Raw genomic sequence first — 51241 nt, forward strand, 5'->3', positions numbered from 1 at the left:
AAACAGGCGTTCTCGCTTCTTATTACTGATCAAAGTGATGAGAAATAGTAAATTGCATGAGCCGTATACGAGGTCCGTACGTACGGTTCTGTGAGAGGGATGAGGCATGAGCCTCACCCTACTCGATATGGGTGAAATTTGATAATAGCGCCAGTCTCTAAGTCTGCTTACTATACCCAAGCCACCTCAAGATGCAGAATTCAGCTGGAATTAGAAACGTCTTTAGGCAAGGCTTTGATTGAAGAGAATGGTTATTCAGGAGAATATGCTCCTGCATTCTCTAATAGGCTACATCCATGTAGCGTCCTTGTCGAAATCAATAACGCAGCATAACACGTTTCTAAACTAGCCATTTATGGGCGACTGAGCAAAACATGCTCGTCGTTGCATCTATTTTTAAGGGAGTAACCATTAATAAAAAGATGCGCCTTGATCATGATTCGCTCAGACGTCCTGAAACTCGCATCTTGAAGTGGCTTGGGTTTATAAGAAAAGTGGACTCGAATTGACGTTATTGTTTATGCTCGGCTATGCATAATCACTTTGAACTCCTGAATTTGGTTCAGGAAATTGAACGTAATTCTAAGCCGTAGGCGATAAATGTAAACAGTATCCCTTGCCAGCAAAAGTAAGTTGGTAAGTGGTCGTATTGTTCTTGTTAGTATTACTTTTTTCTAATAATCCTTTTTCTATCAACAAGGTAAGCATGGTGTTTGATAACTCAGCCACTTTAGCTTTGGTACCTATTTCCATTTTGGTAGCGACACCTTTAATGGAATACAGTGCTCGAATGATGGCTGCTTCAGAATCAGATATTGTCGGCAAACTACCAATATAATGAGGGAATTGTAATTTTGGATATTTACCTTGTATACTTTCATAAGAGGCTTGAATAGCACTAATATCTTCCTCTTTATTGCCCGTTAAGTGAAATGTATGAAACACCCCTGTTTCTTTACTTGCATAATCAACTTTAGCGAGGAAAATTGGTAATTCACACCCTTGAGCAATATGGTAAAAACCAGCTTTCCATTTTTTTACTACACCGCGAGTTCCTTCTGGAGTAAATAAGAAAAATATCCTTTTTCCATTTTCAGATTGTGTTTTTTGTGAATCAATAAATTTTTTGATTTGCTGTACTTGACCAACACCTTTTGATGAACGATCAATTGGAATGGCGCCAAGCCACATTAACCATCTTCCTAAAAGCGGTACCTTACACAGACTCTCTTTAATGGAGAAGTATATTTTGACATCTTGTAAAATGGCAGCGCCAAGGGCATAAACAAAATCCCAGTTAGAGGTGTGAGGTGCGGCAATTGCGACTCCTGCTCCTTCGGGGGTAAATTTAGAAACCTTCCAACCTGCTAATTTAAACCATAAAGCAAAGATTGATTTTAAGAAATATTTAGTAAACATGCCGTCAAAAATGGTTTTTTCTCTAATACTAAGCGATTTTTTAGCCATGAATAAATCCGTACAAGTTGAAATGAGCTGAAAATATATTTTGATTATAGCATATCAATTGAGTCAAAGAATTTAAACTATTCAAATCACAAGTAGTGTATTTATACCCGTTCCACTTGAAGATGCATGATTCAGCTGGAATTAGAAACGTCTTTAGGCAAGGCATTGATTGTAGAGAATGGTATTCCCTTCTCAAAATCAATAACGCAGTATAAAGCGTTTATAAACCAGCCCCTTGGGGAAGGCTGAGCAAATCATACTCTGCGTTACATTTGTTTTTAAGGGAATAACCCTTAATAAAAAAATGTTCCTTGATTATGAGTCGCTCAGACTTCCTGAAACGAGCATCTTCAAGTGGAGCGGGTATATACCTATTCTATTAAATTTATTCCTAACTCAGAGTATTGAGTAAACTGCCTAGTAAGGCGATTTAACATTATTTTAACCCTTTCATTAAACGTTTATGAATTAAACGCGTGCCAATAAAAACAATACCAATAACAATAGGAACAGCAAAACCACTGACTAGTTCGTGGTTATATTCAATACCAAATGTTGGTAAGGACGTTAGCATGGTTTCAAATAGTTGCATGCCATAATAACTTATTGCGGCAACTGATAAGCCTTCAACTGTTTGTTGCAAACGCATTTGCACATGAGCACGATGGTTCATTGATTTTAATAAGGTTTGATTTTGCTCTTGTAGCACCATTTCAACGCGTGTTCGTAATAAATCACTCGCACGTGTAACTCTTCTAGAGATGTCTTCTAAGTGGTTAGATGCAGTTTGACAGGTTTTAACTGCAGGAGTAATCCTCCGCATTAAGAACTCTTGTATGGTCATGTAGCCTGAAACTTCTTCTTCTTTTAGTTCCTCCATTCGTTGTAATACCACATTGTAATAGGCATTAGTAGCAGAGAAGCGGTAAGTACTTTGACTACGATAATCCTCTACTTTTGCTGCAATTTTGGATACTTGTGTTAGTAACTCTCTATCACTTTTATCAGTACCTAACGCTATGTAAGTAGTAACCTGCTGCAGTTGTAAATCTAGTTGATTAAGCTCACTATTGATTGCTTGTGCGAGTGGTAAACCTAGTGTTGCCATCACCCGGTAAGTATCAAGTTGTAATAATTGAAGAACCAATCGTCCTAGCTGAGCAGGTGATAAGTCTTTTTGATATATTAGAAAGCGACCAAAACCATCCTCATGTAATTTAAATGAACTCCACACTTTGGCCTGTGAATTGACAGGAGCACTGGCTATTAATGGCATATTGTCAAAATATTTTTCAACCTTGTGTGTTCTCGCTTTATCAATATTTTCAGACTCGATGATCAAGTGCACAGCAGCAATTACTTGGCCGGGCATTTTCTCAAACCAGCTACGGGGAATAAAATCGATAGCATTTTTAATAAATGGAAGATCAGTTAATGGTGCTTGGCGAATAAAGGTATAGGTTGAATATTCTAAATGGCGTTCCCAACGAAGGCTAAATAAACCAAAATCTTGATAAAAACATGGCATTGACTTCGCAGGTGAATTTACTTGAAATCTATTACATAACAATGAAATAAACTCATGTTCTTGTTGCTTTAATTTTCCATGATGTTGAATAGCGATATGGGTGAGCTGAGCAGGAGTTGATATCGATTGAAATGGCCTATTGTGTAATTCGTTATATAGTTTCTCACGTAGTGGATGAGTCGCTATTTTACTCAATGAGGATAACGGTGGCACTGTACCTTCAGACAATTCATTAGATATTAATTCATTTAACAAAGTAACTACTACCTGCGATATCTGTATTTATTCTGTAGTCTATGTTAGCGGCTGTAGGTAGTTAGGTATATACTTCTTATGGAGGATATTGTCTTATGTAATTATGTTTATGAGCTTGTGGTATAGAGGAAAATTAAACCGTGGTAAGGCGCCTAATAAATGAAATAGGTATTAGATAAACAGGCAAAATATCAAGACCTCATGATGATCATCAAGCCTTTCTATTTGGTATTGTTAGCTTGATAGAGCTAATAGTTGTGGCAAATAAAGTTCGCTTTCTTGTGCAAGTAAACACTGCTCGGCCAAAATATCATTAAGAATTACTTTACTGGTTAATGGATTAGCAAGTACAACCCGAAAAACAATTACTTTTTCACCTCCGTAACGTGACACTTCAATACGAGTACGTGAAACAAACGAACGGCCATCTTCTCGTTGGCGCTTTTGAATAAACTTAGTTAGTTGGCCTAGCAACAAGTTTAGCTCATTTCGTGTTTTACTATCACGATTAACGCAAGCCTTAGCAAGGACAGTTTGTACTGTTTTAGGCACATAACGGTAGGTTAATAGACACAACTCTGGTTCAGTGATCAATTCAAAATTTTCATGGTGATTAATGATATCAGCAAAGTACTTTGCTTTGGTTATCGCTCTATTAATCAACATTTCATAGCCAGGGCGGCTAATAATATGCAAGCTAGCGTAAACTAGCATAGCCATACCAGAACGAGAGCCTTCTAAGCTATGACTGCCCAGATCTTTTGAACCTTTGCGTAAGATATACTCGGCATGATGTTCAATATCAGCCACCGCAGATGGGTCTTTAAATAATACCACGCCCGCGCCCATAGGCACGTACATTTGTTTATGAGCATCAATGGTTACTGAATCAGCACGTTCAATGCCGTTAAGTAAATAACGGTGCTTATTGGATAATAACGTTGCTCCACCCCAAGCAGCATCGACATGAAAATGGCATTGGTATTGCTCAGCGATATCCGCCATTTTATTTAATGGGTCAATGTTACCTGTTTCGGTAGTGCCTGCCACACCAACAATCGCGAGCACTTTAATATTTTTATCTGTTAATTGTTGGCACTTGTGTGCAAGTTTTTGGCAATCTATTTTGTTGTATTCATCAGTTGGAATTGCAATTACGCTGTCTTGTCCAATACCGAGAACATCTGCCGATTTTTGTAATGAATAATGACCCCGTTCTGAGACTAAAATTACCAAACCTTGATAACCGTAGTGCTGTAGGGCATTAAATAAGCCTGCTCGGGTAATACCTGGAAAATTTCCATCGGCTTTAAGTAATTTATTTCGAGCCACCCACAAGGCAGTAATATTAGCGACTGTACCACCAGAGCAAAAAGCTCCTAACGAATTATTAGGGTTATGTAACCATTGTTGGTAAAAATCATCATTTTCTTGGTAAACCAAATTATGCATCATACCCAATACTTGCCGCTCTAGTGGGGTAAATGCTTTCGAGGTTTCTACTTTAACTAGGTTTTGATTTAAACCAACCATTAACTTAGACAAGGGTAAAATAAAGGCGGGTAAGGCTGACGTCATGTGACCGATAAAGCTCGGGCTAGCAGTATGTACTGAATGTGCTACTAATTTATCAAGTAAATGGTGCATATGATCAGAAACAAATTCAGGCTGCTCAGGAATACGTGCACTGACAAAATCTTGTTCAATATCACTTAAGGCATTTTTACTGGCAACAATATAATTGTTGAGAAAATCGGATAAACTGTGCGATATCTCTTGTTCAATACGTCCTAAAGTAGAATCTGGTGCTTCGGCAACAGTAAATATTCTGTGTAAAGATTCATTTGTTGCTTGTGCAGTACGTTTAGGTGTTGTCATTTTAGTTATTACTTGTATAAGGTTAACTGCCAACATACTTGGCCGCTGGCTTGGTATTTAGCTTCAAAAGGTGTCAGTGCTTGTTCTCCTGCTACGTTAACTTGAGAAAGCTCTCCATGCAAGGCTATTTGTTTCGCCGCTTGTTGAAATTCTTCTAAATATAAACGCCAATTGCTGCGCAATATCAATGTATCGCCAATTCCTGTCATTTGTGGAAATACCGCGCTGCCATGCCAGCGACGTTGTAGATGTTTAGATTTAGGCCAAGGATTAGGGTAGAGAATATAATGCTTAGTCACAGGCCAATTAGCCGCTTTAACCAAGCGATAAAAATCATTTAAGTCAGCACGAACTAGATGATAATTTTGTGCATGGTAGCCGTTTTCTTGTGAAAAGCCCTCAACATTTCGATTAATTCTGTGTGCAGATTTATCGACACCAATAACGAGTGCTTGTGGATTTTGCTGAGCTAAAATCCGACTACTTTGGCCAACACCACAACAGGCATCTAAAATGATTTCGCCAGCTGAATTAGCCTGTAAAAATGCTTGCACCAACGTATCCATTTCCTGAAAAGCTTGCTGGGTATGCGGCTGATAAGGTTTTTTAAAAGGATGTGATAAATGCTTTGCGACCACTTCATTTAGCTTTTCATGAATACCCGTTTGGTTAGTTATAATGGATTTAGAGTCACCCAACGGATCTTGTTGTTCAGCCATATTATCTTTCATTAAGATCTCAATCCTATACCTTTACTGATCAATACCATAGCAATAGTAAATAAGGTGGCAATAAAAAATCCAATGACTAAAAAGGCAGTGACAATGTTAACATCAGAAATACCTAAAAAGCCGTAGCGAAAAGCATTGACCATATAAACGATCGGGTTAATCTGTGACACTCCTTGCCAAAAATCAGGCAACAAGCTAATAGAATAAAACACTCCACCAAGGTAGGTCAATGGTGTCAGTACAAATGTGGGAATAATAGATATATCATCAAAACTATTGGCGAAAATAGCATTAATCAAACCACCCAAAGAAAATGTCGCTGATGTTAATGATACCGTCGCTATAATCACCCAAACGTTATGAATTTTAATATCAACAAACAATAATGATACCAAGGTAACAATTAAGCCCACTAAAATACCGCGCGCCATACCTCCACCAACATAACCGGCTACTATCACCCAATTTGGCACGGGTGCTACTAACATTTCTTCAATGTTCCGTTGCCATTTAGCACTAAAAAAAGAGGAGGCCACGTTTGAGTATGAGTTAGTAATAACAGTCATCATAATTAAGCCTGGTACAATAAACGACATGTAATCAAAGCCGCCCATTTTGCCTATACGAGAGCCGATAAGAGAGCCAAAAATAACAAAATATAAGCTAATAGTGATAGCTGGTGGTACTAAGGTTTGTACCCAAATACGTAAAAAGCGTTGAATTTCTTTAGTTAAAATACTTTTTAAGGCGATGGCGTTATTCATCTTAGTTAGCCTTCTTATTTGATGTGCGAGTCACCGCGATAGGCGACTCTTTACTAGACTTTTTATTAGGCTCTTTATTCGATATAAGGTTAACAAATAAGGCTTCTAAACGATTACTTTTATTGCGCATACTCAGCACGTTAATAGTTTGCTCGGTTAATTGTTGAAAAACATGATTTAGATTTTGGTTCTTATTCAAGTCAACTTCTAACGTATGATCATCAATCACTCTAAAGTCAGTTTCAGTTAAGGTGATTTTTTTGTTATGAGGTGATAAATCTAAAACAAAAGTTTCAACATCCAGTTGGGCTAGTAATGCTTTCATACTAGTGTTTTCAACAATTTCACCACCGTTAATAATAGCAATATTACGACATAACATTTCTGCTTCTTCTAAGTAATGGGTCGTTAGAATGATGGTAATCCCCTTACTGTTTAGCTCTCGTAAAAAGCCCCACATTGAACGGCGCACTTCAATATCAACGCCAGCGGTTGGCTCATCTAAAATTAATATTTGTGGTTCATGCATCAAAGCGCGCGCTATCATTAACCGGCGTTTCATCCCGCCAGATAACATACGAGCAGCATCATCGCGCTTATCCCATAACTCTAATTGTTTTAAATATTTTTCGGCACGTTCAACGGCAACTTTCCGTTCAACACCATAATAACCTGCCTGATTTACCAAAATATTCATTAAGGGTTCAAACTGGTTGAAATTAAATTCTTGTGGTACTAATCCAATGAAGCTCTTTGCTTTTTCTAGGTCAGTGTCTATGTCATAGCCAAACACCTTTACCTGGCCTTGGCTTTTATTAACTAAAGAGGTTATTACGCCTATCGTGGTAGATTTTCCAGCACCATTAGGGCCAAGCAAAGCAAAAAAGTCGCCTTTTTTTACAGTTAAATCAATATTTTTAAGCGCTTGAAAACCACCTTTGTAGGTTTTTTCTAGTGACTTAATTTCTAAAGCATGAGACATGGTTTTGCCTTGAACGTTAACGAATAAAAAACAATTAAATATAATGCCAATTGAACTAACTAAGCTATCATTTTCAAATGGCTTAAATATCCAATAGCATCGTTGCTTTCAATCTCAATAGCCAGCTATTGTTCAATCAAGCGTCTTGCTCTTGAAAATTTAATCTCATTGAACTCTGTAACCTTAATTATACAAATGGTATAGGAAGAGTAAATATGGTGCTTTAAATGCACTTTTCAACGGTAAAAAATAAAATATCACCTTTAAAGATAACATTTATTTCCAATCTGTTATCCTTTACCAATTTGTCGATATCATTAAGGAATAACCATGTTCGCTCCCCCCGTAACAAATAATACAGAAAAAGTTAGCGAAGCGATTAACCCAGCCAATTTACTCAAAGAAGAAATAGATCAAGTCGCTAATTTATACAATATAATTATAGATTTTTTTGCCAATTATAGTTTCCAACTGATTGGTGCATTAATCATTTTTATCATTGGTTATGCTCTCGCGGGAAAAATATCTAAATTTGTTTTACGGTTATGTCAGCGACATAAATTAGATATTACGTTAAGTCAGTTTTTAGCAAACACCACAAAAATGTTGATAGTAATAATGATCACTATCGTTTCGCTTAGTAAGTTGGGGATCAGTGTTACGCCATTTATTGCTGCTATTGGCGCAATTTCTTTAGGGGCTGGTTTAGCATTACAGGGCTTATTGGCTAACTATGCTGCAGGTTTTAATATTATTATTATTAGACCATTTGTGGTTGGCGATACCATTAGCGTACATGGAGTTACCGGTGTTGTTGAAGAAGTGCTACTTGCTTATACGTTATTAAAAAATGAAGATGATGTCACGATCACTATTCCCAATAAGCACATCGTAGGTGAAATTCTTCATAATTCACAACATGATTCGTTACTCGAGTTAAAAATTGGCATTTCATACAATCACAACCCATTAGAAGTTACCAAGTTGTTAGAAGAAACGGTATTGTCTTTAGGCATTGTGGGTGAAAATAGAAAGTTGCAAGTAGGTATTGATGAGTTTTCAGATAGTGCCATTACCATTGCTATTCGCTTATGGACTCCGACGGTGAATTTGTATGCGACTAAATATAAAGCTTATGCAAAAATATACTCTGTCTTAGATGAAGCGAATATTACCATTCCGTTCCCGCAACGAGATGTACATATTCATCAAATAGCTAGTAACCCTTCGACAGGCTCAGGGCAAACGGAAGATCTCCGTTCATTCTGAGCGCGAGGAACGAGTAGTCGAAGGGCGACAGGCTCAGGGCAAACGTAGTGCCTTCGATCATCCTGAGCACGAGGAACGAGTAGTCGAAGGACAAAACAATGTAAACAGAGCAAAAAATGTCAGAAAAAAGCATTATAAAGTTAAGGGAAAATCCAATTGACTTTGGTGACATTACCGATGAGTTTGATGCAGCAATATGTGGGTCAACTCAGTCAACTCAGTCAATTAAACATAATCATAACGATTATAAAGATGAAGCGTTAGGGTTATATATTGGTGTTTATAGTGCCAAAGATATAACTGAAACTGCGACACCTCATGCCTATGATGAGTTTATGATCATAATTGAAGGTACGGTAGAAATTAAAAACAATAAAACCGGTAAAAGTGAAATTATCATGGCAGGTGAGAGCTTTGTCATTCCCCATGGTTATGATTGTCAGTGGCATCAACAAGGATATTTACGTAAGTTTTATGTGATTTATGAACCACCAGAAATACCTGAAAAGTCAGTCACTGAAAAGGTTGTTTATATTGATGAAAATACTAATGTTCCATGGAAAGAAACATCTGATGGTCACCGAAAAAAAATACTCTATCAAAATAACAATCAACGTTTTATCGCTGGTGTTTGGCAAAGTAAAGCGTTCACTACTGGCTTAATTGATTTTCCTTATCATGAGTTTATTTTTATTAATAAAGGTAGTCTTATTTGCACCGATAATAGTGGTAAAGTACATTACTTTAAATGCGGCGATGCACTCTTTATTCCACAAGGAACACGTTGTTCATGGAAAGTTAAAGGCGAAGTAAGTATTCACTTTGCTCAAGTTAAATAGGATTAAAAGCACTAGAACTCAAGGTCATAAACATGACAAACCCTCAACACAATCAAGGCTGAGGGTTTTACATTAACGGGCAATAGCATAAGGCAGCTAGCGAACAAAATTTCACTTCGAGTTAATTAGTGTAGCAACCGCGATCAAAACTAATTTAGAATATGCTCCACTTAGGGTAAAATACAACATTATTCTCTTTGATGATGGGCTTCGTTATTAATATTAAAAAAGTACTAGAAACGGAAGTCACTTGTTCAACTTGTCAGGCTTGTTGTTGTCGTTTAGAGGTTCTGCTTGTTACCGACACTGGTGTTCCCTACCAGCATATTGCTATCGATGAATGGGGCGGTGAAACGATGTTGCGTTTAGACGATGGTTGGTGCTCAGCTTTAGATCGTGAGACGTTTATGTGTTCTATTTATGAGAACCGTCCTTGGAATTGTCGAGAATTTGAGATGGCTTCATATGAGTGTCGTATTGAAAGAGGTTTAGACGTAAGTGTTTCGTACTAATTATCTTGGGCATAAAAATAGTTCGTTTTATTCATCATGAGTAGAAATACAATAAAATACTAATAGCCATTATTAACTGCTTGAACTACAGCTTGACGGGTAAGTTATCGATTAATCTTGCTTTACCTAAATAGGCGGCCGCTAGAATAACAATATTTTTATCATTTGGTGTTACAGGCGCTAATGTATTCGCATGACATAAATAAATATAATCAGTTTTCAAACCCGCCTTATCAATTTTTTCACTCGCTTGCATTATTATTGCAGCGTAGTCTCTTGGTTGATGGCTGTTGCGCAACTCAGTACTTAACCACTGTAAGGCCTGATAAAGCGCGGGTGCTATGGCGAGTTCTTCTGGCGTTAAGTAACCATTTCGTGAGCTCATTGCTAAACCTGACTTTTCACGAATAATTTCCACTGGAATAACGTCCACTGGCATGGATAAGTCTTCAACCATGGTTTGAATTACTTGCAACTGTTGGTAATCTTTCGAGCCAAAACAAGCAACATCAGGCTGAACTAGATTAAATAATTTACAAACCACAGTAGCGACACCACGAAAATGTCCTGGTCGGCTAGCGCCACAATAAAGATCCGAAATATTGGGAACTTCAACATAGCTATTTTCACCAACACCTTTTGGATAAATAATATCAGCGGTAGGGGTAAATAATAAGTCAGTTTTGACCTTTATCAAGCTCGCTTTATCCTGCGCTAATGTTCTTGGATAATTATCAATGTCTTCACTTAAACCGAACTGCATTGGGTTCACGAAAATACTGGCAATGACTTTATCAGCATGCTGATGAGCAGCATTAACTAGCGCTAAATGGCCATCGTGTAAATTACCCATGGTAGGCACAAAAGCAATGGTTAGGCCTTGCATACGCCATGATTTAACTTGTGCGCGTAAATCTTTTATACTTTCAACTGTATTCATTTTCATCTCTTACGAAGCTTGGTATTATTTTTAGACTTTGTTTGAAACTCGAAACTATTTAAATATATGATCTTCGCCAGGGAAATTACCTAGGCTTACTTCACTGATGTATAATTCAATAGATTTTTTAATATCGCCCGTTTCTTTTAAAAAATTTCGAGAAAACTTAGGCATATAACTGTAAGAAATACCTAAAGCATCATGCATTACCAGTATTTGTCCGTCGGTATCTTTACCTGCGCCAATACCTATCGTTGGAATAGTAATCGCTTCTGATATAGCCTTACCTAGTGGAGCAGGAATGCATTCTAATACGAGTAATTGTGCTCCTGCAGTTTCTAAAGCTTGCGCATCTTTGATCATTTGTTGTGCTTGTGCATCTTGACGACCTTGCACTTTAAAGCCGCCAAATACATTGACTGACTGAGGCGTTAAACCTAAGTGGGCGCATACAGGAATACCTCTTTCAACCAAGGCTTTAATCGTATCAACTAACCAAGCGCCACCTTCCATTTTTACCATACTAGCGCCTGCTTGCATTAACTTGGCTGAATTAGTTAATGCTTGCTCTAAATTAGCGTAGCTCATAAAAGGCATATCGCCGATGATCAAGGTGTTTTCGACACCACGTTTAACACATTGGGTATGATAAACCATATCATTAATACTGACTGGCAGTGTATCATCTTGCCCTTGTAATACCATACCAAGGGAGTCACCAATTAAAATGGCATGTATGCCTGCTTGATCAAATAGCTTGGCAAAGCTAGCATCATAGGCTGTGATGGTTGATATTTTTTCGCCTTGTTGTTTCATTTTTAACAAGGTGGATGTAGTTATTTTAGCCATAGTAGTTCCAATGCGGTATTTATTTTAAATATTATTATTGAGATAACGGGTTGTTACGATTACTTTGAGTAATTACTCGATCGGGGTACTTTGGCATAATTTTTTTTCAACTGCAATATTCGTTCAACTTAGCTTTAGCTTTATCATCGAATTATTAGCAATGTTTTGGCTCAAAACTGTTACACTTTGCCTTTCTGCCCCTATTGAGGAAGGTAGCATTAAGTCAGCTGCAATTTCAGCTAAAGGCAATAAGACAAACTCACGTTTTTTCATGCCATAATGCGGGACAATAAGACGTTCAGTGCTAATTATTTCGTTACCAAACAAAATAATGTCAAGATCTAAAATACGCGCCCCCCAATGATTTTCTTTACGCACTCTGCCTGCTTTATTTTCGATACTTTGTAAGGCATCAAGTAGTTCCAGGGGAGTTAGCTTTGTTTCAAGTGCTAAAACTGCGTTAATATAATCGTCTTGATCTTGAGGCCCCATTGGCTTACTTAAGTACAATGACGACACATTAATTACGTGGCTTTGTGCTAACGTCTTAATTTCATCAATAGCGGCTTGCACTTGTTTAACTGGCTCAGATAAATTACTACCCAAGCCGATATACGCAATTGTTGTGATGGGGTTCATAATGTTTATTCGGCGCTTGGATTATTGCTACTTGCAGTTGGCTTTTTACGCTTTCTTGGACTGCGACGTTTACCACTAGGCGAAGTTTTAACACCTTTAATCATTTGCACACGAGCGTCATTAGAGACAATTTGAAAATCGGTCCACCATTGTGCTAACTCAATTAAAGTAGGTGTACTTTCAATTTCTGCACGTAATAACAAGAAGTCATAACCGGCTCTAAACTTAGGATGTTCAAAGGTTTTAAAGGCGCGTTTTCCTTCGCGACGTGCTAGCTTATCTTGTAAAATCCAAATATCTTTCATTACCCCTTGAAAACGCTTAGGAATGGCAATACTGCGTTGTTGCTCGGGCATTATTTCACTTAATGCCGCAAAAAAAGCATCTTGAGGAGCAAGTTGATTATTGATATTAATTTGGTGAATATATTTTTGTAATGGGTACCAAAGCATTGCCGCGAATAAAAAGGCTGGTGTAACACGCTGTTCATTGTTAATGCGATTATCAGTGTTTTGCATGGCGAGCATGATAAAACGTTCAAGCAGTTGGTCATTTTTATTTAGTTCTTGCTCAACAGCAGGGAAGAAGTAAGTAAATAAATTATAACTGCGCAGTTGTTTATAGTTAGCGACCGCTTTACCCGAAATAAACAGTTTCAAAAACTCTTCAAACATACGGGCAGCAGGTATGTTAGCCATTAATGCTGATAGTTCTTTGATGGGGGCGCGAGTCTCGGGTGATATTTCCATATCAAGTTTGGTGGCAAAGCGAATGGCACGCAACATGCGCACAGGATCTTCACGGTAGCGTGTTTCTGGGTCACCAATTAAGCGGATAACTTTGTCTTCAACATCTTTAACGCCATTGGCAAAATCATACACTTTAAAATCTTTAGTAGAGTAGTACAGGGCATTGATGGTGAAATCGCGACGCTCGGCATCCTCTTCTATCGTGCCATAAATATTGTCACGCAATAACATGCCATGTTCACTTTGCTTTGAGGTTTTCGTACAACTTTGTTCTTGCTCTGAAGCACTGTCGTGATGACCTCGAAAGGTTGCCACTTCAATAATTTCTCGGCCAAAAACAATATGCGCTAAACGAAAACGGCGACCAATCAAACGACAGTTTCGAAACAAACCTTTGATTTCATCAGGTGTGGCATTAGTGGCAATATCAAAATCTTTTGGTTTCAAACCTAATAAAATATCGCGGACACCGCCACCCACTAAATAAGCATCATAGCCGCCTTTATTTAAGCGATATAGTACTTTTAAAGCGCTTGGGCTGAGTAGTTGTCTAGAGACAGGATGCTGACTTCGAGATAAAACTATTGGTTGTTCTAGTGTGGAGACTACTTTAGTTGTTTTGGTTTTTTTATTGGCATTTTTACTAAAAACCTTTTTACATAAATTGATGACGCGTTTGATAATCGCTGACCTTTTTTAGAGAATATAGGTGGATGAAAGGTTATCTGTTTGACTAGGCGCAATGATATAACATTCAAGCAAAAAAGAGAATGAAAAAGCAGCGATTTTTAAGTCCTCACTGCATTGAAAAGGTAAGTCTTTATAGATAATTTTCTACCAAGGTAATATTTCGCCATTAGAGTGCTTACATAAACCTGACTCAGTGATGGTCAATTCAGCCATTAATGTGCGTAAACGTTCCGCTGCAACTTCGCTATTAATATCACCATTAGCGGTTAAATTGGTACCAGTTAACCCGTAAATTACGTAGATTTCGTATCCAGAACATACTATTTTAATGTTGCAGGCCATATCAATAGCCTGTCCACTGGAATTTACTTCTTGAGTTTGGATAATAGTATGCATTAGGTTCCATTGAAAAGCGGATCACGCTTTTCTAGCAATGCATTCACAGCCTCAACGTGATCAGCGGTTTGATGGCAGCTTGCCTGATAACTAGCTGATAGTTCCAATAACGAATCAAGTCGACTGTGCATACCTTCGCGTAATAACTGTTTGGACATACGTAATTGCTTTGGTGGATTTTTTGCAATACGTTGTGCCAACGCGTTGGCTTCTGGAATTAGCTGATCAGCATCAACAACTCTGGATACAAGTCCCCAAGCCAATGCTGTTTCGGCATCGATGGGATCACCAGTAAAGGTCATTTCTGCAGCTCTTGACAGGCCTATCTGACGTGGTAACAGCCATGCGCCGCCATCACCAGGAATAATACCGACTTTGACAAAGTTTTCAGCAAAAGTGGCACTTTTAGCTGCAATGCGGATATCACACATTAGCGTTAAATCGCAGCCTGCACCGTAGGCTGGGCCGTTGACGGCAGCGATTACAGGGACCTCCAGTGCCCAAAGGGCTTTGGGAATTCGTTGGATACCCTGTTTGTAATTATCTGCAATGGTGGTGACGTCACCACTAAATGTTCCGACTCGATCGCGCATATGATTTAAGTTACCGCCGGAAGAAAATCCCTTACCAGCTCCAGTTAAAATGACACATCGAACCGATAAGTCGGCTTTTATGCGCGCTATGGCTTCTACAAACAACTCTACAAAGTCGAGATCGGTAATAGGGTTGCGCAATTCTGGTTGATTGAGTGTCAAGGTAACTACGTGTCCATCTTGCTTGTACAATAATTTTTCGCTCATTTTGTTTTCCTTAAATAATTATTAAGGACACTTATAATAATGTATTTTTATAGGTGTCTTTGAGTTAATTTTTAGCAAGCGCTTTATCGCTTGGGTTCATCGGTAGCTCGGATAAAAACTCATAACGTCAGGGTCTTTGTAGGACGCTATGTTGTTACCAGAAATAATAAAATTATCTTTATAAATCATCATTCTGTCATTAATGAAGTTAAGGAGTATATAATTATCAAAGACGCCATTCAGGTATTGATTTTTCATTGACGTTATACCAATGCCAGTAAGTTAGTGATCAAATATTAATGAGGATAAATTTTCAAGAACAAGGCGCTTGATTGAGCAATAGCTGGCTATTGGGATTGAAAGCAACGATGTTATTGGAGGTTTAGGCCATTTAGAATGATCATATATTTATTGGTATTGGTATTATTTAGGCCTAGCCATACTAAACGGCTTGTTGATTGTGGCGAACTCGCCACCGCCTAAGCGTGCTAAGGGTTTAACTTTATCGGCATGCACTTTTATTCTTTGTTTTTCATCAAGTTCAATCACGTTATCGTTGATATATATTTGTTTAACTTCAACAAAAATTAAGCTTTGCGGCACATCACCAAGTTCTTTTATTTCATAAAGCTCGCAACCATAAGCAATGTCACAATTGGCTAGCCTTGGTAGCGAAAAATTTTCAAAAGCAACCGTTTTTAAGGCAGACTTAGTTAACTCTGATTCACCATGAGCTAAGGTTTCTGCTGTTTGGGTGACGACAGCTGCATTTTGTTCTGAGGCAATATGTATCACCATTTTCTTATTGTTAACGACATTAACTAGCGTATCTTTTTTATCTCCATTAGGCTTGTTTCCAACGGAAATCATCAAAATAGGTGGAGCGCTTGATACCGCTGTAAAATAAGAAAAAGGCGCTAAATTGAATTGACCATTACTTGAGTCGGTTAACGCCCAAGCAATAGGTCTTGGAATAATTGTTTGCGTCATTAAATGGTAACGCTGGTTCGGAGAAAACTCGGAAAAGTTAAGATTCATATCAGGCTCTTTTATAATTTATATTCATTCGCTTCAGTTGAACTAAAGTTACTTTTAAAAGTAAAGGCATAAGGAGAATCGGTATTATCACGTAAATAGTTTAATCGTGCGATACCTTCTTCAATGCTAGGGGTACAGCCCTGAGGAACCCACCAGAGTACATAGCTGTCTAGTGCTATATTATCAAACCATTCGCTTTTACGGCGTAAAAAATCACGGTGATGTGTTCTAAACATAAAGTTTTTCAGCGCATCAACTGATGCCCAAGTTGACATATTGACGATAATATTTGGATCTGAAAAAGCATGGATACTCGTTGCATCGCCATTTTCGTCTTGTAAACGCCAGATAAAGCCTTCAGTGTCTTCAGCTAATTGATTAACTGGTATTAAGTTGTCAACAAACTCTTTTAATTCAGCTGAATCTAACGGGTATTTAGCTTTGGCAATATTAAGTTGTACAAGATGCATATTTTTCTCCGTCCTGTTTATCTTAAATTTATTCGATATTGATTTCTTTAACTTTAGTCACCTTATCTCGTGACCAATGATTAATCGCCCAACAGATAATATCATCAACGTTTTCATTCACCAGCTTTGGATCAGGTGCTTGCCCTAAAAAGATTAATGCAGCGATTAATGCCGGTTGTGGATTGTTATTATTAATACTAGGGGCTTTATTTTGTTTACTTAGTTTATAGCCATTAGTTGTTACCGCTAATGGTACATGTCCATATTCTGGTGCAGGGCTATTTAATGTGGCGAATAGCGTTAATTGTCTTGCGGTTGGTTCAAGTAAATCACAACCGCGAATAACATGGTTAATATTTTGGTAAATATCATCAACAACGACGGCAAGTTGATAAGCAAATAATCCATCTTTACGATGAATGATGAAATCTTCTTTGGCTAATGCTTGCTGACAATCTACTTTTCCTTGAAAAACATCATTAAATTGATAAAGACCATATTGGTTGATTAAGCGAATAGCACTGTTGTATTTAGAGTGGTTTAGTGTTCGGCAATGACCTTGATAAATTCCGCCAAGCGTTTTAATTTCTGCTCGAGTGCACTGACAATAATAACTGCGATTTTGCTGCTGTAAATCGCTTAGTGTGTCTTGATAAATTTCTGACTGTTGGCTTTGATAAAGTACCGATTCATCCCAATGTAAACCGAAAGCTTCAAGGGTTGTTAAAATAGCCGAGCTAGCACCCACTTGTTCGCGAGGAGGATCAATGTCTTCTATACGTACCAACCATTTTCCTGAATTTCCGTTAGCACTAACAAAAGATTTAGCATCTAAGAAACTAGCAAGAGCGGCGATTAAAGAACCAAAATGGAGTAATCCAGAAGGAGATGGAGCAAAACGACCACGGTAAGCATTGATGCTTGGAAACTGTGGTCGCTCAGAGGGCAGAGTACTGTGTAGTGATGCTTGGTTAGTCAACGACTTAGCCAGCCATTTGACGCTCTTTAATTTCTGCTAAGGTTTTACATTCAATACAAAGATCGGCAGTAGGTCTTGCTTCTAAACGGCGAATGCCAATTTCGATACCGCAAGATTTACAAAAGCCAAAATCATCTTCTTCAATTAATTGTAATGTTTTTTCGATTTTTTTGATGAGTTTACGTTCACGATCTCGAGTACGTAACTCAAGACTAAACTCTTCTTCTTGTGCTGCTCTATCAACCGGATCAGGAAAGTTTGCAGCTTCATCTTGCATATGAGTCACGGTGCGATCTACTTCTTCACGAAGTTGTACACGCCATGCATCTAAAATCTTTTTAAAATGTTCTTGCTGGGGGGTATCCATATATTCTTCGTTAGCTTTTTCTTGATATGGCTCTACGCCAGCTAACGCTAATATACCTAATGTTTTGCCTTTGCTTGTTGGCATGCTGAATCTCCTAATACTACAAAGACCAAGGTTGTTTGATGAAAACACCAGTTAACTATTTTACCTTGGTTGTAATTGCCAATACTATTATATAATAGACCTAAAATATCAGAACTATATGGTATCACTCGTGATAAAAATCAATGCTTTGGATTAATTAAGTTAAAATAAAAAATAATTAGCTTAATATCAGAGAGTTACTGACTCTAAAACATTAATTGCCCAGTCTTTATCTTTGACTTTTTAATCGAGCAAGCTTTTTTAGCAATTTTTACTAGGGTTAGTCAATCATTATCTCATTTTTTAGTGGTAATTAATAATTAAAATTTATTGGTTATTTACTGAGATGCTTTTAGTTAGCTGTACTTCTAGTTGGTTTGAGATTAACTGAAAATTAGCTTTGTATGCAATAACTTCAACATTTGCCGCTTGTGCTGCTGTTAATAATTGGCTGTATTTTTCATCAATATGGCTAGCAGCACAAACCTTATTGATGCCGCTGTGTAGTATAGCAAAAAATAACACTGTACGAGTGCCTTGGTGACTCAAGGTGGTTAATTCACGTAAATGTTTTTGTCCTCTAACTGTTACCGCATCAGGGAAAAAGCCTTGACCTTCCGTTTTCTGTTTTGTTGTTTGCCCAAGTAAAGTGACACTTTTAACCTCGATATAAGCGTCTTTTTTTGTTGGATTTGCAGTACGTTGGCTTAAATAAATATCTATTTTAGAGTTTTCATTTCCATATTTAACTTCACGTTTAAGGTTTTTGTAACCGATTAATTCGCTAATTAATTCAGTCTTAATTGCTTCTTCTACAAGCTGGTTAGCGCGCATAGTGTTAACGCAAATAAAATGATTGTCCTTGGTTTGTGTTAACTCCCAACTAAAGGGGTACTTACGTTTAGGATTGGTTGAGGTGCTATACCAAATAGTATCACCAGGCTCTGCACATCCCGTCATAGTGCCCGTGTTAGCTACATGTAATGTTGTTTCAGTTCCATCTTCTAACGTAATATCTGCAAGGAATCGCTTATAACGTTTAATTAACGTTGCTTTTTTTAAATTAATTTTCATTGGATAGAATACGTCATCAGTTTTTTCACTTTACGTTGTGAAATATTGAAATGCCAATTTCTGTTAATGTACATATCTGACATTAGCAATTAACGGTGAAAATTGAGTATGGATTATATTTTATATCGATAATACATAGTGTCAGCAATAAACTGAATAAATAATACATGGCTAAAATAAGTTAACAGCATGTTTTTTGGCAGGTTATCTTTGTCATTAATTATTATTTTGTTTATTTTTATACATTCGTTGGAAGGCTAATGCCATCTTTACCCGTTAAGTTACTCTACGGGCTTTGGGTAGATTTTCGATATAGCCTTGTGTTAACACTAGCGTTTAATTAATAAAACTATCTAACCAAATTTTAGCATTTTTAGTATCGCTAAAAAAATAAAATTGAACAGAACAACCTTGATAAATACGTTGTAGCTGCATCTGCAACGTGTCGGCATAGGCGCTATCAATTATAACGGCAGCAATGGCTACCATGCCATTTTCTACTCGATAATGGGTGGTTTCAATTAAATTTTGTTCAGTCTCAGGGGTAAACACACCATTACCTTTAAATGTGATGAGTGATGCCCATGGATTATTACGCATTTTCTGAGTAATAATTTTAATGTCATTATGATATTGTTTGCTGACAACATCATTGAAAGTGCCTTGCTCATCAATATCAATCAATAAAATATTATTTTGTTGTTCAAGACGGTAACTTCCATGTGTTGAATATTGCATGAGTGTTATCCCTTTGGCTAAATTTTATCTGACGTTATTGATAGCAAATTTTTTAGTGTTTGCCAAGTAAGCACATTTTATTTTATTTGCAAGTTTATATTTATTTAACTATTCATAAGGTTGCAACTGGTCGGTGCATTTTAATTTTTCTTGTATTAATGTAACGGTATATAGGTATTTTAAGCTCTATTCTTTATAGTAAAAAATTCATGTTATTCCCATCCTAGTGTCTCTTCGAAGTATCGTTCTCATTGTTTAGTAAAGTTTTTAGCTATTTTTTAACTTGGTTAACCCTTAAAGCGTAAAATTGTTATAATAGCCGTTATTATTTTTCTATTGCTCTTCTACTGTTTAGCTTTTATGTCAGCATTAACTCCCTTGCCTATTGAGGCAATTAAAACTCATTTTTGTCAAGCATTAACAGAACACCCTACGGTAATTTTGTCTGCGCCACCAGGGGCGGGAAAATCTACTTGTTTACCTTTATGGTTACTTAATCTAGAGGTATTAACAGAGCAAAAAATATATTTATTGCAGCCGCGCCGTCTTGCCGTTAAAAATATTGCGACTTATCTTGCAAATAAATTAAATGAGCCGGTGGGGGAAACGGTTGGCTATCGTTTGCGTAATGAAACAAAAGTATCTAAAAATACTCGCTTAGAGGTCATCACTGAAGGCATTTTAACGCAAATAATTCAACATGATGCTGAGCTCAGTAACTGTGCATTAGTTGTGTTTGATGAATTTCATGAGCGTAGTTTACAGGGGGATTTAGCGTTTGCTTTAACGCGTGATATTCAGCAAGGTTTACGTGAAGATTTAAAGATACTATTGATGTCGGCAACCTTAGATACTGATTATTTACGCAAAGCATTGCCTGACGCTGTTACGGTTGCAAGTGAAGGAAGAAGTTACCCTGTTGATGTTACTTATAACGCCCCTATTAATGTTCAGCGCTGGCGTGTTCACGCGCTTAATGTTATTAAAAAACAAGCGTATGAGCATCATGGTTCCACGTTAGTTTTTCTACCTGGTGTTGCTGATATTCGTTTTATTACGCAAGCATTAAACTCAGATCTTATAGATGACTTATTACTTTGCCCTTTGTTTGGTGATTTAACTTTAAAACAACAACAACAAGCGATTGAACCTTGTCAGTCAGGGAAACGAAAGTTAGTGCTTGCGACGAATATTGCTGAAACATCTCTTACTATTGAAGGAGTTAGTTTAGTTATTGATTGTGGCTTAGAGAAAGTGGCTAGCTACGACAGTGCTAGTTTGATGAATAAACTTGTGCAAAAAAGAATTGCTAAAGCTTCTGCGATACAAAGAGCAGGGCGAGCGGGCCGTTTAATGGCAGGTAAGTGTATTCGTTTATATGCAAAAGATGATTTTGAACGCCGACCTGACCAAAGTGTCAATGACATTCAGCAAGCTGATTTACTACCTACGTTAATAGAAGTGGCACGATGGGGAGTGAACACTTTAGCTGATTTACCGTTATTAGAGCTGCCGACAACAGTTAAAGAGCAACAAGCATGGCAAGAGCTTAATAGTTTAGCCATTATTGATCAGCATAACCGATTAACTCAGCATGGTGAGCACGTAGCTCAATTACCTTGTCACCCTCGATTTGCTCACATGTTACTTTGTGCAAACACGGTAATAGCAAAAGAAATACCACGAGAGCATGTTCAACAACTCACTTTTCTCGCTTGTATGATTACTGCATTGTTAGAAGAGCGAGATATTTTGCCAAATGAACAGAGTCGATTTGATTGTAATCTTGAGCATAGAGTTAATCGGTTGCAATCCCAATGGCATAAACCTTACGGTGTGTTCGCGAATATAGTAAAACAAGTTAAAACCTTAGCACAAAGAATGAAATTAACAGGTCTTGATTCTCTAGCGAAAATGAATATGGGCTTAGATAAAACAGGTTTATTACTTGCCTATGCTTATCCAGAACGTGTCGCTAAAGCACGTGGAGCGCAAGGTGATTTTATTTGTGCTAATGGCAAAGGGGTTACTTTAAATGATCAAGATGCGTTAGCTGGAGAAGACTTTTTAGTGATTGCTGACTTAATGCAATCTCAAGGGGTTTTACAAGTTCGTTTGGCTGCTAGGCTTGACTTATTCCAAATAGAGCAGGTATTTTCTGATAAAATTATTACGCAAGAAATTGCCATATTTGATGATGCTAGTGGCAGAATAATTGCTCGTTCACAAACGAAATTAGCCTCACTTACATTGCAAGAAAAAATAAGTCAAAATACACTAACAAAGGCAAGTATCGCTAACATGTGGTGTGATCTCGTTAAACAAAAAGGTTTGGGTTTTCTTCATTGGCAAGAGAAAGACCTCGCATTAAAAGCTAGATGGCAATGGTTGAATCATTATTTTTCAAAATATAATTTACCCGATATTAGCGAAAAAGCACTATTAGATAGTTTATCTGATTGGTTTTCGCCTTTTGTTGGTGAAATTAAGTCAAGGGCTAAGTTAGCTAAAGTAGATTTATCAGCCATGTTGTTGTCTTTACTTGATTATCAACAACAGCAAATATTAAAACAAGCGGCGCCTAGTGTTTATATTGGCCCAACAGGACGTCATTGCCCTATTCGTTATTCAAAAGAAAAATCGCCTAAAGTATCACTACCTATGCAAGAGCTTTATGGCTCAACTCAAACACCTACTATAGGAAGTGTTAATAATAAGCAGAATAATAAAGACAGTATTCCATTATTATTAGAGTTATTATCACCAGCACAACGTCCTATTCAAGTGACACAAGACTTGGCGCAATTTTGGGCGGGTAGTTATCAAGCTGTGCAAAAAGATATGAAATCAAATTATCCAAGACACTTCTGGCCTGACGATCCTGCGAACGCTGAGCCAACCAATAAAACCAAGCGCCATTTAAAAATTAAAACCTAGGATTGCATCAATTTATGCCAACAAAGCACAAAACTGAAAAGTCGGTTAGTTCAAATAAAACGTGGTTGCGATGGCTGGCTTTTACCGCCTTAAAATTAGCCTTTGCACTTTCTTTTGCGTTAGCAATTTTCGTTATTTATCTAGATGCGAAAGTACAAAAAACCTTTGAAGGTCAGCGATGGCAAGTACCGGCACAAATTTATGGTCAAATAGAGTCACTGCGTACTGGCGATACTATTGATGTAAACCAGATCAAAAAATCACTGGTAATAAATGGCTATAGTAAAGTTAGGTCAGTGAATTTACCGGGACAGTTTGCCCAGTCGGCCCATCGATTGATTATTTATCGTCGCGCTTTTACTTTTCCTAATGTTGAACTCGATGTTACCGAAGACGTTAGTGAAGCTGTCCAATTAACGATTGATTTTACCGATAATAGAGTGAGTAAGTTATTTGTTGAGGGTAATGCTGTTGAACAAGTAAAGCTTGAGCCGATTTTATTGGCGAGATTAGTACCCGACAATAAGGAAGACCGTGTTTTAGTGGCATTAGAGCATATGCCCACGCTTTTACTGGATACATTATTATTGATTGAAGATCGTGACTTTTATCATCATCAAGGGGTTTCTCCGCTAGGTATTTTACGTGCCCTGTATAACAACATTGCTGCTGGTCGTACTGTCCAAGGTGGTAGCACTTTAACACAACAGCTTGTTAAGAATATGTTTTTGACGCGAGAAAGAACGCTGATTCGAAAAGTTAAAGAAGCAATCATGGCGTTAATTATTGAAGTGCGTTACAGCAAAGATCAGCTGCTTGAAGCATACATTAACGAAGTTTATCTAGGGCAACATTATGCGAATGGTATTTATGGATTTGGTTTAGCTTCAACATTTTATTTTGACAAGCCTTTAGCTGAGTTAAACAATGGGCAAATGGCACTTTTAGTTGCACAGGTAAAAGGCCCAAGTTATTACGACCCTTGGCGACACCCCGATAGGGCAAAGAAGCGTCGTGATTTGATTTTGCGTTTGATGTTTGAACAAAACTTGCTTTCTGTGCAAGAGTTTGAACAGACACTGGATTCGTCATTATCTATCCGTAAACATCGACGTTTTAGAACAGAGAAATATCCTGCTTTTCTACAATTAGTCAAACGAGAACTTAACCAGCATTTAAGCACTTATCAACAAAAAATGGGTATTCGGGTATTTACTGGCTTTTCTCATGTTTCTCAGCAGTTATTAGAAGAAAGTGTTGCTACTCAACTCGATCAACTAGAGAAATCACATCATCAAAAAGATTTACAAGCAGCAATGATCGTTACCGATATCGCGAGTGCTGAAATTCGTGCGCTTGTGGGTGATAGACAAAGTGGACTTGCAGGATTTAACCGTGCATTGGATGCTAAAAGGCCAGTAGGCTCTTTAATTAAACCTGCTATTTACTTGGCGGCGCTAGAGCGTTTTGAGCAATTTAATTTTGCTAGTTTGCTTGCTGATGAACCCATCACTTTAAGTAGTGATGCTGGTGACAATGGTCAAGGTAAAAAGTGGCAGCCTAAAAATTATGATGGTAAGTATCGTCACCAAGTACCATTAATTGATGGTTTAGTTAAATCTTTAAATATTCCAACAGTAAATTTAGGAATGAGTTTAGGGCTAGAAAATGTTGCTAATGCTATCCATTTACTCGGGTTTGAAGAAGATATTGTTACGCGTCCTTCCATATTACTTGGTGCTATTAATATGTCACCGATGCAAATTAATCAAATGTACTTAGCGATTGCGAACCAGGGTGAGTTAGAGCAAGTACACGCGATTAATAACGTTATTTCTTCTTATGGTGAAACGTTGTGGCAATTTGAACCAGTTGCTACAAAGGTTATCTCAACTGATGCCGCGTATCTTTTGGATTACGCTTTGATGCAAGTAGCGATAACTGGTACGGCAAAATCGCTTACATGGCGGTTGAAAAACAATAAAGTTGCAGGAAAAACAGGTACTAGCAATGATCTACGCGATAGTTGGTTTGTAGGTTTTGATGATAAAAACCTAGTGACTACTTGGTTGGGAAAAGATAATAACAAACCAACAGGGTTAACAGGCAGTAGCGGCGCATTATTGCTTTTTACTGAATTTATTAAAAAGCAGGGTGTAGTGAATAAAACCAATAAACAACCGGATACTATCGCCATGACGGTATTTGAAGCGCAAACGGGTAACGCGGTGACTTCAGATTGCGCTAATACAGCAACTTATCCTGCTATTGTAGCTGGAGTGACAGTAAACGAAAATTGTTTAAAAGAAAGAACAGATGGACAGTCTTGGTTGGAAAAATTATTTAGCTTTACCAAAAGCTAAAGTTATTTATTAAAAATCAGCATAAGCACTGATAATACCGCTAAGAGTGCTCTATGATTCATACAGACGAAACTATCGGTATAATCGCTTGGTCTTGGGTTGAAATATTGAAAGTAGTAGATAATTTTGACTTAAAACAAAAGTGCACTGGTATTATATACAGTTCAATGTTTGTTGTGCTATTGTATCCTGGTAAGTTGAAATATTTTTAAGTTCACAAATATAATTAAGGAATAATAATGGCAGTTGAAAGTCGATTTGTCGTCATTAGACATGGGGTGGAGGCAAAAACATTTATGGATAAGAAATCAGCAGATGATTATGACAAAATGTTGGATATGGCTGATAATTTGGCCGATGTTTTTGCAAAATCACCCATAGATCTCAGTGATGCCGCCAGTGAAGAATTGAGTATTTATTTAGCTCAACATCGAGATGAAGTGTTAATCGCTTTACTCGCGAAAAAACCGCCACCAAAAACACCAGCAAAAAAAGCCACTAAAAAATCTGTTGAAAAAGAGACAGAGAAGGCTTCTACTAAGTAAAGTGATGAAAGCTAACTTGATGTTTTTTTTAATGGGTATTGTTTGTGAGTGACGTGATTGAATACCAAGTTGTCCGTAGTCACCGCAAAACACTTTCATTGCAAGTTAGGCATGGCCAAGTGTTCGTCCGAGCGCCTTATTCTGTGGATGAAAAGTTCATTAGTACGTTCATTCACAAAAAATTAGCTTGGCTAAAATCCAAAATTGCACAACAGAATCAAACGAATGATTTTTGCTGCGACTTTAGCCAAGGCTCAACGCTGTTTCTATTTGGGAAATTAGTCACCTTACAAATCATTTTTGACAAACAAGCGCGTACTGTATTAACTGACGGTATTGATAACAAACAAGTATTAACTATAGTGCTTGCTGAGCGTAATCAAAAAAAATTGAGCGATAAGGGGCTATTAGCTACAGCGGTTAAAACACAAATTGAAAAATATTTTAAACAGCAAGCGGAAGAGGTTATTCCACTGAAAGTTGAAACATATTCTCAATTAACGTCATTAAACCCTTCAAGTATAAAAATAAGAAAATACCGTGCTAGATGGGGAAGCTGTAATAACCGTGGTGAATTAAGCTTTAACTATTTATTAATGATGTTGCCTACTTATGTGATTGATTATGTCATTGTCCATGAGCTATGCCACCTAGAACATTTAAATCATTCAAAAGAATTTTGGCAACTTGTTGCTAAGTATTTCCCCCACTACGTCGAAGCTAAACAATGGATAAAAGAAAATCAGTCCGCTTTACTATGGCGGCTATCATCCGATTAAATAGCCTCCAGTTTAGCTGAGGTCGGTTACATTTATCGACAATTAGTTAACCATTTGTTTCAACCCTCATTTCAGTTTTTGTTAATATCCTTATCGTTTTATAATTGCCAAACTACTCATCGAGTAAATTGGTTTTGAATTAATTAATATTACGAACTCAATGAGAATAAATTGGTCTTATACCAAATGAAATAATGAATGAGTCAATTCAGAGCTGTGTCAGGGAAGTTAGAACAAGCAAAATTTGTGCGTATATAGTCGCTCTATATCAAACAAATTTGTGACGTTATCACTTTCCTGACAAGCTCCCAAGGGCGAGTTTAAAAGGTATATATGCTGCGTTATTGATTTTGACAAGGAAATAACCATTATCTTCAATCAATGCCTTGCCTCTACACCTTTTAATTCTCGCTGAATGATCTATTCATTACTTCAATTGGTATTATTAATAAGTAGCACAAAAATATCTTGTAAATCTATAGAGAGTAAGTATTAACATACTCATTGAAAACTAACCATTAATTGACGCTATTGATAACTATTAAGGAAAGGTCTTTATGATGAAAATCAACATTTATGGGATTAAAATGACATTTATCTATATCGCCTCAACATTACTTTCTGTTGCCTGCTTTTATTTAGTTGTCGGCAATTAAGTGCCATAGATAAACTAAAAGATAAAATATTATTATTTAATAGACTTTTAAAAATCGCTATTATGGCGTTTTATGTATAATTTATAACTTTTTATTCTCTTTTGTAAGTATGAATAAAGGTTGACAGGCGCTGTTAAATCAGGCATTTTACTCTCCATGAATATTACCGATCAGCACATTACCATTATTACCACCACCCGAATTCAGATGGCGGTCGCTGGCTAACGTGTAAAAAAATAATTTTATCGAAGCCCGTGACCTGCAAAGGTGACGGGCTTTTTTTATGTTCAAAATAATACCAATTGAAATAATGAATTCAATTGGTATAAATAGTCGCTCACGATCATATGACGTTACATAAAGTAACGTCATAGACAATATAGAATACATATTGTCTTGGTGTGAAAAAGTGAGCAATTGTTAATTATAAATAAAGTAGGAAAATTAATGCGTGTACTTAAATTTGGTGGCTCATCATTGGCTTCAGCTGAGCGTTTTCGTCAAGTGGCCGACATCATCACAGATAAAAGCCAATCGTCAAAAGTTGCCGTAGTCGTTTCGGCGCCACAAGGTGTGACAAATCATTTAGTGGCAATGGCTGAGAATATCAGTGACGAAGCAAAAATGGTTACAGATCTTAATCACTTTAAACGCGCTATTACCACCATTATTGAAGACTTATCCGCGAGTTTACCTGAATTTAATTCACAACACTGTGAGCAAGCCCTTACCAACTATGAGCAACAGCTTCAGCGGTATATGCAAGGCATATCAATGTTGACTTATTGTCCTGATCATATTCGTGCTCGCATTATTAGTACTGGTGAGCGGTTAAGCGTTGCTATTCTTGATTCGGTACTACAGTCATCAGGTTTACAAGTATCATTATTAGTACCAGAGAGATTCCTCTTTACTACTGAGTCATCATTGAATGCAGTAGCCGACTTGGTGCTTTCTAAAGAAAAGTTTATCGGCGAATATGACAAACTTAATCAAGTGTCGTTAATGCCTGGCTTTATTGGTATGAGTGTCAGTAAAAACGGTGGTGAAGGGCAAATAACTACTTTAGGACGCAATGGCTCTGATTATTCTGCGGCAGTATTAGCGGTATGTATGCAAGCGGAATGTTGTGAAATTTGGACGGATGTTGATGGCGTTTATAATGCTGATCCTCGCATGATTAAAGAAGCCAAACTACTTGATTACTTGTCGTATCAAGAAGCCATGGAGTTATCTTATTTTGGTGCTAGCGTGTTACACCCGAAAACTATTGGTCCAATCGCGCAGTATCATATTCCTTGTCTGATTAAAAATACGAGTAATCCATCGGCTCCAGGTACGCTTATTTCTAATGAGAATGATCAACAAAAACGTGTTAAAGCTATCTCTAATCTTGATGATTTAACGATGGTTAATGTGTCAGGCCCTGGTATGAAAGGGATGGTGGGTATGGCAAGCAGAGTTTTTGCTACCATGAGCCGTGAAAATATTTCTTTAGTCTTAATTAGTCAATCATCAAGTGAATATTGTATTAGTTTTTGCATTTATTCTAGCGACGCATTACGTGCAGAGCAAAGTTTAAAAGAAGAGTTTGAATTAGAGCTACTTAATGGTTTGCTTGAGCCAATCGCCTTAAAAGGCGAGTTATCAATTGTTTCGTTGGTTGGTGATGGTATGCATCATCAACGTGGTGTGGCGGCTAAATTCTTTAGTTCGTTAGCCCAAGCAAGAGTTAACGTGGTTGCTATTGCGCAAGATTCATCAGAGCGTAGTATCTCTGTGGTCATTGAACAACGCAAATGTACCGATGCAATGAAAATTAGCCATCAAAACTTTTTCTCTCATAAGCCTACAATTGATGTGTTCTTAGTCGGTTGTGGTGTTGTTGGTAGTGAATTAATTGCCCAAATCTCTCGTCAGCAAGCAAGTCTTAAAGAGCAAAACATTGCCTTAACTGTTTACGGTATTGCTAACTCTAAAGGGATGGTTTTTGATAAAGCCGGTATTGATTTAGATAATTGGCAAGCAGCGATGGAAAAAGGTGCTGATAATAAACAAGCCCTAGAAGTCAATGTTGACAATATCAAAGCATTTGTACGTGATAATCATTTAGTTAATCCAGTGTTAGTTGATTCAACATCTAATGAAGCGTTAGCAATGAGCTACGTTGGCTATTTGGCTGAAGGTTTCCATGTGGTAACACCGAATAAAAAAGCGAATACAGATTCATGGAAGTATTACAAAGAATTACGCAGCACTGCACAAAAAACCAATAGACGCTTTTTATATGAAACGACAGTTGGCGCAGGTTTACCGGTAATTGATACCTTGCAAAGTTTAATTAAAGCAGGCGATCAACTTCAGCGTTTTGAAGGGGTATTATCAGGCTCATTATCTTATATTTTTGGTAAGCTAGATGAAGGTATGGCGTTGTCAGCGGCAACGGCAATAGCCAAAGAAAACGGCTTTACTGAGCCAGATCCCCGTGATGATTTAAGCGGTATGGATGTGGCGCGTAAGTTGTTGATTATGGCGCGTGAAGCGGGTATGCAATTAGAATTGTCTGATATAACTATTGAGTCAGTATTGCCGAATGATTTTGATGACAGCGGTGATGTAAATGAATTTATGACTAATTTAACTAAGATAGACGGTGATTTTAGTGCTCGTATTGCTGCCGCGAATGCTGAAGGTAAAGTTTTACGTTATATCGGTAATATTGTTGATGGTAAATGCCAAGTGTCTATTGAGGCAGTTGATAGCGCTCACCCACTGTACAGTATCAAAGATGGCGAAAATGCTTTAGCTATTCATAGTCGTTATTATCAACCATTACCGTTTGTTTTACGTGGCTATGGCGCTGGTGCTGCTGTTACCGCCGCAGGTGTTTTTGGTGATATTTTAAGAACACTCGCTTGGGAGCAACAGCACTAATGACAACCGATACCGTTACGACTAGCGAGTGTTCTAGCCGTGAATCAACCCAAGAACAATGTGTGTCAGTATTTGCCCCCGCTTCAATTGGTAACGTTAGTGTTGGCTTTGATGTGTTAGGTTTAGCTGTTAAGCCCATTGATGGCACCTTATTGGGTGATGTCGTTACTGTGGAAAAAGCCGTTAAATTTGCTGATGAAGACAGCTTAGTTGTTATCGGTGCTTTTGCCGATAAACTGCCAAGTAACAAAGAAGACAATATTGTTTGGTCTTGTTTACAATTATTTAATGAAGCATTAGTTCAAGCTAAGCAGCAGATCAGTAAAGTAAAACTTACTTTAGATAAAAAAATGCCAGTAGGTAGTGGTTTAGGCTCAAGTGCTTGTTCTGTCGTGGCTGCTTTAGTGGGCTTAAATGCCTTTTATGCTAAGTATAACCACTTTAGCTTTGATGAGAAAACTGTCCTTAAAATGACAGGGCAAATGGAAGCACAAATTAGTGGTAGCTTACACTACGATAACGTTGCTCCTTGTTATTTAGGTGGCTTGCAGCTAATGGTACCAGATAGCGAAATTATTAGTCGGGCTTTACCGGGCTTTAGTGATTGTTATTATGTAATGGCTTACCCTGGTATTGAAGTGTCAACTAAAGCCGCTCGTGACGTATTACCAACAAGTTATAGCCGTGCAGATGTGATAAGCTATGGTCAAAATTTAGCAACCTTTGTTGATGCTTGTTATCGCCAAGATAAAGCACAAGCTTTTTCGGTATTAACGGATGTAGTCGCGGAACCTTACAGAACCAATTTATTACCTAGATACCAGCAAGCACATGATTATTTAACCGCACAAGGCTGTTTAGCTGTTGGCATTTCTGGCTCTGGGCCTACGTTATTTTGTGTTTGCGACAACGAACAACAAGCGCAAGTATTTGCAACCTGGCTACAAGATAATTATCTACAGACAGAGTTAGGTTTTGTGCATGTTTGTTTAGTTGATGATGCTGGCGCAGTAGAGATATAAAAATCAAATACTATTGAGTTTGTTGTGTTTCGACAGGCTCAACATGAACGGTATACTCCGTTCATCCTGAGCTTGTCGAAGGGTAGATTCAAAAATTTAAAATGAGATATTAACGTGAAATTTTATAACTTAAAAGAAAATGACGAGCAAGTTAGTTTTGCTGGCGCAGTTAAACAAGGCCTAGGTAAAAACCAAGGGTTATTCTTCCCAGCGACGATGCCCAAAATTGATGATATTGACGCACTGTTAGCAATGCCGATGGTTGAGCGTAGTGTAAAAATATTACTTCCCTTTGTTGAAGAAGACTTAACTGAAAAAGAATTAACTGACATTGTAACGGATGCCTTTAATTTTCCTGCGCAAATGCAACCCATTACTAATGACCGAGCCATTTTAGAATTATTTCATGGTCCAACGTTAGCCTTTAAAGATTTTGGTGCACGTTTTATGGCGAAATGTTTGCAAGCTTTTGTTGCTAAAGACGCCAAAGCAAGCGGTCAAACAAAGCCATTAACCATTTTAACAGCTACGTCTGGTGATACGGGTGCTGCGGTTGCTCATGCTTTTCATGGTATTGATAATATCCGCGTGGTTATCATGTATCCCAAAGGCAAAATTTCTTTACTACAAGAAAAAATGTTCACTACCCTAGGTGGTAATATTGAAACGTTATGTGTTGAAGGTGACTTTGATGATTGCCAAGCATTAGTTAAGCAATCGTTTAGTGATAACGAATTAGCAACTACCATTGGTTTAAATTCAGCTAACTCAATTAATATCAGTCGTTTGCTCGCGCAAATTTGTTATTACTTTGAAGCAGTAGCGCAAATATCTCGTGCGAAGACCAATTTAGGGGATATCGTTTTCTCTATTCCAAGTGGTAATTTTGGTAACTTAACCGCGGGTTTATTTGCTAAAGCGATGGGCTTACCTATCAAACGCTTTATTGCGGCAACTAACCTTAACGATACGGTACCGCGTTATTTAGAAACAGGTGAGTGGACACCAAACACTACTGTTGCCACTATCTCGAATGCAATGGATGTGAGTAACCCAAATAACTGGCCGCGTGTTGAGCATATGCTTAAATCTGGCATTGTTGAAGAAGGCAGTGTGAGCTCAGTCTCTATTGATGAAGAGCAAACTCAATCTACAGTTATCCAGTTAAGTAAATTGGGTTATATCAGTGAGCCACATGCTGCTGTTGCTTATAAAGCGTTGCAATATAATGCTGTTGAAGGCGAGTTTGGCGTATTTTTAGGTACCGCACACCCGGCTAAGTTTAAAGATGTTGTTGAAAGTATTCTAGGCCAACCACTTGGTTTACCTAAAGAGTTAGCAGATTGTGCAGGCGAACCTATTTTATCAAAAGAGATGAGTAGTGAATTTGCTGATTTACGTGCATATTTATTAGCATAGTGTTTTCTTAATTAATAAAACCAAATGATACAATCTCACTGGCAACAGATAATTGAACAAGCGAAACAGCAAGATTACTATTGCCAGTTACAAGACGAAATCACTCAACAAAGAGCACAGGGCATTACTATCTTTCCTGAGGAGAAGGATGTCTTTAACGCGTTTGAGTTTTGCGATTTAGCCGAGGTAAAAGTGGTTGTTTTAGGGCAAGATCCTTACCATGGTGTAGGCAAAGGTGATTATTATCATCAGCCACAAGCACATGGTTTGGCATTTTCTGTCACGAACCACATCAAAGTGCCTCCATCCTTAGTTAATATTTATAAAGAGCTTAATACTGATGTTGAAGGCTTTCTCACGCCAACTCATGGCAACCTGACTTCATGGGCAGAGCAAGGTGTGCTACTACTTAATACCGTACTCACTGTACAGCAGGGTAAAGCTCATTCGCATGCAAAATTAGGCTGGGAACGTTTTACGGATGATGTCATTGCCCAAATAAATCTACATAATGCCGGCTGTGTTTTTATTTTATGGGGCGCTCATGCTCAAAAGAAAGGGCGTAATATAGATGACAGTAAACATCTAGTGCTAAATGGTCCACATCCCTCACCACTTTCAGCTTATCGTGGTTTTTTTGGCTGTCAGCATTTTTCTAAAGCTAATAATTGGCTACTAAAACATAATAAACCAGCCATAGATTGGCGTTTAACTAACGGTGAGTAATAGCGTTGTTGGGTTTGGTACAGATGATTACCAAGTAGCTGTATATATTGCTAACAGACCGCCTATTTATGAATACCAACAATTAGACCAATTAACTGCATTAACGACAGGTGAAATTACTCATATAGGCCAGCAGTGCGGTAATGGCTGGCGTAAGGTTTTTAATGTTTATGCGAAATTATTATATGCTTTAGATAAAGAGCAATTTAACTTTGCTAGCCTTGCCCCAACATGGCAACAATATCGTGATGATTTCTTACTGCAAACTCATTCCCAAACGTCACTCTTATTTAGTGCACCACAATTAAAGCCGTTAAAGCAGTTACAACCAATAAAGCAAAATACCAACCACAAAGCTGTACACATTATTATGGGTAAAACCTATGCTAAATCTTTAGTTAGAACAGGAGTGCTTAATATTGAGCTTACCTGGCTTAATAATGAATTTGCTATTAATCGTTCACAGCGGGTTATTGTTTGTCCTTATTTTGATTATCGTCAGTTATCGAATGTAAAAATTGAACGGTTGGCTGAATTAATAAAAGGGTTAAGTTAGCATGCTTATTCGACTAGTCATCACTAGTATTTTATTGCTAGCTTCAGCTTTTTTACAGGCAGATACTTTAAAGCCTTTTACCAGTGATGGCTGTAGTGCTTTTCCTGATGGAACCTTTGATCAAAAAAACTTATGGTTGGAATGTTGCCAACAGCATGATTATGATTATTGGCAAGGCGGTACATACCAACAGCGGCTTGTCTCTGACAAACAACTTAAGGCATGTGTTACACAGGTAGGTGAGCCAACCATCGCAGCATTGATGTTAGCTGGCGTAAGAGTTGGAGGAACACCTTATTTACCGACAAGTTTTAGGTGGGGTTATGGTTGGGGTCACCCTAGGTTATATGGCGCTCTATCTATCAAAGAACTAGCGCAAGTAGCAGAGCTTTCAACGCATTTACCTTTTGTTAAAGAGAAAATCCTTAAAAATAAATAATATTAGTTAGCAAGCTCAAGTCTATTTAACCGTTCTCCGTTTTTATAAGCAGCTATGTTTTTACTTAATAAATCAATCAGTCGTTGCTGCGCCTCACTACTTGCCCAAGCAATGTGAGCAGTAATTTTTAAGTTAGCTAGATTGGCATTTAATAAGGGATGATTAGCTGGTGGTGGCTCTTGCTCTAATACATCAAGCACGGCATAGGCTATTTGCTTCGTTGTTAATGCGACCAATAAATCAGTGCTATTAACTAACGCGCCACGAGCAGTATTGATTAGCATTGCTGTTGGTTTCATTTTAGCCAGTATATCGCGATTGATTAAGTTTTCAGTGTCCTTGGTTTGTGGGCAATGCAAACTGATAATATCGGCTTGTGTTATGACTTGATCAAAGCTAACTCGTCCTTGACGAATTTCGGGACTATTAATGCGTTCGCTGATTAAAATATTCATACCAAAGGCATCAGCGAGTTTAACCACTGCTTGACCTAAGTCGCCATAACCAATAATACCTAAAGTTTTTCCGGCAAGTTCTGTGATGGCATTGCCGTGATAACAAAAAGACTCACTTTTTTGCCAATACCCTTGCTCAGTATTAGTGTTGTGATGAGAAGTTTGTTGATAGTATGCTAATATTTGCGCCAGTACATATTGTGCGACAGATTGTCCGGCATAGCCGCTAACATTGGTCACGGCTATGCCCAATCTTGTTGCCGCGGATATATCAATATTATTGTAACCAGTAGCCGCAATGCAAATGAGTTTTAATGCCGGAAGTTTTGCTAACAACTCGGCAGTTAACAGCACTTTATTTGTGATGAGCAACTCTACGTTTTGACACCGCTCCAGTACTTGCTCTGGGGTGGTATTTGCATAACAGGTAAGTTCACTTACCTGTTGCTCAATTGCCGTAAAAGAGATATTCGAGCTAAAAGTTTGACTGTCTAAAAATACGGCTTTCATTGTTTTTCTCAGCATAGTTTAGCGAGTTGATATGCACTGTTAAAAAAGTACTACCCAGGCCTTCCATCTTTTCTAGCACTCATTAACATTGGCGCATAGGTAATAACAAATATACCAAAAGCGAATAACCAAAATGTACCACTGATATCGATAAATAATGCTGTTTTTTCTGGTGAAATCCAAGGGCCAAAAGCGCGAATCAATCCAGCTAAAGTAATAAATATATAAGCAGCCGTCATTGCTTTAGGTGGAGATAATGGACGTCCAGTATGGCCTAAAGAAACACGTGAAATCATCGCTAAAATTAATCCACCCATACCGCCCACGGTTAATAAATGCCACATATGGTTGCTGGGAACTTCAGGAATTAAGTAGCTAGCGCCTAAAATAATTAACCCATAAGCGATAAATTTAATCGCAAGATGGATAGACCATAGTAGAGGCACACCAAGGGTTATCCAAGGACGCCATCTTAACCAGCGCATGGTTTGAAATATGCCAGCAACAATTAAAATGATACCAAAAAATTGATGAGAAAAGCCAATGATAGGCTCCAGCATTAATGAAAACATAACGATGCCCAGGCTGCCATTAGTTGCCTTGTCTAACCAAGGTAATGGTATTGCTTTGCTTGTTTTAGTGCCATTAGCCGTAAACATTGGCGTTACTCGACCCGCCATTACCGACATTAATAGCGTCACTAGCATCACTCCAGTATATCCGGCAAAGGCAACGTTAAACGTTTCTGGATAGTATATGGCTAAATGCATTTCTAAATTCGCAACTGTAAATAACAACAATATAGGGACAAAAAATAAATTACGGTATTGTTTTATGGCGATAAGTGGCTTAGCTAATACATAAGCGACAGCGGGTAAAAAACTTAAGTCGATTATTGTTATTAGGGTGTCTGATAATATGTTTGGTATCAATAGCGCCATGCGCCCAGCGAACCAGAGGAAAAATAATACCAGTAAAGTAGTCCCTTGTGCGCCGCGTGCGCCTGTCCAGTTTTGTACCGCAGTAAGCAAAAATCCAGCAATAATGGCACCGCCAAACCCAAAAATCATTTCATGAATATGCCACCAATAACCACCACCTAATGGTAATAAATCAACTGCGCCTTTGTACATTAATAGCCAAAGGATAATAGCGACAATACTGAAAATTGCGCCGCTGAGAAAAAAGGGACGAAACCCTAGTCGTAATAAGGGGGTAATGTTTTGCTCTTTTTTTAAATCAGTAATTTGCATCATTTGTATCTTCTTTTTACCTAAAAATATTAACTCGGCTATTGTAATGAATCCTTTGTCAATTTTCGCGAAGTAGATCAATAAATACTGACATTATATTTTTGTATACGATTTAATTTCCGGTATTCTCGATGGAGGTATGGATAAATGATTTTATTATTGGATAATGCTACTGTTACTTTACTTTAAGATATGCACACTAATACCAATTACACTAACTAAGTGATCATTTTCAAATGGCTTAAATATCCAATAACATCGTTGCTTTCAATCCCAATAGCCAGCTATTACTCAATCAAGCGCCTTGTTCTTGAACATTTATTCTCATTGAATTTTGTAACCTTAATTAATGTAAATGGTATAACTCATTGCTAAAACGAATGTTGAGTAGTAAGCCAAGTTTATGAAAAAAGAGCCGTTAATTAATCAAATAAAACAGTGGTGGAGTACCGATTGCCCATTTTGTAAAAAGGCTAGATTGCTTTTACTTTGGCTTGTACTAATGTTAATAATAGATTATTTATGGTTTCATCTACTTTTTTAAATAGGACTATTGTATGGCATCACTGGGTTTAACATGGCTTGATTCCTTAGAAATTGCGCTTGATTTGATAGAGCAACATCCTGATGTTGATCCATTAACTTTGCATTTTACAGAGCTCAGACAATGGGTGCTTGAGCTTGAACGTTTCAATGATGATCCTCAACACTGTGGTGAGCGTGTGCTTGAGGCTATTCAATTAGCATGGATTAGCGAAATAGACTAAAGCTAACTCTTTGCTGCTTGGTAAATGTAATCTATACTCATGATACTTCAAAATGTCTGTTTCAGGACGCTTGAGCGACTCATGATCAAGGCGCTTGTTTTTATTAATGGTAGTTCAGGAGAATGTGCTCCTGCATTCTCTAATAAGCTACATCCATGTAGCGTCCTTAAAAAAAGGAGCAACGATGAGCGTGATTTGCTCATACGTCCCCGTAGGGCGAGTTTAAAAGGCTTATATGCGACGTTATTGATTTCGACAAGGAAACAATCATTCTCTTTAATCAATGCCTTGCCTCTAAGCCTTTTAATTCTCGCTGAAACGAGTATTTCGAGGTAACATGAGTATATACTCCACCTATGCATTCATGCATCAATCAAATATATTTTGATTATTCTGGTAATAATAAACAATAAAAGCAGCAATAAAATGACTCAAAGCAAGCGCCCTCTCTATATACCCTATTCTGGTCCAACGTTATTAGAAACACCCCTATTAAACAAAGGCAGTGCTTTTGATGAAAATGAACGTGTTCGTTTTAACTTAACCGGATTATTGCCACCAAGATTTGAAACTATTGATGAGCAAATTGCACGGGCATATCGTCAGTACAGTTGTTTTAATAACAATATCAATAAACATATCTACCTAAGAGCCATTCACGACAATAACGAAACCTTATTTTTTAAACTCGTACAAGCACACTTAGCCGAAATGATGCCAATTATTTATACGCCGACTGTTGGTGATGCCTGTGAACAATTCTCAGACATTTATCGCAGTTCACGCGGATTTTTTATTGCTTATGAAGATAGACATCAAATAGATGATATTTTACGTAATGCGACTAAAAACAAAATAAAAGTCATTGTAGTGACTGATGGCGAGCGTGTTTTAGGGCTGGGAGATCAGGGTATTGGTGGTATGGGAATTCCTATTGGAAAATTGTCTCTATACACTGCTTGTGGTGGTATTAGTCCCGCCTATACCCTACCATTCATGTTAGATGTTGGCACCAATAATCAAAAATTATTAGATGATCCTATGTACATGGGCGCCCGACATAAACGCATTGGACAAGCAGAGTATGATGAATTTCTTGATTTATTTATCAATGCGGTAAAACGTCGTTGGCCTCAAGTTATGCTGCAATTTGAAGATTTTGCTCAACCAAATGCCATGCCGCTTTTAACAAAATATCGCAATGAAATATGTTGCTTTAACGATGATATACAAGGAACTGCTGCTGTTACGGTTGGTACTTTGTTGGCGGCTAGTCGTAGTAAAGGCGTTAAATTATCACAATTAAAAGTTGCCTTTGTTGGTGCGGGCTCTGCTGGTTGTGGTATCGCCGAGCAAATAATCACCCAAATGATGTCAGAAGGACTTGCGCCATTAGAAGCGCGTAGCCAAGTGTTTATGGTAGATCGTTTTGGATTATTAACCCAAGGGATGGAAGATTTAAGAGATTTTCAACAAAAACTAGTACAAAATAAACTCGCGTTAAAGTCGTGGGACATTAAAGGGAAATATGCATCACTTTTAGAGGTAATGCATGGGGCGAAACCGGACATCCTTATTGGGGTTTCAGGTCAAGCAGGGATCTTTAGTGAAGACGTTATTAAGGCAATGAAACAGCATTGTACTACGCCTATTATACTTCCATTAAGTAATCCTTCAAGACAAGTTGAAGCGACGCCAAGCCAAGTCATTAATTGGACCGAAGGTAATGTGATTATTGCTACAGGTAGTCCATTTGAAGCCGTGGAATACCAAGGTAAAACGTTTCCTATTGCTCAATGTAATAATAGTTATATTTTTCCCGGTATTGGTCTTGGTGTTATTTCCGCTAATATTAGTCGTATTACCGATAAAATGCTGCAAGTTTCCAGTGAAATGTTAGCGGCGGCTTCACCTTTAGCTAACAGTGGTAAAGGTGAATTATTACCTCCATTAACAGGCATAGCACAGCTGAGTAAAGAGATTGCTTTTGCTATTGCTAAAGTAGCTTATGAGCAAGGTTTCGCATTGGAGCTAACTGATGATGAGTTGCTAGAAAAAATAGAGGAAAACTTTTGGCAACCTGAATACCGTCAATATCGTAGAACGAGCTTGTAATGGGTGTATATCGTTTACTAAGTAAACCCAGCTCTGCTTAAGCGGAGTTAGGGTTACTTAGTAATCGATAGAAATAAAAGTAAAGAGCTTATTTTCAAAGTAATAATAATGTTATCTTTACTGAGATGATTAACTATTGGTTTAGGTCGCTTAATTTGAAAGTAGGGCATCAACCCAACACGCTGCATATATGGTAGATTTAGGATCTGGCATAGCTAACGTAATCGCAATAATACCTGGCCCCTCACTTAATTGAATTTTTCAGTTGCTCCATGCGCACACTTAATAAATTGTATTAATGTTCCTCAGTTGTATCAATTTTAACTCGCAGTGAATCATGAAATATTTATCATTTTATGGCTACGACTAAAGTAGAGTAAAAACAAGAAAGATTTTATGTGAAGTTTAAATAATTATTCAACGGTTTATATTAGGTGTTTACTATTATTTCGTTTATAATCGCGCCAAAATTTGTAGATGCTAGCTTGTTGATTTGGTATTTACTTAATTAGACTAAAATTTAAATTTATTAAAAGGGCTTATCATGGCTATCGAACGTACTTTTTCTATCGTAAAACCAGACGCAGTTGCTAAAAACTTCATCGGTCAAATCTACAACCGTTTTGAAACTGCAGGTCTTAAAATTGTTGCTTCTAAAATGTTACATTTAAGCCAAGAAAAAGCTGAAGGCTTCTACGCTGAACATAGCGAGCGTCCTTTCTTTGGTGCTTTAGTTGAATTTATGACTTCTGGTCCAGTAATGGTACAAGTATTAGAAGGCGAAAACGCTGTTCTTAAAAACCGTGAAATCATGGGCGCTACTAACCCAGCTGAAGCACTTGCTGGTACTATCCGTGCTGATCTTGCTGATAGCATTGACGAAAATGCGGCTCATGGCTCTGATGCTTTAGAGTCAGCTGCACGTGAAATTGCTTATTTCTTCTCTGATGAAGAAATCTGTAGCCGCACACGCTAATTTGTCGAGCGTAATTTATTGCGCTACATGGTCAGAATTAACCCTGGCCTAACAAAAGGATTTTACTGAGCAATCAGTAAAATCCTTTTTGTATTTTATGCTTGAGCTTAAAATTGCGAAATTCGCTTGAAAAGCGTACAATTCGCGACCTTATACCAAATGAAATAATGAATGAGTCAATTGGTATTATTTATTTTTCCCTATCAGTTTTGAGTACTTGTTGTATGAGCGACCCAATCGTCACAGAAAATGTCAAAGAAGTTGCTAAAGAAAGCAGCAAAATTAATCTATTAAATTTTGATCATCAAGGATTGCGAGAGTATTTTGCTTCTATTGGTGAAAAGCCTTTTAGAGCTGATCAAATTATGAAATGGATCTATCACTTTGGTTATAGTGATTTTGAGCAAATGACTAATATAAATAGAAAACTGAGGGAAAAATTACAACGTAATTGTGAAATTAAAGCACCAGAAATTTCTGAAAAGCAAGTGTCGAAAGATGGTACTATTAAATATGCTTTGGTATTGGAGGGTGGTCAAGAAGTTGAAACTGTCTGGATCCCTGAAAATGATCGCGCTACATTATGTGTATCATCACAAGTGGGTTGCGCGCTTGAATGTACTTTTTGTGCAACTGCTCAGCAAGGCTTTAATCGTAATTTATCCATGTCAGAAATTATTGGTCAAGTATGGCGAGTGGCTAATGACATTGGTGCTACCCGCATTACTGGCAAAAGGCCCATTACCAACATCGTTATGATGGGTATGGGCGAGCCGTTACTTAATATGAAAAACCTTATTCCAGCCCTTGATACCATGTTAAATGATTTGGGTTATGGTTTATCAAAGCGCCGAGTTACGGTAAGTACTTCGGGTGTTGTACCTGCACTTGATATGTTAAAAGCTAAAATTGATTGTGCCTTAGCTATCTCAATTCATGCCCCTGACAATAAGTTACGTGATGAGTTAGTACCTATTAACAAAAAATACCCATTAGAAGAATTTATCTCCGCGGCAGGTCGTTATATTGATGGCTCTAAAGCGAATAAGCAGGCGACAATCGAATATGTGATGTTAGATCGCGTTAATGACTCAACGGATCAAGCGCATGCGTTAGCGCATGTATTAAAAGGTTTACCCAGTAAAATTAATTTGATCCCTTTTAACCCTTATCCGGGCTCTCCTTATAAACGACCAAGCAATTCTCGTATAGATCGTTTTGATAAGGTTTTACAAAGCTATGGCTTAACCGTTATTACACGTAGGCCGCGTGGCGAAGATATTGATGCCGCCTGTGGCCAGTTAGCGGGTGATGTAATCGATCGTACTAAACGTACCCAAACACAAAAAAACGCGCAAACTGAAAAAAAACAGGTGAAAGCTGGAGATATTTCGGTAAAGATAGTCTGATCACGTTATTATCTTAAAATTCAGCATAATAGTATTTACCATGGTTGGTACATTAGGGATAAACCTTTGACTAAAAAACGAATTTCATCACTCATTGTTGCGTTATTATCGGTTGCATTATCAGCCTGTGTTACGCAAGAGTTTGAAAATGATGAAACACCTGTGGTGAAAAATCAAGCCAATAGAGATGATATGGCGGCAACGCGTATTTCACTCGGTTTAGGTTATTTGAGAATGGGTAATATGGCGCAAGCCAAACAAAATTTAGAAAAAGCGAAAAAATTCGCTCCCCAAATGGTGCAAGTATACACAGCGTTTGCTCATTATTATGAAACTGTTGGTGAACATGAATTAACTTTAGCGTCATTTGAGGAAGCACTGTCGCTAAGAAGTGATGATGCTGATACCTTAAATAACTATGGCGTTTACTTGTGTCGTCAAGATCAAACTGAGGCGGCAGAAAAGCAGTTGTTAAAAGCTATTGCTGTACCGAGTTATATATTGGTAAGTAAAAGTTATGAAAATTTATCATCTTGTTTTTTACAAAAAGATAATTTTGTAAAAGCAGAGATGTATTTACATAAAGCGGTTATGCATAGCCCCGGAAATTCATCTATTTTATTTCAAATGGTACGTTTACAATACGCTATGGGTGAATATACCGAAGCTAAAACATATCAACAGCGTTTTGAAAAAGTTACCCGGCGTTTTACTTCACAGTCTTTGGCTTTAGCTTATAAAGTCTATTGGAAATTAGGACAGCGTCGTACCGCTAAAAATTATGGCGGGATGTTAGTGAAAATGTACCCACAATCCTGGGAATCACAGCAATACTTATTGAATGAACTTGAATTAATTGAGGCTGATAACCTAGCTAAAAGATATAAATTAGCTCAAATTAGTGAAACGTCCACTAAATCAAAAAAACGCGTAGTGAAACTATCACCTAAAAAAGCGTTATCCGGCAATACAGCGAATAGCTCTGGTTTAGTGGAACCGGAAGTATCACATCAAAAAGTTATTCAAGCAGCGACAGTACCATTAACGACAACAAGCAATACAGTGGCTCCTTCATCTACAGCGACTTCGATGGCAATCAATGCTGCTTTGACAATGGGAAGTGTTGGAATTGTTACCCCAGTCTCTGAACAAGAACAGGCGATAGTTAGCAAAATTCCACTTAGCACGAGTGATCAAGATAAACGCGTTGTTGTTCTAGCTACCCCTAAAACTGACGAAAATAAGATAACAAAAATACTAACTACTGATAATGAAACTAATGCGGTAGCCGATAATAGCTTGATTACTGACACTAAAGCCGATGAGGTAGTGTTAACTGAAGCAGAGGTGCCGCTTGAAGATCGAGAGATATTTCACATAGCTAAAAAACCTGCTCTTATTGTAGAAGATGCGCCTAAAGTAGAAGATGCGCCTAAAGTAGAAGATGCGCCTAAAGTAGAAGATGCGTCTAAAGTAGAAGATGCGCCTAAAGTAGAAGATGCGCCTAAAGTAGAAGATGTGCCTAAAGTAGAAGATGCGCCTAAAGTAGAAGATGCGCCTAAAGTAGAGGAGTCATTAACTATTGACTCAACAGAAATCCAACAAAGTGATAGTGTTAGTAATAAAACTTCAGATATTCATGTGGTAAGTTCTGGGGATACTTTGTATGGTATCTCGATCAAATATAATATTAAGATTAAGGCGTTACGTCGTTGGAATAACCTTTCTGGTAATAAAAAAATTCATATTAATGATAAATTAAGCTTAATAGATCCTAAGACGGTGACTGAATAAATGAATAAAGAAGCTTTAACTGTCGCAAGTACCAAGCAAGTGGATGAGCTTTGTGAGGATATAGAAGTCGTTGGTCCTGGTTTAATGCTGAGCGAAGCACGAAAAAAATTATCATTAAGTGTAGAAGATGTCAGTGAAAAATTAAACTTCAAAAGAAACGTAGTCAATAATATAGAACAAGATATTTTTGACCAATCGTTGCCAGCAACCTTTAATCGTGGCTATTTACGCAATTATGCTAAATTAGTGGCAGTTGATATTGATGAAGTACTTAGCGCATATGACATGCTTGGTATTGCTGAAATACAACGTAGCGAAATGCAAAGTTTTTCTAATTTAACAGTAAAGCAAGCTGAGCATAGCCGTTTAATGTGGTTTAGTTATTTAATTGCCGCTCTTTTAGTTGGTTTGATGGTGTTATGGTGGCTACAAGAGTCAAAATTGTCAGTTAATTTATTTGATAAGCCAAAGCAAGAACAACAAATCAGTGATAATGTTAGTGATATAGCGGATGTTAATGTAGCCAAAAAGAGTGTTGAAGCGCCTGAGTCACCTAAGGCGGAAGCAACTGAATTGGATGACATAACAAAGGCTACAAGTAGCGTACAAAAAGATTTGAAACCAGCGATTTCTGAGCAAAATCTAGATGCAGTACTTGAAAATCAGATTGAAACTAAAGCCAAAGCCAAAGCTAAAACTGAACTAGTACCTGAGATCAGCACGGTGGTGTTTACTTTTTCAGGTGATTGTTGGGTTAATATTTATGATGCCACAGGTGAGAGAATTGCGTGGGGCGTTAAAAAATCAGGTTACGTTATGACTATTTCTGGTAAAGCACCGTTAAAGGTAACATTAGGTAAACCGGAATTAGCCGCGATTGCTTTTAATGGTAAGCAAGTTGATATGTCGTCTTTTAGTGTCGGTAATATTACCAAGTTTACGTTGCCGTTAAGCTCTCAGTAAATACCCTATTTAGAGTTACAAAAGAATAAATTATGTTTAAAGAATCTCCAATCATTCGTCGTAAAGCCCGTCAAATCATGGTGGGTAATGTGCCCGTTGGTGGTGATGCGCCAATTACAGTGCAATCAATGACTAATACGTTAACGACTGATGTTATTGCTACAGTGGCACAAATTAAAGCATTAGAAGCGGTTGGTGCTGACATTGTCCGCGTAAGCGTACCTACGATGGATGCTGCTGAAGCATTTCGTGAAATCAAAAAGCAAGTGGATGTTCCCTTAGTTGCGGATATTCATTTTGATTATCGTATCGCCTTAAAAGTAGCCGAATATGGTGTTGATTGCTTGCGTATAAATCCCGGTAACATTGGTAATGAAAATAGAATTCGCAGTGTGGTTGAATGCGCTCGTGATAAAAATATTCCTATTAGAATAGGCGTTAATGGCGGCTCGTTAGAAAAGGATATTCAAGAGAAATATACCGAGCCCACACCTGAAGCGTTGTTTGAATCAGCCATGCGCCATGTTGATATTCTTGATCGATTGAACTTTGATCAATTTAAAGTAAGTGTCAAAGCATCAGATGTGTTTTTGGCAGTAGAATCATATAAATTACTGGCTAAACAAATTGATAACCCATTGCATTTAGGTATCACTGAAGCGGGCGGTTTGCGCGCTGGTTCAGTTAAATCATCTGTTGGTTTAGGGCTTTTATTAGCGCAAGGTATTGGTGATACGTTACGTATTTCACTTGCCGCTGATCCTGTAGAAGAGATCAAAGTTGGTTTCGATATTTTAAAATCATTGAAATTGCGCAGTCGTGGTATTAATTTAATTGCTTGTCCTAGTTGTTCACGTCAAGAGTTTGATGTAGTTGCAACAGTAAATGCCCTTGAAGAGCGTATTGAAGACATTATGACGCCAATGGATGTATCTATTATTGGTTGTATTGTTAATGGTCCTGGTGAAGCGATGGTCTCTGATTTAGGCTTAACGGGCAGTAGTAAAAAAAGCGGTTACTACCTTGATGGTCTTCGCCAAAAAGAACGATTTGATAATACTAATTTGGTTGATCAGCTTGAGCAACGTATCCGCGCTAAAGCACATGCGATGGAAGAGCGATTAAATGAAAAAAATCAAATTGATATTAAATCAGTAGATTAATCATTTTAGGCATTATTTCTGGCATAATTATTCTCCCGTTTAAGTATGAGTAGTTATTCGCTATAATGCGCGCTGCGTAAAAATTAACACACTGTAAAGTACAGCAGAGAGAAATAAATAAGTGGCTAAAAATAAGGCGTTACAAGCAATTCGCGGTATGAATGACTGCTTGCCAAGTGAAACTAATATATGGCAAATGGTAGAATCAGTACTACGTCGAGTGGCCAGTAATTACGGTTTTGCCGAGATACGTATGCCAATCGTTGAATCAACGGCACTGTTTAAACGTTCTATTGGTGAAGTAACAGATATTGTTGAAAAAGAAATGTACACCTTTGACGATCGTAATGGCGATAGCCTAACGTTACGTCCAGAAGGTACAGCCAGTTGTGTACGCGCAGGCAACCAACATGGCCTTTTATATAACCAAGAACAACGTCTTTGGTATATGGGACCGATGTTTCGTCATGAAAGACCACAAAAAGGTCGTTACCGCCAATTTCATCAATTTGGCTTAGAAGCCTTTGGTATTGCAACACCAGACATTGACGCTGAAATTATTTTATTAACTTCTCGCTTATGGCGGGAACTTGGCATCAATGAATTTGTCACACTAGAGTTGAACTCGTTAGGTAGCAATGAAGAACGTGCTAATTATCGTGATGCATTGATTGAGTATTTAACTGAGCGTGAAGAATTACTTGATGAAGATTCTAAACGTCGTATGCATACTAATCCGCTTAGAGTGTTAGATAGTAAAAACCCCAAAGTACAAGAAGCATTAACGGACGCACCAAAATTATCAGATTACTTTGGTGAAGAAACACAAGAACATTTTACTAGCCTTTGTGCACGGTTAGATGCAGCGGGAATTAAGTATGTGTTAAATGAACGTTTAGTCCGTGGTTTAGATTATTATAACCGGACTGTTTTTGAATGGGTAACTGACAGTTTAGGAGCACAAGGTACTGTTTGTGCTGGTGGTAGGTATGATGGCTTAGTAGAGCAGCTTGGTGGTAAAGCAACGCCAGCCTTTGGTTTTGCTTTGGGTATTGAACGTTTAGTGCTGATGTTAACTGAGTTAGATAAAGTAACCAATGTACGCCCACAAGTTGATGTGTATGTGGTGATTTTAGGTGACGATGCACAAATTGCAGCGAACCAATTAGCAGAACAATGGCGAGATCAAGTACCTGATATTCGTTTGCAATGTCACTGTGGTGGCGGCAATATGAAAAAACAATTAAAGCGTGCAGATAAGTCAGGTGCACAAATCGCGTTAATATTAGGTGATAACGAAATTGCTGAGCAACAGGTTATGGTTAAATATTTGCGTGGACAACAAGAACAACAAAGCTTGGCATTTGAGAAAATTCCAAGTTTATTAACGACATTAATTTAAGACATTTAGTCGAAGGTGAAGAAGTGGATATTTATCAAACAGAAGAACAACAAGTAGAAGCGATCAAAGGTTACTGGGAAGAAAATGGCAATATGATTATTGCTGGTATTGTTTTAGGTTTTGTTGGCTTTATCGGTTTTAACTACTACAAAGATAATAAACTTGCTGATGAATTGGCTATTTCAAATAGCTATCAAACACTAATGGAAAATAGTGCGACAGATAAACAAGCATTTAGTGAAAATGCAGAAAAATTTATCAAAGAAAACTCCACGACGAGTTATGCGTCATTAACGGCATTAGCATTAGCTAAAGAAGCGGCAAGCAAAAAAGATTGGGCCGTTGCACAAGCACAGTTAAAAGCAGCTATTGAAAGTGCACCCACTGATGGTATTAAAGGTATTGCTAGCTTACGTTTAGCACGTGTTCAAATTCAGTTAGAGCAATATGAACAAGCATTTGCCACGTTAGCTAAACCATTACCGGAATCATTCACTGCAGCTATTGAAGAAATAAAAGGTGATACCTATTTATTACAAGGAAAAAATGAATTAGCACGTAATTCTTACCAAGTTGCTATTGCAGCTGATGGTCTAGCGAGTAGCCCAAGCTTGCAAATGAAGTTAGATGATTTAGCGACGGCTGTTAATTTAACTTCTATAGTTCCCACTGCTAAGTAAATAAGGTTGTTCAATGGTATTATTTAATAAACAGGCTAGTCAGCGCTTTTTAACCAATTACAAAAATATGCTAGCCGTGCTTTTATTGTCTAGCGCTTTATTTAGCTGTTCATCTACAGATGAAGAGGAAGATACTAGTGATTTAGTTGCTGAACTTAGTGAAATTAATCAGCAGTTTGAACCAAATATTTTATGGGAAGAAAGCGTTGGTGATGGCAGTGAAGATTTCTTTTCTCGCCTTAAGCCTGTCGTTGCCTATAATACCGTATATAGTGCTAGCCGAGCCGGTGATGTTTTTGCCTTTGACGTAAAAACGGGCAAAGAGCTTTGGAATGTTGACTTAAGTGATGTTGATAATGATCGTAGCTTTTGGGATAGCCGACTTTCCGCAATGCTTTCAGGTGGTCCTATTGCGGGTTTAAATAAAATTTTTATTGGCAGTGAAAAGGGCAAGTTTTATGCTTTAGATGCGCAATCGGGTGAGCTTGTTTGGCAAGCGGATATTAAAGGTGAAATTATATCTGCACCAGCGGTTGATTCTGGTGTTGTCGTGGTAAACACTGCATCCGGTATTATGAAAGCGTTTAATGCTGACAATGGTGAAGAGTTATGGAAAATAGAGCAAGATGTTCCTGCGTTAACATTACGCGGTATTAGTCAGCCAGTAATAGCATCGGGTGGTGTTATCGTCGGTACTGGTAAAGGTGGCGTTAATGTTTACTTATTAAATAAAGGTCAGCAAGGTTGGTCAACTGAAATAGGAGAACCTGCGGGTTCAACTGAACTTGAACGCGTTATTGATGTTGATTCATCTCCTGTTGTTTTTGGTGATAAAGTTTATGCCATCTCTTCACGAGGTAACTTAGCTGCCATAGAATTGAAAAGTGGTCGAGTATTGTGGAAACGTCAATATTCATCATATCGTCAAATTTCGATTTATCGTAATACTATTTTCTTAACCAATTTACGCGGCCATGTTTATGCTATTGATAGAGTAAATGGTATTGAGCGCTGGAGTAACTTAGTGCTTACTAATCGTGGTGTTACGGGTCCCGCTGTTATTGATAATTATGTTGTAGTTGGCGATTTTGAAGGCTATTTACATTGGTTAGACCAAGAAAGCGGTGAGATTGTTGCTCGACATGAAGTTGATAGTAGTGGCATACACTCAACACCAACAGTGGTTGATAACATTTTATATAGCCAATCACGAGATGGTGATTTACAGGCCATTGAAACACCTGAAATAGTTGTCACAGAAAAGTAAATCTAATTACTTTTTATTGATTTTTTAGACTAAAATTATATACGGCTCCTATTGGAGCCGTTGCTTGTTTTTATATTATATAAATAGCCTTATTCCGTTCTTCTATTAATACTAGAACTAGGTATTTATTTCACTTTTGAGGTTTTCATGCTTCCTGTTGTTGCCCTAGTTGGCCGCCCAAATGTTGGTAAATCAACGTTATTTAATCGCTTAACCCGCTCTAGAAACGCTTTAGTTGCTGATTATCCTGGCTTAACTCGCGATCGCCAGTATGGCCAAGCAGAGGTTGAAGAACATCCCTTTATTGTTATTGATACGGGCGGTATTAATGGTGATGAAGAAGGTATTGATTTACTTATGGCTGAACAATCGTTGACGGCTATTGACGAGGCTGATGCGGTATTGTTTTTAGTAGATGCCCGTGATGGTTTAACGTCAGCTGATTATGGTATTGCTGATTATTTACGTAAACAAGACAAAAAAATATTTCTAGTCGCTAATAAGGTTGATGGCATAGATGCCGATTCGGCAGTCGCTGAATTTTATGCGCTAAGTCTTGGTGAAGAAGTGCATAAAATTGCCGCAGCCCATGGTCGTGGCGTAACGCAATTGCTTACCTTAGCACTTACTCCTCATATTGAAGCATTGGGTCAACCTAAAGCAGCTGATGGTGAAGAGGGGGAGTTTGATGGTGACTATGAACGTGAACTTAGCGAAGCAGAACTTGAGAAACAAATTGAAGAAGCACCAAAAGAAAACGATACCATTAAACTGGCTATTATCGGTAAACCTAATGTCGGTAAATCAACCTTAACTAATCGTATTTTAGGCGAAGAACGTGTCGTTGTTTTTGATGCACCAGGCACGACTCGCGATAGTGTTTATATTCCGATGGAACATAATGGTCGCTCCTATACCTTAATTGATACCGCAGGAATTCGTCGTCGTAAAAATGTTACTGATGTAGTAGAAAAATTCTCAGTGATCAAAACATTGCGTGCAATTGAAGACGCTAATGTCTGTTTATTATTAATTGATGCACGTGAAGGTATCAGTGATCAAGATTTAAGTTTGCTCGGATTTATTTTAGAATCTGGCCGTTCATTGGTGTTAGCGGTTAATAAGTGGGATGGATTAGAAGAGCATGCTAAAGATAGAATTAAAACTGAGCTTGATAGACGTTTAGGTTTTATTGATTTTGCTAAAATTCACTTTATTTCAGCGTTGCATGGTACTGGTGTTGGTCATTTGTATGCGTCTGTAGAAGAGGCATTTGTGAGTGCAACCAAGCGTATATCTACCGCGATGGTAACTAAAATATTAGATATGGCAGCATTTGATCATCAACCGCCTATGCATAATGGTCGTCGTATTAAATTAAAGTATGCTCACGCAGGCGGGTATAACCCACCTATTATTGTTATTCATGGTAACTTAGCTAAAAAATTACCTCAGTCATACAAACGCTATTTAATGAATTACTACCGTAAATCATTAAAAATTATGGGTACCCCAATTCGTATTGAATTTAGAGAGACCTCAAATCCATTTGCAGGTAAGAAAAAACTAAATTATACCGAACAAAAGAAAATAGCGAGAGCAACTCAGGGCTATAATAAAGATAAAAAGTAATAAGTAATAAGTAATGAGTGTTCAGTTACGAGTGATTAGTGGCGAGTGATTAGTGGCGAGTGAATAGTAGCGAGTTGCGAAGAGACATCAATCTGTTGTTGCCTCTTTATATCTCGAAACTCGCGGCTCGTAACTTCACTCTATTGTTGTGTCTTCGTATCTCGAAACTCGCGGCTCGTAACTTCACTCTATTGTTGTGTCTTCGTATCTCGAAACTCGCGGCTCGTAACTTCACTCTATTGTTGTGTCTTCGTATCTCGAAACTCGCGGCTCGTAACTTCACTCTATTGTTGTGTCTTCGTATCTCGAAACTCGGTGAAGGTCTGGGTAAAACACTTAGCTAAGTTTTACATTCCAGGGCAATAATGTTTCGATATCAAGTGCAGAGTTGGTCAATTGCTCTAGGCAATGCATGAGATAGTCGAATGGTATTAATCCATT

Annotated in this window: 45 protein-coding genes; 25 read left to right on the top strand and 20 right to left on the bottom strand. The window is 37.8% G+C overall.

Annotated features, from left to right (window positions below; genetic code table 11):
• Positions 1–582 precede the first annotated feature (582 nt).
• From DWA31_RS08975 to DWA31_RS09000, 6 genes are all read right to left on the bottom strand, one after another.
• Positions 583–1467: a 1-acyl-sn-glycerol-3-phosphate acyltransferase gene (locus tag DWA31_RS08975; RefSeq protein ID WP_114326261.1), complete on the bottom strand. Its 885-nt coding sequence runs from the start codon at positions 1465–1467 to the stop codon at positions 583–585.
• Between the two features lie 436 nt (positions 1468–1903).
• The gene (locus DWA31_RS08980) at positions 1904–3250 is read right to left on the bottom strand and encodes a DUF3422 family protein (RefSeq protein WP_114326262.1); all 1347 of its coding nucleotides are present in this window, start codon (positions 3248–3250) and stop codon (positions 1904–1906) included.
• Positions 3251–3484: 234 nt separating this feature from the next.
• Positions 3485–5128, bottom strand: coding sequence for a pyridoxal-dependent aspartate 1-decarboxylase PanP (gene panP, locus DWA31_RS08985; RefSeq protein ID WP_114326301.1), 1644 nt, complete (start codon positions 5126–5128; stop codon positions 3485–3487).
• 8 nt (positions 5129–5136) lie between these two features.
• On the bottom strand, positions 5137–5859 hold the full coding sequence (trmB, locus tag DWA31_RS08990; RefSeq protein WP_245942564.1) for a tRNA (guanine(46)-N(7))-methyltransferase TrmB: 723 nt from the start codon (positions 5857–5859) through the stop codon (positions 5137–5139).
• The gene (locus DWA31_RS08995; protein ID WP_114326263.1) at positions 5859–6623 is read right to left on the bottom strand and encodes an ABC transporter permease; all 765 of its coding nucleotides are present in this window, start codon (positions 6621–6623) and stop codon (positions 5859–5861) included. The genes trmB and DWA31_RS08995 overlap by 1 nt, the downstream gene beginning before the upstream one ends.
• Before the next feature lies 1 nt (position 6624).
• Positions 6625–7605, bottom strand: a complete 981-nt coding sequence (locus DWA31_RS09000) for an ABC transporter ATP-binding protein (protein ID WP_114326264.1) — start codon at positions 7603–7605, stop codon at positions 6625–6627.
• A gap of 330 nt (positions 7606–7935) precedes the next feature.
• Here DWA31_RS09000 and DWA31_RS09005 point away from each other — a divergent pair, with 330 nt between their 5' ends.
• The 3 genes from DWA31_RS09005 (at position 7936) to DWA31_RS09015 (ending at position 10225) form a co-directional block, all read left to right on the top strand.
• Positions 7936–8874, top strand: coding sequence for a mechanosensitive ion channel family protein (locus DWA31_RS09005; protein ID WP_114326265.1), 939 nt, complete (start codon positions 7936–7938; stop codon positions 8872–8874).
• A gap of 116 nt (positions 8875–8990) precedes the next feature.
• Complete coding sequence (locus DWA31_RS09010; RefSeq protein ID WP_114326266.1) at positions 8991–9713, top strand: cupin domain-containing protein; 723 nt, start codon at positions 8991–8993, stop codon at positions 9711–9713.
• 200 nt (positions 9714–9913) lie between these two features.
• The gene (locus tag DWA31_RS09015; protein WP_114326267.1) at positions 9914–10225 is read left to right on the top strand and encodes a YkgJ family cysteine cluster protein; all 312 of its coding nucleotides are present in this window, start codon (positions 9914–9916) and stop codon (positions 10223–10225) included.
• A gap of 85 nt (positions 10226–10310) precedes the next feature.
• On the opposite strand, the gene panC is transcribed toward DWA31_RS09015, so the two are convergent.
• The 12 genes from panC to DWA31_RS09075 form a co-directional block, all read right to left on the bottom strand.
• On the bottom strand, positions 10311–11165 hold the full coding sequence (gene panC, locus DWA31_RS09020; RefSeq protein ID WP_114326268.1) for a pantoate--beta-alanine ligase: 855 nt from the start codon (positions 11163–11165) through the stop codon (positions 10311–10313).
• Positions 11166–11219: 54 nt separating this feature from the next.
• Positions 11220–12014 (bottom strand): 3-methyl-2-oxobutanoate hydroxymethyltransferase, encoded by a 795-nt coding sequence (panB, locus tag DWA31_RS09025; RefSeq protein ID WP_114326269.1) that lies wholly within the window; start codon positions 12012–12014, stop codon positions 11220–11222.
• A gap of 123 nt (positions 12015–12137) precedes the next feature.
• Positions 12138–12653: a 2-amino-4-hydroxy-6-hydroxymethyldihydropteridine diphosphokinase gene (gene folK / locus DWA31_RS09030; protein WP_114326270.1), complete on the bottom strand. Its 516-nt coding sequence runs from the start codon at positions 12651–12653 to the stop codon at positions 12138–12140.
• A gap of 5 nt (positions 12654–12658) precedes the next feature.
• Entirely contained in the window at positions 12659–14083 is a 1425-nt protein-coding gene (pcnB, locus tag DWA31_RS09035) for a polynucleotide adenylyltransferase PcnB (protein WP_425451876.1), read from the bottom strand.
• A gap of 153 nt (positions 14084–14236) precedes the next feature.
• Positions 14237–14488, bottom strand: a complete 252-nt coding sequence (locus tag DWA31_RS09040) for a hypothetical protein (protein WP_114326272.1) — start codon at positions 14486–14488, stop codon at positions 14237–14239.
• On the bottom strand, positions 14488–15288 hold the full coding sequence (locus DWA31_RS09045) for a crotonase/enoyl-CoA hydratase family protein (protein ID WP_114326273.1): 801 nt from the start codon (positions 15286–15288) through the stop codon (positions 14488–14490). Before DWA31_RS09045 ends, DWA31_RS09040 begins: the two co-directional genes overlap by 1 nt.
• Positions 15289–15711: 423 nt before the next feature.
• Positions 15712–16326: a flavin reductase family protein gene (locus DWA31_RS09050; RefSeq protein ID WP_114326274.1), complete on the bottom strand. Its 615-nt coding sequence runs from the start codon at positions 16324–16326 to the stop codon at positions 15712–15714.
• 11 nt (positions 16327–16337) lie between these two features.
• Positions 16338–16796, bottom strand: a complete 459-nt coding sequence (locus DWA31_RS09055; RefSeq protein WP_114326275.1) for a DUF3291 domain-containing protein — start codon at positions 16794–16796, stop codon at positions 16338–16340.
• Between the two features lie 28 nt (positions 16797–16824).
• Complete coding sequence (gene gluQRS, locus DWA31_RS09060; protein ID WP_114326303.1) at positions 16825–17745, bottom strand: tRNA glutamyl-Q(34) synthetase GluQRS; 921 nt, start codon at positions 17743–17745, stop codon at positions 16825–16827.
• A 34-nt stretch (positions 17746–17779) separates the two neighbouring features.
• Positions 17780–18226, bottom strand: a complete 447-nt coding sequence (gene dksA / locus DWA31_RS09065) for an RNA polymerase-binding protein DksA (RefSeq protein WP_114326276.1) — start codon at positions 18224–18226, stop codon at positions 17780–17782.
• A 327-nt stretch (positions 18227–18553) separates the two neighbouring features.
• Positions 18554–19300, bottom strand: coding sequence for a DNA/RNA nuclease SfsA (sfsA, locus tag DWA31_RS09070; RefSeq protein WP_114326277.1), 747 nt, complete (start codon positions 19298–19300; stop codon positions 18554–18556).
• A 336-nt stretch (positions 19301–19636) separates the two neighbouring features.
• Positions 19637–20038, bottom strand: a complete 402-nt coding sequence (locus tag DWA31_RS09075) for a hypothetical protein (RefSeq protein WP_114326278.1) — start codon at positions 20036–20038, stop codon at positions 19637–19639.
• A gap of 360 nt (positions 20039–20398) precedes the next feature.
• On the opposite strand from DWA31_RS09075, the gene hrpB reads away from it, so the two are divergent.
• The 11 genes from hrpB (at position 20399) to DWA31_RS09125 (ending at position 34414) form a co-directional block, all read left to right on the top strand.
• A complete protein-coding gene (gene hrpB, locus DWA31_RS09080; protein WP_114326279.1) occupies positions 20399–22975 on the top strand; it encodes an ATP-dependent helicase HrpB in 2577 nt (858 codons plus the stop codon).
• Positions 22976–22989: 14 nt separating this feature from the next.
• Positions 22990–25338, top strand: a complete 2349-nt coding sequence (gene mrcB, locus DWA31_RS09085) for a penicillin-binding protein 1B (protein ID WP_114326280.1) — start codon at positions 22990–22992, stop codon at positions 25336–25338.
• A gap of 53 nt (positions 25339–25391) precedes the next feature.
• Positions 25392–25550, top strand: coding sequence for a hypothetical protein (locus DWA31_RS17195; protein WP_168427318.1), 159 nt, complete (start codon positions 25392–25394; stop codon positions 25548–25550).
• A 27-nt stretch (positions 25551–25577) separates the two neighbouring features.
• The gene (locus DWA31_RS09090; protein WP_114326281.1) at positions 25578–25883 is read left to right on the top strand and encodes a YebG family protein; all 306 of its coding nucleotides are present in this window, start codon (positions 25578–25580) and stop codon (positions 25881–25883) included.
• Between the two features lie 44 nt (positions 25884–25927).
• On the top strand, positions 25928–26662 hold the full coding sequence (locus DWA31_RS09095) for a M48 family metallopeptidase (protein WP_245942565.1): 735 nt from the start codon (positions 25928–25930) through the stop codon (positions 26660–26662).
• 1103 nt (positions 26663–27765) lie between these two features.
• Positions 27766–30252, top strand: coding sequence for a bifunctional aspartate kinase/homoserine dehydrogenase I (gene thrA / locus DWA31_RS09100; protein ID WP_114326282.1), 2487 nt, complete (start codon positions 27766–27768; stop codon positions 30250–30252).
• A complete protein-coding gene (thrB, locus tag DWA31_RS09105; RefSeq protein WP_114326283.1) occupies positions 30252–31274 on the top strand; it encodes a homoserine kinase in 1023 nt (340 codons plus the stop codon). Before thrA ends, thrB begins: the two co-directional genes overlap by 1 nt.
• Before the next feature lie 114 nt (positions 31275–31388).
• Positions 31389–32693, top strand: a complete 1305-nt coding sequence (gene thrC / locus DWA31_RS09110) for a threonine synthase (protein ID WP_114326284.1) — start codon at positions 31389–31391, stop codon at positions 32691–32693.
• Between the two features lie 24 nt (positions 32694–32717).
• A complete protein-coding gene (ung, locus tag DWA31_RS09115; RefSeq protein ID WP_114326285.1) occupies positions 32718–33419 on the top strand; it encodes a uracil-DNA glycosylase in 702 nt (233 codons plus the stop codon).
• Positions 33412–33975, top strand: coding sequence for a DUF6942 family protein (locus DWA31_RS09120; RefSeq protein WP_114326286.1), 564 nt, complete (start codon positions 33412–33414; stop codon positions 33973–33975). The genes ung and DWA31_RS09120 overlap by 8 nt, the downstream gene beginning before the upstream one ends.
• A 1-nt stretch (position 33976) precedes the next feature.
• The gene (locus DWA31_RS09125) at positions 33977–34414 is read left to right on the top strand and encodes a hypothetical protein (RefSeq protein WP_114326287.1); all 438 of its coding nucleotides are present in this window, start codon (positions 33977–33979) and stop codon (positions 34412–34414) included.
• Between the two features lie 2 nt (positions 34415–34416).
• Here the strand turns inward: DWA31_RS09125 and DWA31_RS09130 are convergent, their stop codons facing one another.
• Together DWA31_RS09130 and DWA31_RS09135 are read right to left on the bottom strand one after the other, a co-directional pair.
• Positions 34417–35379 carry a D-2-hydroxyacid dehydrogenase gene (locus DWA31_RS09130; RefSeq protein WP_114326288.1) on the bottom strand — a complete coding sequence of 321 codons (963 nt, stop codon included), beginning with the start codon at positions 35377–35379 and terminating at the stop codon, positions 34417–34419.
• Positions 35380–35429: 50 nt separating this feature from the next.
• Entirely contained in the window at positions 35430–36635 is a 1206-nt protein-coding gene (locus tag DWA31_RS09135) for an NnrS family protein (protein WP_114326289.1), read from the bottom strand.
• 554 nt (positions 36636–37189) lie between these two features.
• Between DWA31_RS09135 and iscX the strand changes: the two genes are divergently transcribed.
• The 11 genes from iscX (at position 37190) to der (ending at position 50800) form a co-directional block, all read left to right on the top strand.
• Complete coding sequence (iscX, locus tag DWA31_RS09140; RefSeq protein WP_114326290.1) at positions 37190–37399, top strand: Fe-S cluster assembly protein IscX; 210 nt, start codon at positions 37190–37192, stop codon at positions 37397–37399.
• Positions 37400–37825: 426 nt separating this feature from the next.
• Complete coding sequence (locus tag DWA31_RS09150; protein ID WP_114326292.1) at positions 37826–39514, top strand: NAD-dependent malic enzyme; 1689 nt, start codon at positions 37826–37828, stop codon at positions 39512–39514.
• Positions 39515–40058: 544 nt separating this feature from the next.
• The gene (ndk, locus tag DWA31_RS09155; RefSeq protein ID WP_114326293.1) at positions 40059–40490 is read left to right on the top strand and encodes a nucleoside-diphosphate kinase; all 432 of its coding nucleotides are present in this window, start codon (positions 40059–40061) and stop codon (positions 40488–40490) included.
• A 224-nt stretch (positions 40491–40714) separates the two neighbouring features.
• Complete coding sequence (gene rlmN, locus DWA31_RS09160) at positions 40715–41899, top strand: dual-specificity RNA methyltransferase RlmN (protein ID WP_114326305.1); 1185 nt, start codon at positions 40715–40717, stop codon at positions 41897–41899.
• A 66-nt stretch (positions 41900–41965) separates the two neighbouring features.
• Positions 41966–43693, top strand: coding sequence for a type IV pilus biogenesis/stability protein PilW (pilW, locus tag DWA31_RS09165; RefSeq protein WP_114326294.1), 1728 nt, complete (start codon positions 41966–41968; stop codon positions 43691–43693).
• Complete coding sequence (locus DWA31_RS09170; protein ID WP_114326295.1) at positions 43694–44656, top strand: RodZ domain-containing protein; 963 nt, start codon at positions 43694–43696, stop codon at positions 44654–44656.
• A gap of 32 nt (positions 44657–44688) precedes the next feature.
• A complete protein-coding gene (ispG, locus tag DWA31_RS09175; RefSeq protein WP_114326296.1) occupies positions 44689–45819 on the top strand; it encodes a flavodoxin-dependent (E)-4-hydroxy-3-methylbut-2-enyl-diphosphate synthase in 1131 nt (376 codons plus the stop codon).
• Between the two features lie 121 nt (positions 45820–45940).
• Entirely contained in the window at positions 45941–47221 is a 1281-nt protein-coding gene (gene hisS / locus DWA31_RS09180; RefSeq protein WP_114326297.1) for a histidine--tRNA ligase, read from the top strand.
• A 23-nt stretch (positions 47222–47244) separates the two neighbouring features.
• Positions 47245–47901 carry a YfgM family protein gene (locus tag DWA31_RS09185; protein WP_114326298.1) on the top strand — a complete coding sequence of 219 codons (657 nt, stop codon included), beginning with the start codon at positions 47245–47247 and terminating at the stop codon, positions 47899–47901.
• A 13-nt stretch (positions 47902–47914) separates the two neighbouring features.
• Entirely contained in the window at positions 47915–49168 is a 1254-nt protein-coding gene (gene bamB / locus DWA31_RS09190; RefSeq protein ID WP_114326299.1) for an outer membrane protein assembly factor BamB, read from the top strand.
• Between the two features lie 147 nt (positions 49169–49315).
• The gene (gene der / locus DWA31_RS09195) at positions 49316–50800 is read left to right on the top strand and encodes a ribosome biogenesis GTPase Der (protein WP_114326300.1); all 1485 of its coding nucleotides are present in this window, start codon (positions 49316–49318) and stop codon (positions 50798–50800) included.
• Positions 50801–51241 lie beyond the last annotated feature (441 nt).

This window comes from Candidatus Colwellia aromaticivorans (assembly GCF_003333305.1).
In the GTDB taxonomy this organism is placed as follows: Bacteria; Pseudomonadota; Gammaproteobacteria; order Enterobacterales; family Alteromonadaceae; genus Colwellia; species Colwellia aromaticivorans.

Bases quoted from the DNA above. Each gene is read 5' to 3' on its own strand.
- dksA (WP_114326276.1), bottom strand. From the start codon at position 18,226: ATGCCAACAAGCAAAGGCAAAACATTAGGTATATTAGCGTTAGCTGGC.
- DWA31_RS09150 (WP_114326292.1), top strand. From the start codon at position 37,826: ATGACTCAAAGCAAGCGCCCTCTCTATATACCCTATTCTGGTCCAACG.
- DWA31_RS09090 (WP_114326281.1), top strand. From the start codon at position 25,578: ATGGCAGTTGAAAGTCGATTTGTCGTCATTAGACATGGGGTGGAGGCA.
- DWA31_RS09135 (WP_114326289.1), bottom strand. From the start codon at position 36,635: ATGATGCAAATTACTGATTTAAAAAAAGAGCAAAACATTACCCCCTTA.
- panB (WP_114326269.1), bottom strand. From the start codon at position 12,014: ATGGCTAAAATAACTACATCCACCTTGTTAAAAATGAAACAACAAGGC.
- mrcB (WP_114326280.1), top strand. From the start codon at position 22,990: ATGCCAACAAAGCACAAAACTGAAAAGTCGGTTAGTTCAAATAAAACG.
- DWA31_RS09010 (WP_114326266.1), top strand. From the start codon at position 8,991: ATGTCAGAAAAAAGCATTATAAAGTTAAGGGAAAATCCAATTGACTTT.
- ung (WP_114326285.1), top strand. From the start codon at position 32,718: ATGATACAATCTCACTGGCAACAGATAATTGAACAAGCGAAACAGCAA.
- DWA31_RS09005 (WP_114326265.1), top strand. From the start codon at position 7,936: ATGTTCGCTCCCCCCGTAACAAATAATACAGAAAAAGTTAGCGAAGCG.
- DWA31_RS09000 (WP_114326264.1), bottom strand. From the start codon at position 7,605: ATGTCTCATGCTTTAGAAATTAAGTCACTAGAAAAAACCTACAAAGGT.
- folK (WP_114326270.1), bottom strand. From the start codon at position 12,653: ATGAACCCCATCACAACAATTGCGTATATCGGCTTGGGTAGTAATTTA.
- hrpB (WP_114326279.1), top strand. From the start codon at position 20,399: ATGTCAGCATTAACTCCCTTGCCTATTGAGGCAATTAAAACTCATTTT.
- DWA31_RS09055 (WP_114326275.1), bottom strand. From the start codon at position 16,796: ATGCATCTTGTACAACTTAATATTGCCAAAGCTAAATACCCGTTAGAT.
- DWA31_RS08995 (WP_114326263.1), bottom strand. From the start codon at position 6,623: ATGAATAACGCCATCGCCTTAAAAAGTATTTTAACTAAAGAAATTCAA.
- ndk (WP_114326293.1), top strand. From the start codon at position 40,059: ATGGCTATCGAACGTACTTTTTCTATCGTAAAACCAGACGCAGTTGCT.
- sfsA (WP_114326277.1), bottom strand. From the start codon at position 19,300: ATGAAAATTAATTTAAAAAAAGCAACGTTAATTAAACGTTATAAGCGA.
- thrB (WP_114326283.1), top strand. From the start codon at position 30,252: ATGACAACCGATACCGTTACGACTAGCGAGTGTTCTAGCCGTGAATCA.
- DWA31_RS09045 (WP_114326273.1), bottom strand. From the start codon at position 15,288: ATGAGCGAAAAATTATTGTACAAGCAAGATGGACACGTAGTTACCTTG.
- DWA31_RS09075 (WP_114326278.1), bottom strand. From the start codon at position 20,038: ATGCAATATTCAACACATGGAAGTTACCGTCTTGAACAACAAAATAAT.
- DWA31_RS09170 (WP_114326295.1), top strand. From the start codon at position 43,694: ATGAATAAAGAAGCTTTAACTGTCGCAAGTACCAAGCAAGTGGATGAG.
- DWA31_RS09015 (WP_114326267.1), top strand. From the start codon at position 9,914: ATGATGGGCTTCGTTATTAATATTAAAAAAGTACTAGAAACGGAAGTC.
- ispG (WP_114326296.1), top strand. From the start codon at position 44,689: ATGTTTAAAGAATCTCCAATCATTCGTCGTAAAGCCCGTCAAATCATG.
- iscX (WP_114326290.1), top strand. From the start codon at position 37,190: ATGGCATCACTGGGTTTAACATGGCTTGATTCCTTAGAAATTGCGCTT.
- DWA31_RS09040 (WP_114326272.1), bottom strand. From the start codon at position 14,488: ATGCATACTATTATCCAAACTCAAGAAGTAAATTCCAGTGGACAGGCT.
- trmB (WP_245942564.1), bottom strand. From the start codon at position 5,859: ATGAAAGATAATATGGCTGAACAACAAGATCCGTTGGGTGACTCTAAA.
- panP (WP_114326301.1), bottom strand. From the start codon at position 5,128: ATGACAACACCTAAACGTACTGCACAAGCAACAAATGAATCTTTACAC.
- panC (WP_114326268.1), bottom strand. From the start codon at position 11,165: ATGAATACAGTTGAAAGTATAAAAGATTTACGCGCACAAGTTAAATCA.
- DWA31_RS09130 (WP_114326288.1), bottom strand. From the start codon at position 35,379: ATGAAAGCCGTATTTTTAGACAGTCAAACTTTTAGCTCGAATATCTCT.
- DWA31_RS17195 (WP_168427318.1), top strand. From the start codon at position 25,392: ATGATTCATACAGACGAAACTATCGGTATAATCGCTTGGTCTTGGGTT.
- DWA31_RS09125 (WP_114326287.1), top strand. From the start codon at position 33,977: ATGCTTATTCGACTAGTCATCACTAGTATTTTATTGCTAGCTTCAGCT.
- bamB (WP_114326299.1), top strand. From the start codon at position 47,915: ATGGTATTATTTAATAAACAGGCTAGTCAGCGCTTTTTAACCAATTAC.
- rlmN (WP_114326305.1), top strand. From the start codon at position 40,715: ATGAGCGACCCAATCGTCACAGAAAATGTCAAAGAAGTTGCTAAAGAA.
- DWA31_RS09050 (WP_114326274.1), bottom strand. From the start codon at position 16,326: ATGAATCTTAACTTTTCCGAGTTTTCTCCGAACCAGCGTTACCATTTA.
- thrA (WP_114326282.1), top strand. From the start codon at position 27,766: ATGCGTGTACTTAAATTTGGTGGCTCATCATTGGCTTCAGCTGAGCGT.
- der (WP_114326300.1), top strand. From the start codon at position 49,316: ATGCTTCCTGTTGTTGCCCTAGTTGGCCGCCCAAATGTTGGTAAATCA.
- DWA31_RS08975 (WP_114326261.1), bottom strand. From the start codon at position 1,467: ATGGCTAAAAAATCGCTTAGTATTAGAGAAAAAACCATTTTTGACGGC.